The organism is Arcicella aquatica (genome assembly GCF_034928825.1).
Classification (GTDB): domain Bacteria; phylum Bacteroidota; class Bacteroidia; order Cytophagales; family Spirosomataceae; genus Arcicella; species Arcicella aquatica.
Map to the genome: position 1 here is coordinate 1 of NZ_JAYFUL010000004.1, position 57,671 is coordinate 57,671.

The window sequence follows — 57,671 nt, forward strand, 5'->3', positions numbered from 1 at the left end:
ACAACCGCAACGGCGGACCGCTCACAACTCAATAAGGCGAAGGACCAACAGAAGTCCACCCACCATCAACCACTATACTTTGTCCAGTAATTTGTCTGGAAAGGGGAGACACCAAAAAAAGAGCCGCATTAGCAATATCTTGAACAGTAGAAGGTTTACCAGTAGGCGTAATACGTGACCACGTTTCTATATAATTAACATCACTTAATGTTCTTTCAGTTAAAGTAGCGCCAGGTGCAACGGTGTTGATATTGATTTGATACGGGGATAAATCAACGACCAAGTTTTTAGCCAATTGTTCAATACCTGCTTTTGTCATGCCATAAGCTGCTAAATATTTGTGGGCTTGATGACCAGTAACCGAAGATGTTAATAGAATACTTCCTCCATGTCCTTGTTCTACCATTTGTTTAGTGGCAGATTGAGTAAGGAAAAATGTTCCAAAGAGGTTTACTTGAAGAATCTTTTGCATAGATTCAGGCTGATATTCCCAGAAATCACCAAACGTAGTAATACCCGCATTGGCAATAAGAATATCAAGTTTTCCAAAAGTAGCGATAGTAGTTTTTATCAACGCTTGAATCACAGTTAAGTCCGAAACGTCTCCGCTAAAAGCTTCGCAAATACCACCAGTTTCTTGAATGATTGAAGCAGAAGACTCAGCTAAGTCTTTGTCAATATCATTTAAAATTACTTTTGCCCCTTGTTCTGCCAATTGCTTGGCAATTTCAAAGCCAATGCCAATCCCTGCACCCGTTACGATTGCTACTTGGTTTTGGAAACGTTTTTCAAACATGATTTTATGGTTTGTTGCTAGTTGTTACTCTTTTTCGTCAAGCTCATAATCAGAAGGTAAAGCAGTTCCGATACGATAATTACCCATACTTCCCGAAAATCTCAAAGATTGCGGAGGATATAATTCCCCTTGTTTGGATAAATACTTCATCTCCTTATTGGCTGGCTCGATAGAAGTGTATTCATAACGCATATACCTATATCGACGGTTAGGGTTAGGTGTAAAATCGTTTTTACCTTCATAAACAATTTCAATAGGAGAGTTCAGCCTTAAAAAATACTGATGGTTGGCAGAATCTGGTGAAACTATGTTATCTAAATTTAGCTTAAAAGCTTTATTAGAAAGCTTATCATAAAAATCATAAATACGATAATTAATCAGAGTATCCTTGATGACTAAAAACTTGTTAGACTCAAGCTGATGATTAATCATCGATTTAAAAAAATGATTTGGAGAACCAAGATAAGCTTCTCTACGGTTTTTAATCCAAGTATCTTGTTCAGCTTGATTCTCAGCTTTCAAAGGTTCAAAACGAGTAATACTTAAATAGGCTACATCACCATTTGTTTTGTAGCTAAATTCTTTGAGCGAGCTAATTACTGTATATCCTAATTTTCGATTAGTAATTATCAGCGGTTCTTCACATTGGGCAATCAGCGTATTATCTTCCCAGTTTAGTCTTATGCTATTTCGATTCTCTATTTCATAGTTTTTGTCGTTAGCATCTACTCCTAAAAACTCGTGTTTAAAAGTTTTATAGTCTCGCAGCCATTGTCTACTATGTTTCGCTACAATTTTCACTTCTAATAGTTCTTTGCTAATCGCTAATAATTTAAAGGTAAGCATCTTGGCATGCAATTGCTTAGTTTCAAAAATAGAACTAATTGTATTATAGCCAATAAACGATGCTCCGATTTGAATAGTACCATAAGGTACTTTTAAGGTAAATTCTCCTTTTTCATTCGTTGAAGTACCAATAGACGAGCCAACCACAAATACTGCCGCGAAAGGTAAAGCCTCACTGGTTTGCTCGTCAATTACTCTTCCTTTAATTAATTCCTGCCCTAAAAAAGATTGCGAGCTTAGCATTAAAAATAATAATAAGCAGTATCTGTAAAGAGCCTTTTTCATGGAATAATTGCTTGATTTAATGTGTGTGTTAATGGTGAAATAGTTTTTAAGAGCTATCTAATTACTTTTACTTTGTCATAAAAAAAATCTGGGAATGAATGTATAAAATAATACAGACATTCCCAGAGATAAGTATCGATGTTTTTAAGATTTATTTTTTCAAATATTTACCAAACCATTTTAAATAGCGTTCAAAACGATCGATTTGAAAACTTGGGTTCGTAATGCCATGAAATTGACCCGGATAAATAATTAGTTCTGTTGGAATACCTACCGATTTAAAGGCTTGATACATCTGCTCACTACCGATTGCAGGTACATTAAAATCACTTTCACCTACCATAAATTGTGTTGGTGTTTTGATTTTTTCAACTTTCAAGAATGGGTAAGATAACGCAATATATTTATCAAAGTTTTTCCAAGGAGCCCCTAATTCGTGTTCGTATTGTAAAATATATTGGTCTGCGCCATACATGGATGAAATCATTGCTACACCAGCACCACTCGATGCTACTTTAAAACGAGTATCAGTCGCAATGGTATAATCTGTCAGAATTCCGCCGTAGCTCCATCCGCCAATACCTAGTTTTTCTGGGTCTGCTATGCCATTATTTACTACATAATCAGTAGCACCTAAAATATCCAAGACTTCTTTGTTACCCCAGTCGCCTGAAATCACTTTACAATAAGCCAAACCACGACCATTTGAACCACGATAGTTTACAGCCACTACATTGTATCCAGCCGCTGCCAGCATTTGGCGACTTAAATCAAAACTGTATTCATCTTGTGCTACTGGACCGCCATGAATAAAAAATATAGTAGGCAATTTCTCCGTTTTTGAAGCATTAGCAGGACGATACAAAAGATTTGAAACCGCAGTGCCATCTTTACTTTTTGAAGTAAAGCCCTCTACACTTGCCAAAGCCAACGGTGCTAAAAACTCATCGTGATGTTTCGTTAATTTTCTAAGGTTATTATTTTCAAAAATGTATAACTCTGCGGGTGTTTGTGGGTTAGACATACTGGTCAAGAATGAACCAGAAGGGTGTCTTTCTAAAGAACCAAAACTTCTTTCACCATCCAATAGCTTTGTCAATTTACCATCAATAGGGCTGAAGTGTGCTATGTATCTGATTCTATCGTCACTTACTAAGGCAAGAATAGCAGAGCCATCTTTAGACCATTTTGGTGAAGAAACTGGTCTGTCTAAGGATTTACTCAATAGTTTTGGTTCGCCTCCATCTTTTGAAACAGTACATAAGATAGACTGGTCATACATGATATAGTCTTCTGAGGCTGTAGTCCTCATATAAGCAATTTGCTTACCATCAGGGCTCCATACTGGTGAATAGTCTCTACCTGTCCACGTCGTAATTTGTTTTGCCGTCGCATTAGTCTTGGCATCTATCACAAAAATATCAGTGTTAGAGTTTTTGTCAGGGTCGGCAGTGTGATTACTCAAGAAAGCAATCTGTGTTCCATCTGGCGACCAAACTGGTGATGTTTCATCAAAATTACCTTTGGTAAGGGTATCTATTTTCTTCGTAGCGATGTCATATAAATACAAATGGGTCGAACTTTTAGTGATATAACCCTCCACATCTCTTTTGAATTGAAAACGGTCGATGACAATCGGTTTAGGAGATTTTGATTTTGAAGTATCTGCGGAGGTTTTAATCACCAACGCAATTTTTTTACCATCTGGCGACCATGCATAATCATTCAAATCACCTTTTTTTAAATCGGTCAGTTGTTTTCCTTCGCCACCTCTTCTATCCATTAACCAAATTTGGCTACTTGTCAGCCCATTTCTTGACGAAATAAAAGAAAGGTATTTGCCATCGGGACTCCAACGTGCTTGCGATTCACCGTCAGGGCTATTGGTTAATTGAATAGTTTCTTTGCCATCCCACGAAACCATATAAATATCTGCATTGCGTTTATTTTTGGCTGAGTCAATCGCTGAAAGCGTATAACTTACCCAGTTTCCTTCGGGTGAAATCTGCGCATCAGAAACAGTTTTTAAACGATAAACATCGGTAGGTTTGAGGGGGCGTTTTGTGGGTGTTTGTGCTTGTAACCCAAGACTTGTTAATAGAGAAAAGGAGAGTAGTAATAAATGTTTTTTCATGTTGTTGTTGAAGATTAATGAATAAAATCGAAGATAATAAAATTCCCCAATGTTGACGAATACATTGGGGAATTATTGAAGATTGTTATAGATATTCAATCGTTTATAAATATTTTAATGAGAATCTCTGGTAACGGTACTGCCAGATTTCCCTTTTAAGAAATCCATATCAGCACCCAAATGTGCTTGTTCTACGTGATTGATGTATAGGTTTACATACCCACGCGTAATATTCATATCGATTGCTTGCCAGTTTTTGCGTCTTTCTGCTAATTCTTCATCAGATACTTCCAGATTCAACGTTCTGTTCGGTACATCCAAACTGATATAATCACCATTTTGCACTAACGCTAAATTTCCACCAGCCGCTGCTTCGGGCGAAACGTGTAATACTACTGTTCCAAAGCCTGTTCCAGACATTCTACCGTCGGAGATTCTAACTAAATCGTGTACTCCCTTTTCTAATAACTTTTTAGGAATCCCCATGTTGCCTACTTCGGCCATTCCTGGATAACCTTTAGGCCCAACATTTTTCAATACCATGATAGAGTTTTCATCAATGTCTAAATCAGGATGGTCGATTCGCTCATGATAGTCTTCAATGGTTTCAAAAACTACTGCTTTACCACGGTGTACCATCAATGCAGGCGTAGCCGCAGAAGGTTTTAATACTGCTCCATTGGGTGAAAGGTTTCCTTTTACAACTGCAATACCTGAATTAGGCTTAAATGGGTTTTCCATCGTAGCTACAATATTTCTATTATACACCTCCGCATCAGCACAGTTTTCACCCATTGTTTTTCCGTTTACAGTCAGGGCATCATTATGAATGATTCCACTCATTTCTTTGATAACCGCTGGCAGTCCACCAGAATAATACAAATCTTCCATAAAATGCTCGCCTGATGGTTGAAGGTTGGCTAACAAAGGAATATGTTGTGAGAATTTATCAAAATCTTCAATGTTTAAATCCACGCCAATTCTACCAGCAATTGCCAATAAGTGAATAACAAAATTGGTAGAACCTCCTATCGCAGCATTTACCATGATGGCATTCTCGAAAGCTTCACGTGTAAGGATTTTAGAAAGAGTAAGGTTTTCTTTCACCATTTCTACGATACGTCTTCCAGAAAATTGCGAAATCACTTTTCTACGAGCATCAGCTGCAGGAATAGAAGCATTGTTCGGAAGAGATAATCCTAAGGCTTCTACCATGGTAGCCATGGTAGAGGCTGTTCCCATTACGGCACAGTGACCTTGGGTACGAGCCATGCACGCTTCTGCTTCCACAAATTCTGACTGTGAAATTTGCCCTAATTTATACGCTTCGGCAAAACGCCAAACATCCGACGTACCAATATCTTTTCCTTTAAAATGTCCTTTGAGCATTGGCCCGCCTGAAATTACAAGCGTAGGGATGTCCACACTACAGGCACCCATTACTAATGATGGAGTAGTTTTATCACAACCGCACAACAAAACCACTCCATCAATCGGGTTGGCACGAATAGATTCTTCTACATCCATACTTGCCAAGTTTCTATACAACATGGCAGTTGGTTTGATGAGAGTTTCTCCTAATGACATCACTGGAAATTCAACAGGAAAACCACCAGCTTCGTAAACCCCAATTTTTACTGCTTCTGCCAAATCTCTAAAATGAGCATTGCAAGGGGTAAGCTCAGACCAAGTATTACAAATACCAATTACAGGACGACCGTCAAATTCGTCATGCGGAATACCTTGGTTTTTCATCCACGCTCGGTAAATGAATCCATCTTTTCCTGTTTTACCAAACCAATTTTGAGAGCGTAGTGCTTTATTGTCTTCCATATTGCCAAATAATCATAGTTTTATTTACAAAGCGGAAATTATCAAAATTTTACCGATTTTGTATCCTGATTTTTGAAAGGTATTTTACAAATATCCATAAAAAAACCTCCAAGGTATCTTAAAACTTGGAGGTACATCATTTCTTTTAAGCCAAACTCTTTTTAATTCTATCAACAGCTTCGATTAATAGTGCTTTTGGACAAGCAAAATTAAGTCTGAAAAACCCTTCGCCTTTGAATATTTTTCCATCCATAATCCTTACGCCACCTGCTAACAATTTTTCCTGAATATTGTCTATGCCTGTTTCTCGAGCATCAATCCACGCTAAATAAGTTGCTTCGAGCGGTAATAACTTTAATCCTTTGTATCCGTTCAGCGATTGGTATAAATAATCGTGATTGTCTTTGAGGTAGTCAATTAAAGCCAAACGCCAATCTTCACAGTCGCGATAAGCCACAATGGCGGCATCTTGTGAATAACGGGTTAGCGGAGGGAAAAAACCTTGTTTGGCCATCTCAAACTTCTTTCTTAACACAGGATTTGATATGACAGCTACTGAACAGCCCAAACCTGCAATATTAAAAGTTTTGGAAGGAGCCATTAACGTTACCGTTCTATTAGCAGCTTTTTCACTTAAACTGGCTAAGGGTCTATGTTTTTTGGAGGCATCCAAAATCAAATCTGCATGGATTTCATCCGAGCAAATGATAATGTCATGCTTTTCACAAATATCAACGAGTTGTTCTAATTCTTCTTTCGTGAAAACCGTTCCTCCTGGATTATGCGGGTTACATAGCATGAACAATTTGGTCTCCGCAGTAATATTCGCTTCTAACGCTTCAAAATCGAAAGTCCAGCGACCAGCAACTTCTATCATTGGAAATGTTTGAAGTTTTTTACCGACCACAGGAGGAGCTAGATGGAAAGGATGATATACTGGAATAGCGGTCATCACGGCATCATTTATCTCGCCATACGCTTTGCAACTAGCATAAATAGCAGGTACTAGCCCCGGAATCCATACTTGCCATTCTTTTTCTGTTTCCCAGTTATACAGGTTTTTTAGTCGTTCCTCTAGAATGTCTTTTAATCGCTCAGGAACAATGGCATAACCCAAAACGCCATGTTGTGTAATACTATTTAATACATCTAATATAGGTTCAGGACATCTGAAATCCATATCTGCCACGGGCATAGGAATTACGTTTTCAGGGTCGTTGAACATATCCCATTTCTGAGAGTCTGTATTTTTTCTATGGATAATTTCGTCGAAATTATATTTCATTATTCGATAATTGGTTTGCGTAATTTTAGCATAAATGCTTTAAATCTTAAAGAAAGCAATAAGACAATAAACATTAAGCCTGCGTTTATCATAAACGCTAATTGATAAGAATGGTTTAAATTAAAAACAAATCCCGTCATCACTGGTCCAAGTAATGCGCCTCCTCCTTCAAACATGTTAATCGTACCGTTGATTTTCCCAGCGGCTTTTAGCCCGAATGTTTTGATAGCAATAATGTTATATAGTGAATAAATACCGCCCCAACTCACTGCCATCAATGTGATAGAGGGCAATATTAAAGCCGTATCCATCATAGTAAGTCCGAAGAACCCCAGTATCATCATAATACAACAAATTGAAAAAACTAGGTAAGGATTAATATAATCTGAAAAGATAGAGACGAACAATTTAGCGAATAATGCTATAATAAAGTACAAACCTAAATAAAAACTTGTACGTTTTTCAGTAAAGCCTAAACCAACCAAATGTAGAAAAATATTGGCAATTGTTCCTACTAAACAGTAAAAAGTTAAAAATCCACACAGACAAATTAACCAAAACAAATGTGTTCTGGTGGCTTCTGGATAGGTCATTCCTTCTGTCAATAAATTATTAACAGTATTCAGATTTCCTAATGGTTTTATATCAACATCACTCGGCGAGTTTTCAACAAAAAAATAGATATAAATAAAAATTAAAACGGGAAAAATGGACAAAAAGGTAAAGCTTTGTCGCCAGCCATATTCGTGTAGTAGGTAGTGATTAAAAGGAGAAAATATGGCACTGCCCAAACTTGTACCACTCAGAACGATACCTAATGCTAATCCTTTTTTCTCTTGAAACCATGATGAAACCAATATGATACAAGACACCGACCCCGCCGTAATCATGGATACACCCAAAAGAAAATGAATAAAATAGGCTTGATATTTGTTAGTGACAAAGCTATATGAAAACAATGCAATGGCTAATATTAGGCTTCCGAAAAGCATCATTTTTTTTACACGAATTTTATCAATAATAATTCCAGAAACTAAAATAAAAAATAAGGTAACACTATTGGTGATGGATTCGCGAAGCTTTAATTCATCTCGTTTCCAATGGAATTCAGAGATAAAAGCATTATCAAAAACTGAGAGAGAAGTAGTAGTTAATCCATTGATGACAACGAGAATCAATAAACCAGAAAAACAAATAAGCCAAGGATAAAAATTTTTCTTTTCGTAAAGGATTTTGTTCATAATTTCTGAATTTATGGAGATACCCAAATTTAATGTATATACATCATATCATTAAACTATTCAGTTGCGTTACGGGTTCATTTTTCAGTATTAAATGAGGTAAATAAAAAATAAGCTTAAAAAATAAAAAAATATTCTTGGAATATCCATACAATAGTTGTAAATACTTGTGGTATTTTTACTCATTGTTTCATTATATTATACTAACCACTCCGGATTATATTGTAAATCAGCTGATTATACTTAGCTGAAGATTGAAATTATAGAAAAGCTATACCACATATAAAGGTGATTTTATGAATAAAAATGATAAAATATCAAAAAAATGATTAAATTTTGGCTCAAAAAGCAAAACATAGCCAATATTTAGTTTTTTCTTTTAAAACAGTCATTTTTGTCTGAATTTCCTTTTTCATAGCTTTACTATATAATTCACTCAACAAAATGTTATAATCCTTAATGTTTTTTTACCACTATGAATATTATATCAAAACTAAGTCTGATTTGGTTTATCTTTCTCTTCCATGTTGCTAATGCTCAATACCTTGAACCTTCATTAGAACATGCACCGTCAAATTGGTTCAATCTAGATTTCTTGGATGATAAAGTAAGAGGAATAAGTACCGAAAAAGCTTATAAAGATATACTAAGAACCAAAAAATCAAAACCTGTTATTGTTGCTATTATTGATTCTGGAGTAGATATTCTTCATGAAGATTTATGTAATAAAATCTGGGTTAATACTAAAGAGATACCTAACAATGGTATTGATGATGATAACAATGGGTATGTGGATGATATTCATGGATGGGATTTTTTAGGAAATAAAGCAGGTGAAGATATCGCTAAAGAGAGTCTGGAAATTACGCGTGAATTTGCTAGACTTCAAAAGAAGTATCAAGCTAAAGTTGATGTGGAAAAATTGTCAGCCAATGAAAAAGAAGAATATAATTTATACAAGAAATATAAACAGGCGTATGAAAGCAAAGTAAGTGAAGTAAAAGAGCAAGGTACTTTTGTGATTAATCTATACCACAAATTTATTGAAGCTAAGTTCTCATTGTGCAAGCATCTGGGTGTAAAGGATATTACGAAGGAAGAGTTAAGTAAAATAGGGAGTAAAGACACCGAGGAGTTAAAAAAAGCGAAAAGAGTATTTGAACTGATTTTGGATTTAGGACAGGATGAAGCCAAACTTCGAGAGGCTTTTGAATATTATGATACTCAACTAAATTATGGCATCAATTTAACGTATAATCCTAGAGATTTAATTGGTGATGACGTTAATAATATCCATGATAGAAATTATGGCAATAATGAAGTAAAAGGACCAGATGCACACCACGGAACGCACGTAGCAGGAATAGTGGCTGCTAATAGGAATAATGATTTAGGGATTGCAGGTGTAGCCGATAATGTTCAAATTATGGTAGTTAGGGCATTGCCAGATGGTGACGAGCGTGATAAGGATGTAGTGAATGCTATTTTATATGCGGTTGAAAATGGTGCAAAAGTGATTAATATGAGCTTCGGGAAAACAGTTTCTCCGCAAAAAAGTGCAGTTGATGAGGCCGTAAAATTTGCTCAGTCGAAAGGTGTTTTGTTAATTCATGCGGCAGGGAATGAAAATGAAGACATTGATACGAAAGAAAATTATCCAACAAAACGATTTTTGGATGGCAGTGAAGCTGATAACTGGATTGAAGTAGGAGCGACGTCTTGGATGCAATCTCCCAATACAGTGGCTGAGTTTTCAAACTATGGTCAGAAAACGGTTGATGTTTTTGCTCCTGGCGTAGATATTCAATCTACTGTAGTGGGTTCAAAATATGAAGATTTAAGTGGCACAAGTATGGCGGCACCCGTAGTAACTGGCTTAGCAGCATTATTGATTTCGTATTATCCTGAGCTTGATTATAAACAAATAAAGCAAATTATTCTGGAGTCGTCTATCAAACTAACGCAATTAAAAGTTGCTCGTCCGGGTTCGTCTGAATTAATAGAGTTTGGAAAGCTTTCTACCAGCGGAGGAATAGTGAATGCTTACGAAGCTGTAAAGATGGCTGAAAAAATAAAAGAAAATACGACTAAAAATTAGTGCTATTTCGTTGATTTTAATAAATGTCAATTAACATATTGAATTTATCAATTCATTCTGAAGCAATAATTAGTATTTTATTGAAATATTGGTTATTTTTCAAAAACTTTTGTCAGAAAAAAACAAGATGAGTTTTAATAAAATTAGCTTGCTTTATACGTGGCAATAGTAAAATATAATGACATTTTTCATCAATGAATAATTTTTCTTGTAAACGTTAATTAAGACAAGAGCTTCAGATTAACCTTCAAACCATGTCTATCGTTAGCAATAATATAAAGTATCTTCGTCGATTAAATGGACTTACTCAAGAACAATTCTCACGTAGAATTGGTATTAAGCGTTCTCTGCTTGGAGCTTACGAAGAGGCCAGAGCAAACCCAAATTTAGAAAACCTGAAAACCATCGCTCAGGTATTTGGCACATCGGTTGATTCGCTGATAAAGACTGATATTAGAAAAATCAGGGAGACACCGGGTATAAGTTTGGGACAAAGTACTACTGGAATCATGGAACAAGTAAAAGTACCAGTAAATGATACAGTGGGTACTTTTCAGAAAAAAGAAGTTGAAGCACAGCCTATTGCTAAAATTATTGATGAGTATTTTCAAGAAAAGGAAGAAGACAAGCAACCTATACGTACAGAGAAACAATTTGTACCTAATAGGGTAAATTATAATATTTCAGAAAAAACTTTCCAGTCATTTACTGATAATCAGTACACTAACAATAATAAACCGCTTAGCGAAAGTCCACAAAAGAGTTTTGAAATTAGGATTCCTTATGTAAAAAGAAGTCAGATTAAAGATTATTTAGCTAATTATACTAAATCGGAGTATATCAAGACATTAGCTACATTCTCCCTTCCATTTGTGAGCTCTGAAAAAAGCAGGGCTTTTGAAATGGGCAGTGATTTCCCTTTACAAAACTCAGTAGTAATTGGCAATGCCATCGAACACTGGACAAATATTCTGGATGGCAAATTTTATATTTTGATTACGCCACAACAAGGAATTATTTATCGAAGAGTTTATAATCAAATAAAAGTAAAAGGCACTTTGTTACTAAGCTCTGATGATTCCTCAATTCCAAGTTTTGAAATTTCATTGAAATCAATTGCTGAGATTTGGGAAGTATCTGCTTTTATCAGCAAAGAACTTCCAGAACCTAGAATCTCTTTAGAACGAGCAAAATCTTTGATTGAAGAATTAAGTTTAGAACTCAATCAATTGAAATAAAGAAAAATGCCTGCAAAATTAATTTTGCAGGCATTTTTCTTTATTGCTTTGGTCGAAATTCTTTCATAATCTCTTGATTACAAACAAGGTAAGGGCCTTCAAGTAAATCAATACAATAAGGAACGGCAGGAAAAACAGCATCCAAACATTGTCGAATAGCTTTAGGTTTTCCGGGTAAATTGATGATTAATGATTTTCCTCTAATCCCAGCCGTTTGGCGTGACAAAATGGCTGTGGGAACATATTTCAGACTTTCCATCCTCATTAACTCCCCAAACCCAGGCATCATTTTCTCACAAACAGCCTCGGTTGCTTCTGGGGTTACGTCTCTTTTACTTGGTCCAGTTCCTCCAGTTGTTACTATCAAGCAACAATTATGCGTGTCCGCCATTTCGATAAGCGTTTCAGAAATTAAAACCTGCTCATCTGGAATTACTTTGTAAACAGTTTCAAATGTGGAGACTAAATATTCTTTTAATGTTTCAACAACTGCTTTGCCCGGTATGTCCTCATAAATACCAGCACTTGCTCGGTCTGAAATATTAATTACCCCAATTTTAATAAGTTCTTGCATATATTTAAGCGATACTTGGTAAATGTTTTCTTTCAAATTTTTAAATATAACTTAAAATTCTTTGAGGACTAGTATTTGATGAGTTAATTTGTAAGATTCAGCGTTAGTGTTATGTCATTTAAACTTTACTCTTTATTCAAATGCTTTTATTCCAGTCTCAATTATCAAAAGGTACCGAAAACTTATTTTCTTTATTATTCCTTATTTTACTATTAGGGGCATTGTATATTGCCTTCAAGATTTTCAATAAGAATAGATAAAAGAATTATGGCTTTTTTATCCCATCCCAGCAAGTGAAAAATGCCATTTCGAGGTCTGATGAAGTCATTAAAAACTCCCCTGATAAACGAAGTTTAATCAAAGAACTTGCACTTCCAGTAACCATAGCAATGAGTATTTTAGGAGGGATGTCTCTAACCACTTGTGTGAAAACAGCTTTTCTTAAAAAATCATAAATTGGTTGTTCTAATCTAACAATATCCTCTTTTTGGAGCATACTAATGTACGGAGAATTCATAAATTGTTCTAAAAAATAGAACTCTTTAGGATTAGTATAATAGTAATTAATCATTTGCAGATAAAAACTACGGAAGCGATCTTTGAAAGGTTTTGAAGGGTCATCATTTTTAAATATATTCTGAATAGATTTTTCACGTTTATAGACATAGAGTGCGCAAATGAGTTCGTCTTTACTTTTGAAATAATGATAAATTGTTCCTGCAGCTACATTTGCTTTTTTGGCTACTTCAGACATGGGTGAACTATGGAATCCATGTTTTGATATTAATTCGAGGGTTGCTTGAAAAATGGCTTCTTTTTTGTCGAAATCTTTAACAGTATTCATAAAATAGTGGAAGGAAGGTAAAATGGTTTTAGACTCAGTGTGTAAGTGATTAATTGAAATTAGGCTTTAAATATAGATTAAAAATTAGGAATAATTAAGTATTTATATGAATTTCTTAATGATGAATCTATCCTGATTAATTATTTTAGTGTTATCTATATTTTTTTATTTTAATCTATGTGATTAACCTTTTAAAAATATTTAAAAACTAATCAAAAAATGTATATTTGAAAAATGCACTTAACTTTAAGTGATTGCATTAAATTTAAGCCTTTAATTAAATGAAAGTAAGAAATCCAAGAACTGGTTTATATGATTATGAAATATCTCAACTCTCTTTTGAAACACTCAAAATAAAAGCTGATACAATGCGTCATGCCCAAAAAAGCTGGCAGGCTATCGGTATTGAGCAACGAATAAAAACCATACAACGTTGGAAAAAAGTCTTAGAACGACATCTTGAAGAACTTACAGAAGTATTGATAGTAGATACTGGAAGAAAAATAGAAACTGTTTATGAAATTAATCTAGTATTGACTGCTATCGACCAGTTTTGCGATTTAGCACAGGATTATTTTAAAGTAGAAGTCCAAACTATCCTTCATAATAATACTTATCATATCGAAGAATATTCCGACCCCTTCGAGCTAGTCGGCATTATCAGTACTTGGCAATTTCCTTTTCAGAGTGCAATGATGCAGGCTATCCCAGCACTTTTAGCTGGCAATAGTGTATTGGTGAAGCCTTCTGAAAAAACGCCAAGGTTTGTTAGAGTGCTTGAAAAAACGATTAGCCAAATACCGCATTTTAATAATTTATTGCATTTTATTGAAGGTGAAAAAGAAGTAGGAGAAATGCTTTGTAGCATTACCGATTTAATTTGCTTTACGGGGTCAGAAGAGAAAGCTAGAAAAGTATTTGAAACAAGTGCGAAACATTTTGTGCCTGCACAGTTAGCATTTGGAGGAAAAGGAGCTGCTATCGTTACAGAAACCGCAGATATTGAGAGTGCCTCATCTGCTATTTTATGGGGCGGAACTTTTAATGCAGGTCAATCACTAGAGTCTATCGAAAGAGTTTACGTTCATCGCAATATCCATTCACAGTTTTTATCAAGATTAGTTGGTAAAAGCAATTTGTTGACGCTGAACTATCCCAACATTGAGTATGGACAAATAGGTCCTATCATTACAGAAAAACAAGCTACGAATATCAATGAGCAATTAGCTGATGCTGTCAAGAAAGGAGCGGTCATCGTGGCGGGTGCTGAAAAATGTATTGTTCAAAAAGGAAGTATTTATTGTCGTCCTACTATTCTGACGAATGTGAGTCACCACATGAGAATCATGAGAGAAATGACATTTGGTCCCATTTTGCCTGTAAAATCATTCTTGAATGAAACTCAAGCCCTTGATTTCGCCAATGATTCAAACAGTACTTTTAACTGTTCCGTTTTTGCTGGGAAAGACAGTGAGGCTATGAAAATAGCGCGTAGAATAAAAAGTAAATCTATTACCATTAACGACGTTTATATGGGTAATAGATTCTATAGAAATGAAAAAAGCTCCACAAACGCTGCCGAAACTAAGGCAGAGAATATTGGAACTTTTTCGTTTAAGAAATTCTTGAACCATAAAAATTTAATGTTCAAGAAATAACATTGAAAGCTGGCATTATCGTGAGACTATTATTCTAATTTGAATCTAGCCACCATGATGCCAGTCTGATTTTTTTTAGGAGCCATATATTCTGCCAATGGCCTGTCGCTCACCATTACTCTTTTGAACTCCGAAGAAGCATGAAGTAAATACACCCGTTTATCTTGCAATCTGATAGCAAAACCTTCATGGGTAATATCTAATCCATCAATATTGGTAGTAATCCCGATAATATCACCATTCATGATTTTATCTTCGATACTTCTGATTTTAGCTTTGGGGATATAATAGAAATCTTGATTACTGATTTTATTCTCTACCTTCTTTATTTTTTCTTGTAGTGCTACATTGGCTGCGTTAGGATTTTTATCCCAGTGCGAGCTCATGAAATTTATTTCCTTTTTTATGGGCACACCCCCTAACGAACTAGTGATGTCATCTAAAAGCCCGTCTTTGTTGTGGGTATAAATCCAATCAGAAAAATAATGGATTCTTGATTCATATCCCTTTATTTGCCCTTTGTTATAATATCTGAGGCGTTTTAAATAATATTGGAATTTATCAAAGGAAATATCATTTTTACGATACGTCAAACCCATGGCCACACAGCTTTCGACAAAAGTCGAGCAATCAAATTCACGGAGGTCTACTACTAATTTCTCCTCATTAGGATTTTCAAGCGTAGCAGCTTTGTAAGGTCTGTTTAGAAAACTTTTAGCAATGTTTAGCGTATAATCGTGCATATTACTGCCCTGTGCCATTTGGATTTTCCTTTGATAAATTTCTTCATCAGATAGTGGCTGTTGAAAGCTAGCGGCTGTCAATAACAGCGACGAAAATATAAAAACCTTGCAAGGTTTTATCAAGCTTGCAAGGTTTCTGTTAAGCGTACTTAAATTACTTTTTCTCATGTATTATTTAATCGTTATCTTCTACACGTAGTGTGAGTAATCCTCCCAAAATCATGAATACTCCCCCCAAAGTAACGATATGTATTGGTTCTAATTGCATAAAATTCATGAATTTTTGTAAACCCAAGCTGGCAATTACCTGTGGAATCACGATAAAAAAATTGAAAACGCCCATATAATAGCCCATTTTGTTGGCAGGTAAGCTCCCTGATAACATGGCATATGGCATTGCTAAAATACTTGACCATGCTAAACCAATACCAATAAATGAAGGCAATAGTGCCTCTTTTGAAGTGATAAATATAATTGAGATTAATCCTAAGCCTCCTGCTGTCAGACAAAGTAGGTGCGTTAACTTTCTGCCAAATTTCTTCGCCAAAGTTGGTAAAAATAAAGCAAAGACCATTGAAACTCCATTATACACCAAGAAGCAAATACCTACAAAATTTGCCCCATCATTATAAATTTCAGACTTTGTATCTGTTGTGCCAAAAATGTTAGCTGTAACAGCATTCGTCATAAAAATCCACATACAGAATAAGGCAAACCAAGAGAAAAATTGAACGACTGCCAACTGCTTCATTACTTTTGGCATATTGAATAATCCATTGATTGTTTCTTTCATGCCATGCATAAAATTCATTTCGTCTTTTTCTCTTTGAAAAAGCTCCATGTCTTCAGGTGGATATTCTTCCGTCTTTAAGATTGTCCAAAGAATACAAATAAAATAAGCAAACGCACCGATGTAAAATGACCATCTAACAGTATCTGGCACAATTCCTTCTGGAGCAGTATTTTGAACACCAAAATAATCTAAAATAGATGGAAGACCAGAGGCAATCATTGCCCCGACACCGATAAAAAAAGTTTGTACCGAAAAGCCCGTTGTCCTTTGCTCTTTTGGAAGCATATCACCTACAAACGCTCTAAATGGTTCCATTGAAACGTTAATAGAAGCATCCATTATCCAGAGGATAGCGCCAGCCATCCAAAGTACTGATGATTGTGGCATGGCAATCAATGCAATAGTGGCTAAAATAGCTCCTGCAAAAAAGAATGGACGGCGACGCCCCCATTTTGCATGCCAAGTACGGTCACTCATATATCCAATAATAGGCTGAACTAATAAACCAGTAAGCGGAGCTGCTACCCAAAGAATAGGAATCTCGTCAGGATTGGCACCTAACGTTGAAAAAATACGGCTTGTATTTGCATTCTGTAGTGCAAAACCAAATTGAATACCCATAAAGCCTATGCTCATGTTGATTATTTGAGCTAGGCTAAGGCGGGGTTTTTTATCGTTTGTCATAAAATGGTTAATGATGTAATTTAAATACTCAAATTAATAAAATATTTAAGATATATTCTATTTTTTCTGAGAAATTTCATAAATAAGTACTGAATTTGGATTGATTTGAACTGGAATAGATTGACTAGCATTTTGTGTAAATTGTTCTTTTTGATTAAACTTACCTTTGAAAGTAGCGTCTTTGCTCGGCTTTAATCCCATCGCTGTCCAAGCGCCTTCTGGAACTACTAAATCGAACTTCTTTGTTTGAAAATGGTCAAAATTACAAACAATTAAAAGCTTTTGTTTACCAGAATAACGGAGGTAACTATACACTTTTCTACGGTCGTAATTACCATTTTGAATGTATTGTAAATCAAAGAAACTTCCAGTTTGTACAGCATCAGAAGTATTGACAAATTTAATTAAATCGCCATAGAATTTTCTGATATTCTTTTGTTCTTCTGTCAATAGCTTACCATCAAATTTACCATTATTCATCCACGCTTGATGTGATTTTACACCCCAGAAATCAAACATGGTCGTACGGTCTTCGGCCCTATTAAAACCCTCAGGCTCAGAAGCCGATTCTCCTAATTCCTGACCAAAGTAAATCATCACTGGCCCTGTATGCAAAGTAGCAGTGACTACCATCGCAGGAACTGCAGCCATAGGATACCCTTTAGAAAAAGCAGCCGTATTAATTCTCACTTCATCGTGATTTTCTAAAAACCTTAGCATGTGCTCTGAAATGTCGCCAGACTCATGCTGCCAAACATTCGTAATGCTTTCTACACTGGCATCATCTCTGTTTTCTACTAAATGACGAAGGCCATCATACAAACCTACTTTATCGTATAAGTAATCAAAACCTCCTATTTTAATATAATTATGATATTCCTTTGGATTATATATTTCAGCAATGAAAATAATAGCGGGATAACTCTTCTTTACTTCTTTAATGGCATATTTCCAAAACTCATAAGGAACCATCTCTGCCATGTCGCAACGAAAACCATCAGCACCTTTAGAAGCCCAATATTTTAGAATATCCACCATTTTTCGCCAAGTACTCGGAATATCGTCAAAATGAGTTTGTCTGCCATTTTGGATGTCAACACCGTAATTAAGTTTTACCGTCTCGAACCAATCGTCTATACTAGGATGTGGAGAGAAAACATCATTACCCGATACTTTCGCTGGTGTTTCAACATAAGCCCCCTCTACTTCTACAGGAGGATTTACGCCATCAGGAATCTGAAATTGGGTATCGGGTAAATAATAGAAATTATTATGTGGGTCGAATAATTTCGTAGTATCATCTTTTTCACCGAAATCTTCAACGCCTTTTGGTTTCATATCAGAATGATATACCCTTGCTACGTGGTTAGGCACAAAATCCATAATGAGTTTTAAATCATTTTGATGAATCCTATCAACCATACTAGCAAATTCTTCCATTCTTTTTTTAGGCTTATCGGCAAAAAAAGGATTGACATCATAATAATCTTTGATAGCAAAGGGCGAACCAGACCTCCCCTTTACTACATCTGGATGATCTTTAGGAATACCATAAGCTGTCAAATCTTCCATAGTGGCATGCTCGATTAAGCCTGTCATATAAAGATGCGAATAACCATAATCTTTGAGCTTTTTTAGGGCTAAATCATTAATATCAGAAAATTTAGTAACACCATTTTCAGCTGCAGAGCCATTAAATTTATTCGTAGTATTCTTGTTTCCCCAAAGGTGAAACATCATTTGTAAAATTACTAATTTGTCGTTTTTGATCTTTGTCATATTTTTTTGGACTATGATTTTACTTTTTTTAGGGTCTCTATCTTTGAATTTACTATAATTCTTGGTTTTGGCAATAGCATTTTGCTCAGTGGCTGGGAGTGCTTTGATGGTTTGTTGAGCATTTGCCCAAAAAACGACAAAAACTAAGCCTAATAATGTTGTGACTTTGATTGAATTTTGAGACATTTTTAGAATAAAATTTGGGTATTAGGACAGATTAGCACAGATTCGTTTCTTTTAGCTTTCTTTTATCTTTGCATTAAATTGCTCACAATTTAAGATTTTATTATTAGGAAATTCTTGAAATTATTTGAAAAATTGCAGGAATGATACTGAAAAAAGTAGAATCCAACGTTTATAAAATCCTTTTTTACCCGAGTTTGCGCTATTTTACTGTATTTCCATTAACCATCTTAAACAAATGAAAAAAACAATTTTATCTATTCTTTTATGCTTCTTGATGAATGCTTTGCTGGCTCAAACCACAAGTGTTCAACGTATTAACCCGACTAACTGGTGGGTTGGTATGAAAAACCCCAAACTACAACTCTTAGTTTATGGCAAAAACATTGGCGATTGCGATGTGAAAATCAATTATCCGGGAGTTGCTTTGGAAAAAGTAAACAAAGTGGAGAACCCTAATTACCTATTTCTTGATTTAACAATTGCACCAGCCACCCAAGCGGGGCAAATGATGATTGAGCTTTCAAAAAAGGTGAAAGTGCAAAAGGGGAAAAAGCAAGTAGTAGACCAAATCGTAAAAATAACGCAACCTTTTCAGTTAAAAGTACGTGACCAAAAGCCACAGGAAATCAATTCAAAAGATTTTATTTATTTAATCCTTCCTGATCGTTTTTCAAATGGTGACCCGTCTAACGATAAATTTGCCGACATGGCCGACCCAGTTTCCGACCGTACAAATCCATTTTTACGTCATGGAGGAGATTTGCTAGGGGTACAAAATCATTTAGATTATGTAAAAGAATTAGGCGCTACTACTATCTGGCTGAATCCAGTTGTTGAAAACAATCAACCCCAAACCAACGAAGGTGGTGCCATGCGTTCGGCCTATCATGGTTATGGCTTTACAGACCATTATAATGTAGATAAACGCCTTGGCGGTAATGAAGCATATAAAAAATTAATAGAAGCATCACATGCCAAAGGATTAAAAATTATTCAAGATGCTGTGTATAATCACGTAGGAATCAACCACTGGATTTTGAAAGATTTACCGATGAAAAATTGGTTGAATCAATGGGATACTTATACTAATACTTCGTACCGTGATGAACCTGTGGTTGATATTTTGCATGGTTCGGCTGCTGATTTTAAAGTACAACAAAATGGTTGGTTTGTTCCTTTCTTGCCAGACTTAAACCATAAAAATGAATTTGTCGCTAACTTTTTGATTCAACATGCCCTTTGGACGGTTGAAAACTTTGGGATTGATGGCTGGAGAATCGATACCTATCAATATAATGATTTGAATTTTATGAATCGTTGTAATGCTGCCTTGGCAGAAGAATATCCTAAAATGTTTATCACGGGTGAAAACTCTGTACAAAGTGCTTATTCTCAAGCCTATTTTGCGAAAAATAACCTGAATGTACCTTTCAAAAGCTCATTGCCATCTGCTAACGACTTTGTGCTTTTTAATGCCATCAACGATGCATTAAACCAAGGATTCGATTGGGGAAAAGGCTTTAATCGGTTGTATGCTACTTTGGCAATGGATGCCCTCTATGAAGACGCCAACTTGAACATGACTTTCTTGGATAACCATGACATGGATAGATTTTATTCTGTCATTGGCGAAGATTTTAATAAATATAAACTTGGCGTAGGCTTTTTATTAACTACTCGTGGAGTACCACATTTGTATTATGGTACAGAAAACCTGACAAAAAACTTTAAAAATCCATCGGATGCAGAAGTACGCAAGGATTTTGAAGGTGGTTGGGCTGATGATAAAGTAAATAAATTTTTGGCTTCAGGTAGAACAGAGAAAGAGAACGAAGCTTTTGATTTTGTAAAAAAATTGGCCAACTATCGTAAAAATAGCAATGCTATTACTACAGGGAAATTAACACAATTTTTACCACAGGACGGAATTTATGTGTGCTTTAGATATACCGAAAATGAAAGTGTTATGGTAATCATGAGCCAAAATAAAGAAGATAAAAATCTGGATACTCAAAGATTTTCAGAAAGAATGTCGGGGTTCAGTACTGCCAAAAATATTATGACAGATGCATTGGTGGAAGATTTAAAAACGCTAAAAATCCCAGCAATGTCAATCACGATTCTTGAATTAAAAAAATAAACACATAAGTATTGAGTGAGTTAGTGAATTGTGATTGAGTGAATATTTTTTAAATCACTCAATCACCACTCACTCAATCACTAACTAAAAATCACATGACAAAGATTAAAGCTTGCCTATTCGATTTAGATGGCGTAATTGTTGATACAGCAGTATATCATTTTCAAGCTTGGAGACGCCTTGCGAACGAATTAGGCTTTGATTTTACTGAACATCAGAACGAACAATTAAAAGGTATTTCGCGCATGGAATCATTGGAATTGATTCTTAAATGGGGAAATGTTACTTTAACGGAAGCAGAGAAATTAGCATGGGCAACTCGTAAAAATGACTGGTACCTAGATTTAGTAAAACTAATGACCCCCAAGGAAGTACTCCCAGGTGTTGAAAAGTTTCTTACTGACCTTCGTGAAGCGGGTATTAAAATTGCTTTGGGTTCGGCTAGTAAAAATTCTAAATTGATTTTAGAAAGAATCAATATGTTAGATTATTTTGATGCCATTATTGATGGCAATAACATCACGAAAGGCAAGCCAGACCCTCAAGTATTTTTGATGGGAGCGGAGGCAACAGGTTCATTGCCAAGCGAATGCGTAGTATTTGAAGATGCAGTAGCAGGAATACAAGCAGCTAAAGCAGGAGGTATGAAAGCAATCGGAGTAGGTGCTGCTGATATTTTAACAGAAGCAGATTTTGTGATTGCTGGCTTTGAGGAAATGACTTTGGATAAATTGAACTTTTAATATTTATCCAAAATACAGTTTAGCACAGCAAATTGAGTGTTAAAATTCTAGTATAAATTCGCACAGAAATTAAGACTTTTACGGTGTAATGGTATTATTCTGATGTTTTTTCTAAATAATAATGCTGTTTTTATGTAAAAGTCGAGAATTGTTATTTAATTTACTATTAACCATTTTTATAAATACATGATTAAGCTATTGATAATCAGTTGATTTGATTAGTTTTTCGTGGAGAGAAAGATTTTGTCTTTTTCTTAATAAACAAACTAACCGAGTATAACCATATATGAAAGACTATCTTAAACACGATGAATGGTGTATCATCGAAGAGGGATTTAATCGTGAATTCAACGAAATTACGGAATCTGTTTGCTCTTTAGGCAATGGCCGAATGGGACAAAGAGGAAATTTTGAAGAAACCTTCACTGGAAAAACACTCCAAGGAAATTATGTAGCTGGTGTATATTACCCCGACAAAACACGTGTAGGTTGGTGGAAAAACGGCTACCCTGAATATTTCGCAAAGGTGTTGAATGCTGCCAACTGGATTGGGATTAAAGTTGAAATAGAAGATGAAATTCTTGATTTACATACTGCGGAAGTAAATGATTTTAGGCGTGTGTTGAACATGAAAGAAGGTTATTTACAACGTTCTTTTGTGGCTACTTTACCATCGGGCAGACAGGTGAAAGTTAATGCCACACGCTTTAATTCTATTGTTGATGACGAATCAGGTGCAATTTCTTACGCAATTACGCCCCTTAATTTTGACGGAAAGCTTGTACTGACTCCTTTTATAGATGGTGATATTAAAAATAAAGATGCCAACTATGATGAAAAATTCTGGGACGAAGTACATAAAGAAACAGCCTTTGCTGAAGGATATATAGAGATGGTTACTAAGAAAACAGGTTTTCATGTAGTAACTGGTCAGAAATTCCAAATTTTTCAAGAAGGCAAAGCAATTGATTTTAAAAGCTTCCCTCAAAAAGCAGAAAAATATGTAGCCAGTCAAGTTACATTGAACATAAAAGCCAATGAAGAAACTGTTTTAGTAAAATATGCTTGTAACCTTTCTTCTGAAAACCATAAGATAGAAGATTTACTCCCTAAAGCCAAAGCTTATTTAGCCAACATTGAAGCCAAAGGCTTTGATAAAATGCTAGTAGAACAAGCTGAAAAGTGGGCATCAAAATGGGAAACGAATGATATTGTAATTGAAGGTGACGTTGCTGCTCAGCAAGGTATCCGTTTCAATATTTTCCAGATGAACCAAACTTATACGGGCGAAGATGCTCGTTTAAATATTGGACCAAAAGGTTTTACTGGCGAAAAATATGGTGGCTCAACGTATTGGGATACCGAAGCTTATTGTATTCCTTTTTACTTAGCAACTGCCGACCAACAGGTAGCTCGTAACTTATTGGTTTACCGTTGGAAACAGTTAGGTAAAGCCATTGAGAATGCACAGAAACTGGGTTTTAAAGATGGTGCAGCACTGTATCCGATGGTTACGATGAATGGCGAAGAATGCCATAACGAATGGGAAATAACCTTTGAAGAAATTCACCGTAATGGAGCCATTGCTTATGCCATTTATGACTATGTAAACTATACAGGCGACGAAGCTTATCTAGCTGAATATGGTTTTGAAGTCTTACTAGGAATCGCTCGTTTCTGGGCACAACGTGTAAACTGGTCGGAAGCGAAAAAGCAATATGTAATGCTAGGAGTGACGGGACCAAACGAATACGAAAACAACGTAAATAATAACTGGTATACAAGTTATTTCGCTGTTTGGTGTATGAAGTATTTGATGGAGGTCGCTGACAAAATCAAAGCATCAAATCCTGACCGTTATAATGAGCTAGCTAGTTTGACAAACCTTGATGAAACCATTGAGTTTGAAAAATTCAAGAGTATTACTAGTAATATGTACTTAGGCGAAGATAAAGCGTTAGGCATTTTCTTACAACAAGATGGTTTCTTGGATAAAGAATTAATAAAAGTAACAAATCTTCCCGCTCATGACAGACCAATTAATCAAAAATGGTCTTGGGATAGAATATTACGTTCTTGTTTTATCAAACAAGCCGACGTGTTGCAAGGAATATATTTCTTTGAAGATGACTTTGATGCCGAAACAATCAAGCGTAATTATGACTTCTATGAACCAATGACAGTTCATGAGTCATCATTAAGTCCATGTGTGCATTCGATTATTGCAGCTAAGTTAGGAGATAAGGCTCGTTCTTATGAATTCTATCAACGTTCGGCACGTCTGGATTTAGATGATTATAATAATGATACCGAAGACGGTTGCCATATTACTTCGATGGCAGGTACTTGGATGTCAATCGTAAAAGGATTTGGTGGTATGCGTGTTCGCAATGGTCAGGTATATTTAGCACCATTCGTACCAGAAAACTGGAATTCATTCTCGTTTAAAATTCGTTTCAGAGGCAATTTGTTGAATATCAAAACTTATGCTCATGAAGTATTGATTGAAAATTTGGCAGGAGATGATATTACTATTTTTGTTTATAATGAAGCTGTAGTTTTAAAAGCAAATTCGACAGTTAATATTGAACAGAAAAATGTAGAAGCCGTAGCTTAGTCTACTGATATTGTTTTAACAAAAGCCCCTTGAAGGATTTTCTTTTGAGGGGCTTTGTTCGTTTATTGTCTTTCAATAAAAAGTAATAAATGCTTAGAAATTTTTAAGTGTAAAAACATTAACTTGGCACCAACATATAAACAGCAATAAAATGGAAAGCTTAACGGTAAATACCTTTGTCAAAGACATCAATAAATCGATTGAATTTTATAAACAAATTGGTTTTGAAACTATCATGACTGTTCCTGAAGAAGGAGATTTCGTTTGGGTGATGCTCTCAAATGGAGGGGTAACGATAATGTTGCAGACGATGGATAGTTTAGGCGAAGAATTGCCTGATATTGATAGAAACAGATTAGGGGGGAGCTTACTATTTTATATCAAGCTAAAGCAAATCAGGGATTTTTTTGAAAGTATTAAAGACAAAGTAGAAGTAGTAAAAGGGCTAGAAAAGACTTTTTATGGCGCGACAGAATTCACAATTAAAGATATTGATGGGTATTACCTGACTTTTGCGGAGGATGAAGCGTAAACAATAACATATATCACTAAAGTTTGTCTGGAAATATCATTGCTTAAATTTTCATATTTCCCCAACTTTCCTAAAAAATTGAAGGATTTGAACCAGTTAGAAGAAAATTTGATAGCGTATTGAATAAGAATCTGTTATGATTTTGTATGTTTGTTAATACAGAATCCTTCATCATTCAATACTATATCAATATGAGAAAAATTATTTTACTGTTTTTCCTTCCTTTTTCAATTCTTGCACAAAAATTTTCAACTACTGAAATTAGTCGCTTTGAGGCACAGTCGAAGCGAGTAAGTATTATTCGTGACAATTGGGGTATTCCTCATATTTATGGCAAATCGGATGCTGATGCCGTTTTTGGCTTACTTTATGCCCAATGTGAAGATGATTTCAAGCGGGTAGAGATGAATTATATTGAAAAGCTTGGAAGAATTGCAGAACTAAAAGGAGAATCAGAACTCTATAACGATTTACAAATTCGCTTGCTGATTGATACTACCGAAGCCAAAGCAGATTATCAAAAGGCTGCACCTTGGTTGAAGAAATTGTTGAATGCTTATGCCGATGGTATCAACTTTTATTTATACAGACATCCAGCAGTGAAACCTGCTATGTTGACACGCTTTAAACCGTGGTATGCCTTGTTATGGACAGATGGAAGTATTGGCGCAATCAGTACAGCCGATTTAAGCATAGCTGATTTAAAGAACTTTTACTCAGGTAGTTTAGTATCTGCAGTAGCTGTTCCTAAAAATCCTGAGCAACAAACAGGTTCAAATGGGTTTGCATTTTCTCCTAAGATTACGCAATCAGGCAAAGCTATTTTATACATTAATCCACACGTTACTTTTTACTTCCGACCAGAAGTACAAGTGGTTAGTGAAGAAGGACTGAATGCTTATGGAGCCGTTACTTGGGGGCAAATGTTTGTTTATCAGGGATTTAATCAATACTGCGGTTGGATGCACACCTCTAGTAACGTAGATGTTGCCGATATGTATGCGGAAAAGATTAGCAAAAAAGGCGACAAGTATTTTTATGAATATGAAGGCGCTTTGAAGCCTGTAACAGAAAAGAAAATTACGATTAGTTACCTCGCTGACAATGTATTAAAACAGAAAACCTTTAATACATATTTTACACATCACGGACCAATTATGGGTAAAAGAGATGATAAATGGGTGAGCCTAAAATCTTATAACCGTTCTATTGTCAGCATGATTCAGAGTTGGAAAAGAACCAAAGCCAAAGGTTTTGAAGAGTATAAGCAAGTGATGGCTTTAAAGGCAAATACGTCCAACAATACTGTTTTTGCTGATTATAAAGGTAATATCGCTTATTGGCATGGCAACTATATTCCTAAAAGAGATAACCAGTACAATTGGGCTAAACCTGTAGATGGTTCAATAGCAGCTACAGAATGGAAAGGCTTGCATGAGGTAGATGAAACCGTCCATTTGTATAATCCTGTCAACGGGTGGTTGCAAAATTGTAATTCAACACCCTTTTCAGTGGCAGGGGCTAATAGTCCTAAACGAGAAGATTATTCATCCTACATGGCTCCTGACGGTGAAAACTTTAGAGGAGTAAATGCAGTAAGGGTATTAGACCGTGAGAAAAAATATACTATAGACAAAGTAATAGCCGCAGGTTATGATACTTATTTGTCGGCTTTTGAAATATTGATTCCAGCTTTGGTGAAAACATTTGAACGTGACGTAAAGCAAAACGATTCGCTCTATACGCAACTAAAAGCACCGATTGAAGTCTTGAAAGCATGGGATTATCATTCATCAGAAAATTCTGTGGCTACTACTTTAGCAGTAGAATGGGCACAGAAACTGAGTCCAGTGATTCAAAGATTATACATAGACCAAGGCGAAACGGATCAGGTAGAGAATACTAAAAGATTTGCTGCCAATGCTGATATAGCAAAGTTTATGCCTCCGTTGGTGACTGTAATTAACGATTTGAATAAAAAATTTGGTACTTGGCAAATACCTTGGGGCGAACTAAATCGTTTTCAAAGATTGACTGGTGATTTACAAACAAAATATAATGATAATGAGCCAAGTGTACCTGTAGGTTTTGCTTCAGCATTGTGGGGGTCATTGCCATCTTATAATAGTAGGTATTACCAAGGAACCAATAAAAGATATGGCGTGGGGGGTAATAGTTTTATTTGTGCAGTAGAATTTGGTGAAAAAATAAAGGCTAAATCTTTGTTAGCAGGTGGCGAAAGTGGCGATCCAACCTCAAAACATTTTAAAGACCAGTTATTAATGTACACAAAGGGACAGTTTAAGGATGTCTATTTTTATAAGAGTGATGTGATAAAAAATGCAGAAAAGACGTATCATCCAGGCGAATAAGCGTAAATATTGTTAAACAAATTGATAAAACGTTAGGTTAGCAGTATATTTGAAAGATTTTTTCAAATAAGATTCAAACAGTAATTTCAATAACGAATTAAATTAAAATTAAATGGCGTATCAACAAGATTTTACTCATGTGACAGGTTCTGAACCACACCGTTTGCGTACAAGGCAGATTTTGAAGGCTCACCCCGAGGTCAAGAAGTTAATCACTAAAAATCCAATGACAATGGTATGGATTTTGGCTTGCGTGTCAATTCAAATCCTGATGACTTATTTGGTAAAAGACCAAGCGTGGTATATTATTTTAGCGGCTGCTTGGTGCATTGGTGCTTTCCCATCACATACATTATTTATTTGTATCCATGAGGCTTCGCACAACCTTGTTTTCAAAAAACCATCGTGGAATGTTTATGCTGGTATCATTGCTAATTTTCCATCATTAGTACCTACAGCCATTTCATTTAAAAACTATCACTTAAAGCACCACGCTTTTCAAGGAGTACACGAATTAGATGCTGACTTACCAGATAAATGGGAGGCTAAAATGATTAATAATTACTTCTTAGGTAAAACAATATGGTTGTTATTATTCCCAATTTTTCAAGTAATTCGTACACTACGTTGTTTGGAATTAGCCGTAATAGACCGTTGGGTATTGATGAATATTTTCGCTCAAATTGCCTTTGATGTTGTCATTTGGTATTTCTGGGGATGGTCAGCGTTAGGATATATGGGCGCAAGTTTTATGTTCTCGGTAGGTTTACATCCACTGGGTGCAAGATGGATTCAAGAACATTATCTTGTGTTGGATAAAGACCAAGAAACATATAGCTATTATGGTGGGTTGAATTTAATCAACATGAATGTGGGCTACCACAACGAACACCACGATATGCCATCAGTACCTTGGAATAATTTACCAAAATTGAAAGCAACTGCTCCTGAGTTTTATGATGATTTGAAGTACCATACTTCATTTGTGAAATTATTTTTCACCTTTTTATTTAGTCAAGAAGTAGGCTTATATTCAAGAATTGTAAGAAAAGAAAGAGGTCGTGTAGGGTTGGATGATACTTCAATTCCAGATATTCAAATGGCTGAACAAAAATTGTAGTAGTCATCTGCAATTTTTTAATAAGAATTTTCGTTCTAAATAGCTCCATTTTTGGAGCTATTTTTATTTTTAAGAAATTAGTTTTATCCTAAACTGCTTATTTGTTTTTTTAAGAATAATGTACGAAGTTTGTTAAACAGAAACCCTTTGCTAACTATAATATTGAATGTTTTGAGTGTCCTCAATACATTTTTCGCTGTTCCCCATCACGCAAACATTGTTTTGAAATTTAGTAAAAAAAGCAAATGGCAAAGAAAAATAAATTAAGAATCATCAACTACGTCAAGGATGGAGTGGTACTGAGAAGTGAAGTTGCGCCCAAACCTCCAAAAAGAATTACAGCGAAATGGACCCAAGAGGAAATTGATTTCCTCAAAGAAAATTTTCAGAATTTGACATCCAGAGAAATTTCTGATCAACTTGGAAGAAGTTGGGAATCTGTAAGAGGGCAACTTAAAAGATTTAAACTCACAGTAGGAGAAGAGCTTAGGAAAGTACGCCAAGCAAGTAGAAAAGGTGTTCCTTCAGGCAGAGAAGGCGTTACCAAATGGACTGACGAAGCCATTAATTATTTAAAGGAACATCATTACAGTAAACCTCTACCCGAGATTTGTGAACATCTCGGTTTAAGATATGGCGTTGTGTATAAAAAAATGCGCGCGCTTGGTCTGAATGTAAACCCTGAAATAGCTTTAAAGGTAAGGAAAGAGGGTATTGGTCGTATTAATGCCGAAAAGAAAGCTTATTTTGCTTCTGATGATTTCCTTGAGAAACAACGAAATAAGCAATTAAAGAAACGTACGAATTCTATTAAGCAACGTTTAATCAATAGGGAACTGTCGGAAATCCAGAAAATTCAGAATGAGATAAAATCAGCGATGAAAAAGATAGAGAAGAACGATGCTCTTATCAATAAACTTGTCACTGAAAAACAAAATTTAAGAGCAGATGTCAAACGCTCTGAACTTCGTATAAAAGCCATCACAGATAAATTGAATTCTTCGGTTCAGCATTCTGAAATAAGTAATTAAAATACAGGGAAATCAGTGCAGTAAAAAAGGCGTTTTTCATTAACTTTATCACGAACAAAGAATATAAACTCAAAAATGAAAAAACAATTTTTCTCTATTGGCATAATACCTCTACTGGCTGGCTTATTAATATCTGTTGATGCTTCCTGCAATCTAAATCATGCAAATGATAACCCTATTTTAAAAAAATCAGTAGAAGCTGGTACTGAGGGGTTAAAGATTGAAACTTTTGTTACAGGCTTGAATGTGCCTTGGGGAATGGCTTTTTTACCTAACGGTGATATGTTGGTTACTGAAAGGTCTGGGCAACTAAGATTGATTCATGATGGAAAATTAGTAGAAGAGCCTATCAAAGGACTCCCTGCGATTGTTTCTAAAGGACAAGGTGGGCTTCTTGATATAAAATTGCATCCTAATTATGCCAAAAATGGCTGGATTTATTTTAGCTATTCATCGCCATTAGCAGATGGAGAGACTGGAAAAGGTTCTAATACGGCGTTGATGCGTGCTAAATTAGTAGGTAATACCCTGACAGAACAAAAAGTAGTTTTCAAAGCAACACCAAATGTAACTACAACCCATCACTACGGTGGAAGAATTGCTTTTGATAGAGCAGGCTATTTATACTTGACAGTAGGAGAGAGAGGTCAACAAGAAGAGGCTCAGAAACTTACGACTTTCCAAGGAAAAGTAGTTCGTTTAAATGATGATGGTTCTGTGCCTAAAGATAATCCATTTGTTGGGCAAGAGGGAGCTAGACCAGAAATCTATTCTTATGGACATAGAAATCCTCAAGGTTTTGTGATTAACCCAACGACGGGTGATTTGTGGGAACACGAACATGGCCCACAGGGAGGTGATGAAGTGAACATCTTAAAGAAAGGTGCAAACTATGGCTGGCCAGCAATTACCTTCGGTATTGGCTATGATAATTCAATTATCAGTCCAGATACTGCTCGTGCAGGAATGGAACAGCCTATTATTTATTACAGACCATCAATTGCACCTTGCGGAATGACTTTTGTGACAAGCAAGAAATTTCCTGATTGGAAGGGCAATTTACTGATTGGGTCATTAAAATTTAATTATATCAAGCGTTGTGTAATTAAAAATAACAAAGTGGTTAGTCAGGAAACTGTGTTTGAAAATATTGGTAGAGTAAGAGACATCAAAGAAGGTCCAGACGGAAATATTTATGTAGCGATTGAAAGTACGGGTTCAATTGTAAAAATTAGCCCAACTAAATAGTGGCAATCGGTCTTCGGTCATCAGCAATCGGTTTTTATAATTTAAAGCCGATTGCTGTTGGCTATTATTATCAATTCTGATAATCTAAAGCTGAATCTCGATACCTGAAAACCAATTTTTATATTTTGACTGCCGAATTCCGACAACCGACAGCCGAAATCCCCTAAAGAAAAATGAAAATAATTATACTAATTGCTTCAATGTTGTTTCTGTCTCCTTTTTGGCGTCAAGAAGACGAACTAGCTGAAAGTATTGCCCGTGGGAAAGAAGTATATATGAATAACTGCATTGTTTGCCACATGGGCAAAGGAGAAGGCGTTCCTAAGCTTAATCCACCTTTGGCAAATTCTGATTATTTATTGAAAACTCCTGAAAAAGGCATTAGAGCAATAAAATTTGGACTAAAAGACTCTATCCAAGTAAATGGAGTAAAGTATCAAGGCATGATGCCTGAACCCGGATTAGAGAATGAAGAAATTGCCGATGTAATGAATTATATCTTGAATTCTTGGGGTAATAAATCGACAAAAATAATTGATGTGAAAACAGTAGAGGGAATCAAAAAATGATTTCCTTTTGTTTTTAGCTCTTGGTTTAGATTAGACAACTTTTCAAAAGTTGACAAATCTTTAACTGTTTAATCTGTTTACTTCCTCTTAAAATAAGGCCAGCCTTTTTTAAAGCCCATTTCCACAATATTCATCTTCGACTTTCCTTGGTCTTCTGCATCGTAATAATGAATAGAGATAATTTTTTTGCCTTTATCTCTTAATAAACCTACATGGCCAGGCCCTTGGAATTTACCTTCAGTTCGCATAATTACCGTACCTCCACCAGCATTCAAATCTTTACCAGTTTGGTCTAAAAAGGGACCTAAAGGGTTTTTAGAACGCCCACAAACAATATAATATGTACTGTTTAATCCTTTGCAGCATAAACCATTATTAACAAACAGGTAATAATATTCTCCTTCTTGTATCAGACAAGAGGCTTCCCAGTCAGATTCTCTGCCACCAGCCACTTTTTTAATACTTTCTCCAGTTTTGATTTTCCCCGAAATAGAATCTAACTCTACCGCACCAATCCCACCGAAGAATGAACCATAGGTCATCCAAATTTTACCTTGCTTGTCTTTTAAAATACTTGGATCTATGGCATTGAAGTCTTTCCGTTCTTTAGATGCCATAACCATACCTAGGTCTGTCCACTTATATTTTGCAGAAGTTGGGTCAAGGGTTTCATTGGTTGCTACACCAATGACTGACTGAGTAACACCGAAAGATGAACAAGAGTAATACAAGTAGTATTTGCCATTCAGATAAATACAATCTGGAGCCCAAAAATGTCCTTGGAATTTAGGTACATATTCCTTAATCCAAGTGGGGAAAGAATCCTTTTTATACACAGTTTGTGGTGATACTTTCCAATTAACTAAATCGGTTGAATAAGTAGCTTTGATGCCATGTCCAGTAGAGAAAAACCAATAACTATTGCCTTCCTTCAAGATGGTAGAAGGGTCATGAGATTCTATTTCTCCCTGTTGTGCATTAGTCGCTAAGTTTATTAATAGTGTGAATAAAGCTACTAAAAGATACTTAGTATTTTGAATCATAGCAATTGTTAGATTGAGGTTTAACCCGACAAGCTACGGAATAAAATAGCTCGTCGGGTTAGATTAATTGTTATTCAAAAACCCCCACAAAACCTCCGTTAGGTTTTAAAGAGATTTTGTATTGTCCATTTGCAGGAACATCAAATGATGATTCTTTTAACAAAACGGTTTCATCATCAGAGATTAATTGTCCTTTTTTATTTTTTAAGAAAGATAAATCAAGCGTTAATTCTTTGTTGATTCCTTCACCATTAATACCAGCGATGTACCATTTGTTACCTGATTTTCTAGCTATAACAAACAATTTTCCGGGGAATCCGTCGATAAAACGTGTTTCATCCCAAGTACTTGGTAATGTTTGTAAGAATTTTTGAGCAAACTCAGGTACGTGAGCCATTCCTTCTGGTGATTCAGCAAAATGTTGAATACCTGAAATAAACACGACAGACAGGGCTAATTCAAAAGCAGAAGTAGTTCGTCTTTTGATATTAGGCACTTTGTACAAATTCATCGGCGTAAAATCCATTGGGTCAAAAGCATTACGCGTAAAAGGCAAAGTTGTACAATGTGCAGGCTGTTCGTCGGCTGCTGCTTGGTCGAAAGTAACCATTTCAAACCCTTTCACGGCCTCGGCAGTCATTAAATTAGGATAAGTTCTGTGCCAGCCTCTTGGTAAAGTAGCACCATGAAAGTTGACCAGTAATTGCACTTTTGCCGCATCTTCTAAAATATCTAAATAATATTTAATCATAGATTGTCCATCACCACCAAAGAAATCAATTTTTACTCCTGCAATACCCATTTCCTTGATTTTGGTAAATTCTTTCATTCTACCTTCATGTGTCAGCAATAATCCTTTAGGATGATACTTCACTGTGTTCCAATCGCCTGCGGAATTATACCAAAGTAACAGTTTTACATTTTTGGTTTTGGCATAATCAGCTAGCCATTTTGTTTTGTCATAACCAATTCTAGTGTCCCAATCGGCATCTATCAAACAATATTCCCAGTGCATTTTAGCGGCAAAGTCGATGTAATCTTTGGTAGTATCAAAATTGACAGATTCATCTTTCTTGATAATCCAACTCCAAGAAGCTTTGCCTGTCTGGATAAATGAGGTATCAATTTTGATGGCAGGTTTGGCTAAGTCTGTACCCAAGGTTGATTCTGTGATAGTCTTCAATGAACCTAATGCAATGATTCTCCAAGGTGATAACCAAGGTAAAGTAGATTGAGGATTCAACTCTCCCCCTGTAAATACTTCAGGTGCTTGTGGAAACCCTATTTTGTATTCATTATTGGGCGATTCAGCTCTTAGGCGTGTAGCACAATAAGTGCCATCTAAACCAGCTTCGGTTAATAAAACCCAAGTACCATTCGTTTGAAAAAGGGCAGGATAGACCCAACCCGCTTTAATAGGTGAAATAATGCCCGCTAAGATATTTTTTTGATAAAATTCTTCATAAGAAGGATGGCAATGTTCCCAACCCGTTTGGGCGTCACTCATGGGTTGAAGCCAAGCTTTAGTAGCTTCTGGAAAATTAAATGAAGTGATTTCTTCACTGATTTTCTTGATATCACTAGCGTTTTCAGGAAAGAAATACCTAAACGCTACACCATCGTTTGATACCTGAAAAATAATGTCAAGTTTTTTGCCATGTGCATTTTTTAGTTTAAAAACCTGACGGTTAGCTGTATAGGTAATATTGCTCTTTTTAGTAGTAAGGATGGTGTACTTATCTTTTATTAAAACAGACTTTGTAGTCTCTAAAAGTGTAAGCCCTTTAGTGAAATCGCCATCTTCACGGATAAGTCCTAAGCGAGACGATTCTAGTACTTGCTTTCCTTGAAAGCTTACAGAATAGCTTGCTTGTTGATTTTTCAGTGAAAAATCAACGGTAATTTGATGATTCGGACTAAACATTTTCTGTGAAAAAGCACTACTTGCCAATAGTAAAAAAATAATTGTTTGAAATGATTTTAGGTTCATTGTAAGGAAAGATGTTTTATTAGGATAAATAAAATTAAGAAACGGAATTTAAAAAAAATCGTCTTGTCGTATAGAATTAGGTTTGGTAATTCATTAGACAAGACGACCTTAATAAAAAGCAAATATTATAGTAACTTTACTCTTAATACTGTAAATGAATTCGGAGCTAACGTCAAAGAGATTTTCTTCTTTGGATTAAGTGTGATAGTTTCTTCTACGGGACTTACGTTCGTAGCATTTTCAAATGTATTTAAAGCCTCTGGATTATTATTTTTCAATACAATCAATTTAGCTTTTGCATCAAATTTTTTGATACCTTCAAGATTCACTTCACGAATTTGCTCTTTATCTGAGATGTTTGCTACTTTCAAAATCACTTCGTTGGTAGCTTTGTCTAAAATACCAGAAGCATACAAGTCTCCTTGTCCTGTTAGTGGCTTTCCATTTTCAGAAGTATTTAATACGTGTGTACCTTTATTAGTAGAATACAATTTTTGTACATAATAATTTGGTGTACCATAAGAACGAAGATTATCTACCCAAATCATGTCTGGTGTCCATTGCCAGCCCTCAGCATGTGCAAAAAGTGGTGCATAAGATGCCATATTTACTACTTGTGCATTACGTTCTAAGCCTGTCATAAATGCTGCTTCTGATAAAGCACATTTCCAGTTATTTACATTTTTTACACTTACCGTTTTATCACTTTGAGCAGCATATTCACCTGCAAATACTTTTGAACCATTGCGGTCGTAAGAATCATAGCGACCAGCATTTTTCAAAAACCAATCTGGTGTACGATAATAATGCTCGTCGATAATATCAGCATTCATCTCACGTAACTCTTTGTTCAAATAATCAAATCTATCGCCATTAGGGTCAGTTCCAGAACTGTTCACTAATTTAATCTTCGGATATTTTGCTTTGATGGCTTTTGTGAAAACCTTCAAACGTTCTACATATTGTGGACCCCAGTTTTCATTACCAATTCCTAAGAATTTTAAATCAAAAGGTGCTGGATGACCCATGTCTGCACGTACTTTACCCCATTTAGTATTAGGTTCGGCATTGGCAAATTCTATCAAATCTAGGGCATCTTGCACATACGAATCTAGTTCATTTACAGGTACAACTTCAGCGGTATTGAATTGACAGGCCATACCACAGTTCAAGATAGGAAGTGGCTCTGCGCCAATGTCTTCGGCCAATTGGAAATATTCAAAGAAGCCTAAACCAAAAGTTTGGAAATAATCTGGTGCTGGGCGATGTGCAAATTCTAGGTTCCAACGGTTAATAATCAACTGACGTTCTTCAACGGGGCCAAGTGTTTTTTTCCATTGATAACGGTTGGCTAAATCTATCCCTTCTACAATACAACCACCTGGGAAACGAATAAATCCAGGTTTCATATCTGCTAAAAGCTGAATCATATCAGCACGCATTCCGCCTGGTCTTTTCTTCCAAGTATCTTCAGGGAACAGTGAAATCATGTCAAGGTCTATTTCACCATTTCCTTCAAACCAAATTCTGAACTTTCCTTTTGCTTCTGTTTCAGTGGCATTGAAACTGATGGCTTCTTTTTTCCACGAATGTCCGTTTCCAGTAGGATTGAGCGTGGTTTCACCGATAATACTACCTTTTGAATCAATTAACTCTAAGTGTAATTTTACCGATCCTGTTTGATGACGATACAGTACAGAAAAGTCATATCTCAGCCCCTTTTTAATTCCCATTCCTTTGAAGCCCTCGTTAGTAATTCCTAGTTCTCCTTTAGAAATGTTATTGGCTTTTACACTGATATATCTTGGGTTAACGGTATTGCCATGGCGATTTTGAATAATGATATCACCTTCTTCCGCTTTTTTCCGTTCAATTTTCCAACCCATCCAAGGCTTAGCGAATTCAAAAGAACGGTTTTTAACTAATTCAGCATAGATACCACCATCAGCACCCATGTTAATGTCTTCAAAAAATACACCCCACATCGTTGGCTGAATTGGCGCTACAGGTTGTGTGGCTTTAATATTAATAACGGGATTTTGTGCAAAAGACTCTGTCAGTAAAAAAAGACTTACTGCTAAAGAAAGGATTTTTTTCATGGATTTATTCATTATGTTTTTGTTACTAGTTTTGATTTTTCAAAGGTTATCGGTTTTGTTTTATTTCACTACTTCAAAGGTATAAAGGTTTATACTTGCAGGTGCAATTTTTATAAGGTCTTTTTTCTGGATAAAGGCTTTTTTCACAAATACCTCCTGTTTCTTTCCAACTACATTTTTAGCATCTACTGAATTTCCTGTTAATGAATAATGAATGACTTCCATATTCTACCGCTTTATACCAGCAGTATTTATTTCCTTTTTTATTACTTGTGAAGTCGAAGCATCACCTTTTGCTCAAGCGAAACTTTTGGTATTTAATGGACTTTGATACTCTTCCCAATTAACCATATCTGTAGATGATGAGTAACAAAGCCATTCGTGCATTACATAGCGTTGTTCGCGCGTAGGTGCTCGTATACTGTTCCGTTATCAACTAAAGCGGCAGAGTCGGCAGTGAACTTGTCTTTAATAATAGGATTCCCAGAAGTTTTTACTTGTGCGTTTCCTGCAAATGCAAACATTAATTGGCCTGCAAATAATAGTTTTAAAAGGTTTTTACGATTCATGGATTATATTTATTTGTTTACAAAAAACACTATTTTTTCTTACCCCAAACACTGGTTCCTTTGTTATTCAAACCTGTAAAAAGAATAGTTTCTTTTTTGTTTTCCCAGTCGCGACCTCGGTCTACATACACTTGGTCTGTAAAACCATTACTCCACTTTAATTCTAACCACGGAGCCGTATAAGTCCATTTACTAGCAACATCGCTATTGAGAGTACCATTGGCATTTAGTGTTAAAGTGACAGCATATTGAAAGTCGGGTTGGTTTTGTTCTTTATCATATCCCGGTACTATTCTATACCCAAGTACAATCTGTTCCCAATCTCCCACCAAATCATTACTTGTGATAGTCGTTGTAAATTCTCCAGCAAAACGCTCAGGTGATGCTACTGGCCAGCCATCTTTCGTCCAATATAGCTTTCTATTGTGAAGAATCATAAAATTGGAGTCGTTCCCTGGGCGGCCTTGGTGACTAATATAAAACTGGCCATTGTTTTCAAATACAGCACAGTGTGAAACACCTTGCCAACCAGCATGCCCCATAAATTGGTAGGGAGCAATAATCATTGGTCCGTGGTCTTGATTAGTGTTTACATCTTTTCCGTCATAGTCATAGAAAGGGCCTTGTGGAGAATCTGCTTTGGCTACTCTTACATTGTATTTTGTTGCCAGCCAGTCGTAGGCAATGAATAAATAATATTTCTTTTGCTCTTTATTATAAATAATTTCTGGACCTTCAATGTTGCCATTATAAACACCATTGGTAAAACCACGATTGGCAATTCTTTTGCCCTTATCACCTGGACTTAGTGCCAAGCCTGTAGTAGGGTCAAGTTGCAATATATAAATTCCATCCCAAGCAGAACCATAATACATCCAGTGTTTTCCTTGTTGGTCAATCAATACTGTAGGGTCAATAGCATTGGTTTGTATCGTATTATCATCTTTTGAAACTACTGTTAAGCCTTGTTCTTTCCAAGGCCCAGTAGGAGAGGAGGAAGTGGCTAACCCAATGGCACTTAATCGAGGTTTGGCTGATGAAAGCGAGTAATATAGTCGGTATTCGCTACCTACTTTAATTACATACGGAGCCCAAAGTGAATTAAAGGGTGTTCCGCCAGCTTGCTTGATATAGTCTGAACCTTTGGTCGGAAGGGCGTCAAAAACCCATCCGTAAAATTTCCATTCGATTAAATCTTTGGAAGAACGTATTTGAATACCGGGACGAATATCTGTGCCATACGCTACATCTGTATTATAACAGTAATAAGTATCGCCATCTTTGATGATAGAAGGGTCGTGAACATTATAACAGCCCCAGTTTAGATAATTAGATGCAGGAGCAATGTCGGCATAATTATCTTTGATAGAATTGATGTCAAATTTTGTGGTGGGCGTAGTAGGCAATGGTTGAACAACTGTTTCAGCCTTATCACCACCACAAGCTGACAACAATAGCATACTAACACTAAAATATATTGATTTCCTAAAGAGTAACATGTGTGGTATAGGTTGGGTTAATGGAAGTTATTTGAAATAATTCCCGCAAGTTTTTGAATACTTGCGGGAATAAAGAAGATACTAGTAGCTTAAGTTTTGTTTAACACCAGGGTTATTATCAATTTCATTCTGTGGAATTGGGAATACTTCACGACCAGTTTTGAATGTATTGAATTCTGGGTCTCTTGATTTTAACCAAGCTAATTTGGTAGCATCATTTAACCAACCCCAACGACGAATATCATCAAAACGGTGACCTTCTAAACAAAATTCTAATAAACGTTCATGACCAATTTGCTCACGCATTTGTGCTTGCGTCATGTTCGGTTTTACAGTAGCTAAATTTGGTAACCCAACACGACTTCTTACTTTTTGAATCAATGGATAGGCTGCTGCTGTTTGTCCAGTTTCGTTTAAACATTCAGCATACATCATCAATACATCAGCATAACGCATCAATCTTTCGTTAATACCCGAACGCCAGTCAAATTCATCGGCTTTGGTATCATCATTTTCGTATTTACGGCAGTATAGTGAATTTAAAGCACCTGCATTTCCTGCATATCTTACTGCAAACTCAACTCCATAAACCATAAAACCTGGCTTATTGTAAAACATGGTAGCTACTAAACGAGGGTCATCTTTACCATCAGCCGTTTTCTCTTCTAAGAACTCATTAAATACTGAACGAGTAGGTTGCACGTCTGTCCAGCCCAATCCATTCGCGCCGTATGTAATCGCTCTAGCTGATACTCTACCCCATGAAGCAATAGGTTCACCACCCCAGTTAAGGTCTGTACCACCAGCCGTACGTTCAAATTGAACTTCAAAAAGAGATTCTTTATTATTCTCGTTAGCCTCTGTAAAGTTATCGCGATAGTTTGGTACTAAATCATAAATGCCTAAATCAATCACTGCTTTGAATTGAGCCGCAGCTTCAGTGTATTTATGATTTGTCAAATAAGCTTTTCCTAAATAAGCCATAGCCGCTCCCTTAGTCGCACGACCAAGGTCTGTCCCTGCATAGGTATTAGGCAACATATCAGCAGCTTTTTTGAAATCTTCCATTACTTGTGTCCATCCTTCTGCCTCTGTTGATTGTTTTACAAAAAAGTCTTTTGTCGATTGTACAGAATTAGTAGGTAACATTACACTCCCAAACATATTCACTAAATGATAGAAGTATAAGCCACGCAAGAAGTACGCTTCACCCAAGATGCGTTTTTTAAGGTTGGCATCCATTGTAATGCCAGGAACGTAATCTAATACTTGGTTTGCTTTAAAAATACCTTCATAGTATGCACCAAAAGCCCACCCATAAATATCAGAATTGCCAGCATTCAAAGCAAATTTTCCAGAATTATACATTTGGTCCCAAGGACTGTTACTCATTACATCATCACCACGATTATCAAGTAATAATGGTGTCGAGCGCATATAGCTTCCATCAATGGCTAAACTCAGGTATACTGAATTAATACCTTTTAAAGCATCTTCTTGATTATTCCAAAAAGTAGAAGATGTTTGTGCGTTTGGATTAACCTGATTTAATTTATCTTCGCATGAAGTAGCTATCAATAAGGTCGCTGAAAGCGCAATGATAACTTTTTTGTTAAATATTTTCATTGTAATAAATTCGTTTGAGTGAAACTAAAAACCAACTTGTAAACCCAATAAAATAGCTCGTGGGTTAGGGTATGAACCATTGTAATAACCCCTGCTAAATAGGCCATCACTTTCACCCATGAAATCAGGATCAAAACTCTTGAATCCAGAAATTAAGAAAACATTTTGTCCTGAAACATAGAATCTTACTTTGCTTACTTTCAATTTATTTACAATAGATGAAGGCAAAGTATATCCTATCTGAGCGTTCTGTAATCTTACATAAGTACCATTTTCAACGAATCTGTCTGAATCTCTACCATTTGAATTAGGGTCACCAATAATTGGTCTTGGCACATTTGTATTAGTTTTTGTTGGCGTCCAGTAATTTAATGCATCCGTCGAACCATTGCTGTATTGCAAGCCCATCAAATCACGGTACATTCCATTATAAATTTTATTGCCTCCACTTCCTTGGAAGAAGCAAGAAAAGTCAAAGTTTTTATAGGCAGCATTGAAGTTTGCCCCGAAATAGAAAGTCGGAATGGTATTTCCTAAGTAAGTACGGTCGTCTGAAGTAATTACGCCATCACCATTCAAATCTTTGAATTTTATATCACCTGGCGCTGCATTAGTTTGTGCTGCATGGTTTTTTACATCATCAGCATTCTGAAAGATTCCCTCAGAAATATATCCGAAAAGCTGACCAATTGGTTGACCAATTGCAGTTTTACTTGCCGCTCTATAAATTGGATTGTTTATGCCACCTAAAGCGATAACTTTGTTAGTAAGTGTATGGAAATTTGCAGAAATACCATATTTGAAATCTCCTGTTTGTTGACGATAACTAGCTGTGAATTCAATACCAGAGTTTTTTAATGAGGCAGCATTTGTCAAAACCGTTCTATTAGTTGAACCAACAGATAAAGGAATAGGAATATCTGCTAACACATCATTCGACCGATTGTTAAAGTACTCTACCGTTAAAGAAATACGTTCTTTTAACAAACCTAATTCCAATGCTATATTTGAAGTACTTTTACTTTCCCATTTAATTGAAGGGTCAACAACTTGCGTTTGTATTGCTCCTGAGGCTAGTAAACCACCTAAAACATAACCAGTTTGGGTATTAATATAAGTATCAGTTAAATAATCACCAATATTTTGATTTCCTAATGTTCCATAACCTCCTCTTAATTTTAATGTAGAGATTGTTTCAGGTAACTCAATATCATTATGAACATTCCAAGCTACACCTACTGAGGCAAAGTTTCCATAACGGTTTTCAGGTCTGAATTTAGAAGAACCATCACGACGATAATTTACTGTTAATAAGTATTTATCAGCATAATTATAGTTTATTCTCCCTAAAATCGAGCTTAATGACGAATTAGCATCCCATCCTGTTACACTTTTCCCATTTGCGGTATTAACAGCAGTATTCATGTTTAACACATAAGGTTCAGTTAAGCCTTTTGCACTAGCTTCTGTTCTTGAATAAGTACTTTGCTGAAAAGTATAACCTGCTAATGCTTCAATTCTATGCTTGCCAACTTCAACACTATAATTAAGTGTATTTTCAGCTAAAGTTGTAAGGTTACTTTCTCTTTTTTCGTATAAATAAGCATTAGGCGTTAGGTAATAAAAACCTAAGTCATATTTTGGTTCAAAGTATAAATATCTTGTATCAATGCGGTCAACACTTAATTGAAGTTTGTATTTTAAGTTTTTCAACAATTCTAATTCTCCAAAAACAGAACCTAAGAATCTGTTACGCGTATCAGTACCTTTTAGCAAAGAGTTCATTCCGATTACGTTTAGCGTAATGGCTCTTTGTGTGTTTTTATCTGCACCACCGAAACCTCCTAAACGATTTGGGTCGTATACAGACATGGTAGGAATTGCTGTTAATAAACTCGTTACTGCTCCACCAAATACAGCGTGTTCACGGGTATTTTCAGCACCAATCTTTTCTGAATTTGTATAGGCAATTTTAGCACCGAAAGAGAAAATACCTTTTTTGCCAGAAATGTTACCGTTGAAGGTATAACGTTTGTAGTTCTGCGGTCCAGTTACAGTAGAACTATTATTAAAGAAACCTAATGAAGCACTTGCTTTGATGGTTTCAGAACCACCCGACAGGCTTAAATTATGGTCTTGGATATAACCAGTTTTCAAACCTTCTTTTTGCCAGTTTGTATTTACATTGCTGATATAAGCTGGATTAGTAGGGTCGTTTGCAGGAGCAATAGTTAAACCTGCATTTAACTCAGCAGCACTCACAACATTTTGATAACCCACTCTATCCATTACAGAGATGGTTTTAGCAATATTCTGTACGCCAGCATAGGCGTTATAATCTACTCTTAATGGACCTGCTTTTCCTTTCTTGGTCGTAATGATTACCACACCATTCATCCCTCTTGAACCATAGATAGCACCCGCAGAAGCATCTTTCAACACAGAGATTGATTCAATATCATTGGTTGAAAAGTCGAAAGGATTATCCACAAGCACACCATCAATGACAAATAATGGGTTATTATTGGTCAATGAACCAATACCACGAATTTTGATGTTTACAAAACCGCCTGGCTCACCTGAGCTTTGTACTGTTACGCCCGGAACTTGTCCTTGTAAAAGTTTTGCTACATCATAAGAAGCTGTTTTCTTAGCATCTTCAATTTTTACAATCCCTACAGAACCTGTTAAATCTTTTGCTTTCTGAGTACCATAACCCACCACAACAACTTCATCAAGCGCTTTTACGTCAGATGATAAACTGATATTGATTAGTTTACGACCAGCCACTGAAATCTCTTTTGAAACATAACCAATCGAACTAAAAACTAATACAGTAGATTCGTTGTCAACTTCCATTGAAAATTCACCTAAAGCATTTGTTACAGTTCCTTTGTTTGTACCTTTAATTAAAACGCTCGCTCCCGGAATACCTTCTGAATTGTCACTACTAGTTACTTTGCCTTTTACTGGAAAGCCTGCAACCTTAATTGATTGAACGGATTCTCCTCCTAAAAAACTGGTTTTCTTATCGTTAGAAGCAATTACATGTATATGTTTTTTTACTTGTTTAAATTCTAAATTCACTTCTTTTGATAGAAAAGCAAGGATTTCCGTCAACGAACGATTTTCCATACTCATCGTTATGCGCATTTTGTCGTTTAAAAAGGCATCGTTGTACGTAAATTTATAAGCTGTCTTCTTTTCTATCTCTTTAAAAACTTGTAAAATGTTCATTTTATCGACTCTTAGAGTCAATCTGGTTTCATCAAAGCTATTTGCTTGAGCGTGAATAGACCCGATAACGTTCAAAAGCAGCAAAAAAATTGCGACAAAAAGATATTTTGAACGTCGTATACTTGGTAGTAAATGAATTTTCATAAATTTGTTATTGTATTTTAAATACTAAATACTTTTAATCCTTATCCTCCAAACGCCAATTTTTAGGATATTTTTTGAAAGGTTTTTATTTTGTATAGTGGTTGTGGGTCTATTTTTTTGCAGAAAACAGTCTTCACAACCTTATACAATTCAAACCCTTAGCTAGTGTTATCAGAATTTTTTACATTCATCATAATTAGATGGGTTTTGTTTAGTTAATAATTGAATGGTAATATATGATAGCGTGGTTAAGTAATTCAATTGTGAATGAGGATTGTTTTTCCTGCGATTTCATATTTGAAACCCGAAGTGAACGAGATACCCTGCATGACGTTTTCTAAACTTTCTTGTTGAAATTCGCCACTGTAGTGCCCTTTTAGCTCAACATTGGGCAGAACGATAATGTTTACACCATACCATATCTCTAATTTTGCAAATACATCGGTAAAGTTATCCCCGTCAAACATTAACACGCCCTTTTTCCAGCTTGTAGCTTTTTCGAGGTCTACTTTATCTTTGTGTATTACTGAAGAATTATCGAGTGTACCCATTTCATTAGGAGTAAGGTATTGGGCATTGCCAGATAGTTTTTCTTCCATTTTTACCTTTCCCGTCACAACCGCCACTTGTACTATTTTTTCATTAGCGTACGCACGTACGTTGAAAGATGTTCCTAATACTTGGGTTTTAACCTTTCCAGTTTCTACTATAAATGGCTTCTTTTTATTTTTTACCACCTCGAAAAAGCCTTCTCCAACCAATTCAACTATCCTATTGGTCTTGCTAAAAGCTACTGGATAACTGAGGCTACTTCCTGCATTTAAATGAACAATACTGCCATCTGGTAGAATTACTTTAGTCCTTTGTCCTTTATAAGTAGTGGCTACTTCTACGTTATTGCCTGAACGAGTAATCGTGAAAGGAGCGGGCTGGTCGTTGCCTGACCAATAAATACTGCCAACAAAAGCCATAATCACGGAAGCTGCTGCTGAAAAACCAAACAAGATTTTACGGAATTTCACTTTTTCAATAGCCCTTCTTTCTGTTTCTTCTTTTTCCTGTTTGAAGGCCTTGATTCGCTCAAACATTTTATTTTTATCTGCCTCTTCAAGGTGAAACTCATTTTTGTATTGTAAAGAGTTTACAAATTGCTTGGCAAGCAATAAATCACTTTTTCTATCAGGATTTGCTTCAGCCCATTTTAGCCAATGTTCATTAAGTTGGTCATTAGGCTGTCTAACCCAATTCACAAATGCGGGGTCTTGAAGTAAATCTTTTATGCGTTCAGTGTTGGAGTACATATATGTAGGTTTTCAATTAATAAAGACAAATTGTGTAATGATGACCATAGTAAAATCAATAAAAAATAAATTTATAGTGAATAAATTGAATAATTCATTGAAAACTAGGCGGTTAGCTTTGATAATATTTTTAATTATTTGATGATATTCTGTAATTAAAGGCATTTTTACATAGAAAAGTAAAATTTTTTATTTTTTTTATACAATTTGTTGGTTTTCTAAATATTTTATTATCTTTGTGTGCAATTGTGTCATTATGACACAAGATTTTCAAAAGCTCAACGAACATTAATAGATGAAAGAAGTATCTGACAGCCAGCTTTGGAATGAGTTTCTACATGGAAGTGATTCTGCGTTAGAGACAATTTATAGCCAATACGTTAATGTATTGTATAATTATGGTCGTCAGTTTACGAGTGATAGCGATTTGGTCAGAGATGCTGTTCAAGAATTATTTTGTGAATTAATTCAAAGTCGTGAGCGTTTAGGGGACACTACTTCTATTAAATTTTATTTATTGGCAAGTTTACGCAACAAACTAGTACGTAAAGTAAAACATGAAGATAGGTTCTCGAGCTTGAATAATTTTGGAGGAGACTTTCAGATTGATTTTGCCGCTGATTCGGATATTTTAAGAGAACTTTGCCTTGACCAATCGGGGCAACTTTTACAAGAAGCTTTTAATAAATTGCCCGTAAAACAAAGAGAAGCTATTTTGTTGTATTTCTATGAAGATGTGAGTTATGAAGAAATAGCAAAAATCATGGAAATGACCAAAGTGAAATCTGCAAGAGCGTTAATCTATAGAGCTTTGGATTCACTACAAGAGATTTTTAATGTTGGAGAAAAATATTCTTACCCTTGGGAATATCCTTTGGTGGGTTAAGAATATTTTTAAAAATTATATTTTGTTTATATCCAAAAAGCAGTATTTCCTTTCGTAAGACCTTACTTTTCTTGTCTTGACACAAGAAAAGTAACAAAAGAAAGTCAAGAAATTCCAAACTCGCTATCGCTCAAACAGTGGAATTTCACTAAATGCTGACGCCTAGATAGGATAAAACTTTAAGTAATAAATCTTTTCGAAATTTAAACATACTCTAATTATAAAATCATAAAAAAAGCGGACGAAATTAGTTTTTCAACCGCTTTTTTGATTGATGGATACCGAATTCCTACTGTTTGAGCGGAGCGAGTCGGTTCGCCGATGCGATTAGGAATTCTTGATTTTTTTGCGGCCGCCGTTGCGGTTACTTTTTGCATCAAGGCAAAAAGTAAGGACGAGAATAAATTACAAAAACTCAAAAATCATCTAAAACTCACTATTTTTAGAGAAAATTCGGGATGACTCATGTTACTTTCGTCAAACATTAATGTTTGTAATTAACATATCCTAATTGTTCGTCTTCGTCTTCAAATTCTAGCTCAGCATCTTTTTCCCAAATCTCCATTTCGCAAGGCTTGCAATTAAATTTCAATTTGTATTCATTTTCGCCATGTTTTAACGTGAGTGGTTCTACCAATTTTTCGCCCATGGTATCTCTTTGAAATCTGGCACATTTCCCTAACTCGTATTTTACACAATACTTAGTAGTCATTACACGTGCTTTGCCTGGGTCCCATTGCAATTCAAAGGCTTTTTCAATTTCCGTAACACCATGTCTTTTATAAAATGCTCTCGCCAAACGGTTTGAAACATTGTACATAAAGTCAAGCTTCTGAACTGGGTAAGGGTGATCTGTTTTAGTAATCTGAAATTCTTCTCTATGGTATTCCTTTACACGAATATCAACTAATTGTTCTAATACCTCTCTTCTAACTTCATTAACTTTTGAAATCGGTAAAAACCAATTGTTTGAAAACTCAACTTCAATTTCGTCAACGGTAAAAGGCGTATTTCCTGTTTTAGCAAGATTCTTTTTAATATTTGGAATCACCGACTCCTGACTCTTTGCTAATTCTTTGGTAGTGTCTAAGGTTAAATTACACTGGTGACCATCTTCATCAACTGCCAACAATTGGAAGCCATCAGCCGTTTCAGTAAAGCGTAATGAAACACCAATTTTGCGAACAGCACTGTTTTCTTTTTCAACCATTTTGTTAAATTCAGCATCTGAATTTCTATAAATGACTGTTCCTACTGGCAGTGGTTTAAAAGTATTAGGGACTACTACATTTCCAACGATAATATTGATTTGTGCGCCGTCGGCTTCACCTTGTTCGTTGATAAAATACAGTCCATCGCCATTGTTTAGTTTCTCATAATTTTCAATGACATAGCCATTTGCCTTTATTTCAAGCAATTTACCAATCAATTGTCCTTGAGATTTTGGACTTTCCCAGTTACCGATTTTCTCTTTGCGTTTGTTTACAAAATAGTCAGTATAACCTCTGTTAAAACTTCTATCCATTTCTGGTTCGAAATTATAGAATGTTCTACCCGACGAAGCTTTTTGATATTTATCAGTATTTTGTTCTAGAAATGCATCTAATTTCTTGCGTAAAAAAGAGGTATTGTTTTTAACATAAACAATATCTTTCAAACGTCCTTCTATCTTAAATGACGTAACACCTGCGTCAATTAAATTAGGTAATTGGTCGCTAAGGTCTAAATCTTTAATCGATAATAAATGGCTATTGGCAATTAAGGTTTTGCCAGTACCATCAATCAATTGATAAGGAAGACGGCAGTTTTGGGCACACGAACCTCTGTTAGCACTACGTTCCCCACCCGCAATACTCATATAACAATTGCCACTGAATGACACACAAAGGGCACCAGAAACAAAGAATTCCAGTTCAATATCAGTAGCCTCGCTGATTTCACGAACCTGATCTAAATTCAACTCTCTTGCCAACACAGCCCGTTTCATCCCTGCATCTTTCAAGAATTTAACATGTTTGGCATCTCTGTTATTGGCTTGTGTACTCGCATGGATTACGATAGGAGGTAAGTCCATTTCCATAATCGCCATATCCTGCACAATCAGGGCATCGACACCAATATCATATAATTGATAAATTAGCTTTTTGCACAAGTCTAATTCATTATCATATAAAATGGTATTGATAACGACAAACACTTGAGCTTTAAAAAGATGGGCATATTTAACCATCTCGGCGATATCTTCTAACGAATTGGTAGCATTAGTACGAGCCCCAAACTGTGGAGCCCCAATATATACAGCATCTGCACCAGCATTAATAGCGGCCATACCTTGAACCAAATTTTTGGCGGGTGCGAGAATTTCTATTTTCTTTTTCATACGACGATAACGTACAATGATTTAATTTTAATTGCAATAAACCACAAAGTTAAGACATACTTGATAAAAAATAGGCTTATCGTGAATAATTACCTTTTAATTTCAACCAATATCACTTTAGATAAACATCTCCTAAACGTTATTAATTCATGATAGGTAATTTAACCACGCTATTTACTCTAACCTTTTTATTGGTATCATCTGATTCATCCATCATTTCTAAAACACTTCCTTGGTTAGCTAATGCTGGTAACCATGGTGCTCATGCTAGTTTAACAATCCAAATAATTTCGTCTAGTTAATAAAAAACTTAGTAAAAAGCTATCAAATTATTGTGAGAAGGCGATAAATTATAGTTTACGTAAGTTGTTGATATATAGGTGTGTATTTGATTTACTAGTGAAGAGTTTGTTTCTCTGGAATTATAAATATAGTTTTAATTTATATTGTTATAAAAATTATCAATTTGATTTATAAAAATCATTTAACTAATTTTGACATGTAAATATTGAAAAATTAATATATAATCTTTAATATTTTATTTTTAACTTAAAGCTATTAAAGCGAAAAATTACCAACTTTAGTTCAATAAATAAACAATATTATCAAAACGTATAAAAATGGAACAACACTCATCACATCACGCGTCTAACGGAGAAGCTAAATGCCCATTCCATCACGGAGCTACTGCACCAGTTAAACACAGTGCTGGCGGTGGCACCAGAAACCAAGACTGGTGGCCAAATCAGTTAAGATTAAATATCCTGCGTCAACACTCATCACTATCTAATCCGATGGGAAATGATTTCAATTATGCAGAAGAGTTTAAATCGCTCGATTTGAATGTTTTGAAACAAGAAATCTTTGATTTAATGACCACTTCGCAAGATTGGTGGCCAGCAGATTATGGTCATTATGGCCCATTTTTTATTCGTATGGCATGGCATAGTGCGGGTACATATCGTATCGCAGATGGTCGTGGGGGTGCTGGTTCGGGAAGTCAACGCTTTGCACCACTTAACAGTTGGCCAGACAATGGTAACTTAGATAAGGCGCGCTTATTACTTTGGCCAATCAAACAAAAGTATGGTAGAAAAATATCATGGGCTGATTTAATGATACTTACAGGTAACTGTGCTTTGGAATCGATGGGTTTAAAAACCTTTGGATTCGGAGGTGGCCGTGAGGATATTTGGGAACCAGAAGAAGATATATATTGGGGCACAGAAGGCAAATGGCTGGACGACAAACGTTATTCGGGCGACCGTGAACTAGAGAACCCATTAGCGGCTGTTCAGATGGGGCTTATTTATGTAAACCCAGAAGGTCCTAACGGAAATCCAGACCCATTAGCGGCAGCTCGTGATATTCGTGATACATTTGGTAGAATGGCGATGAACGATGAAGAAACCGTGGCATTAATAGCTGGTGGACATACCTTTGGTAAAGCACATGGGGCAGCCGACCCAAGTATATATGTTGGTCCAGAACCGGCTGCGGCAGGCATAGAGGAACAAGGACTTGGCTGGAAAAATACCTACGGCACTGGTAACGCTGGTGCTACCATTACAAGTGGATTGGAAGGTGCTTGGAGCCAAACCCCAACACAATGGAGCAATAATTATTTTGATAATCTATTTGGTTTTGAATGGGAACTTACCAAAAGTCCTGCGGGGGCACATCAATGGAAGCCGAAGGATAATGGTGGTTTAGGTTCGGTACCAGATGCACATGACCCAAATACACGTCATGTCCCAATAATGTTTACGACAGATATTTCCTTGAGAGTCGATCCTATCTATGAACCCATTTCAAGACGATTCCATGAAAACCCAGAAGCTTTTGCAGATGCCTTTGCACGTGCTTGGTTTAAACTAACGCACCGTGATATGGGACCAAGAGTGCTTTATCTTGGTTCAGAAGTACCTAATGAAGAACTTATCTGGCAAGATCCAGTGCCAGCGGTAACATACAAACTAATAGAAGAACAAGATGTTGTGGCGCTGAAAGGTAAAATATTAGCATCGGGACTATCTGTTTCTGAATTAGTTTCTACTGCTTGGGCATCAGCATCTACCTTCCGTGGTTCTGATAAACGTGGTGGTGCCAATGGTGCAAGGGTTCGTTTAGCGCCACAAAAAGATTGGGCTGTTAATAATCCTGCTCAGTTGCAAAAAGTGCTAACAACTCTTGAAAGTATTCAAGTTGAGTTCAATAATACTGCATCAGACGGTAAGAAGGTTTCTATAGCCGACCTAATTGTGTTGGGTGGAGCTGCTGGGGTTGAACAGGCTGCCAAAAATGCTGGTTACGACATCACAGTTCCTTTCAAAGCTGGACGTACAGATGCTTCGCAAGAACAAACAGACGTAGAATCATTTGCTGTTCTTGAGCCAATTGCGGACGGTTTCCGTAATTATAAAAAAGGACACTATACTACTTCGTCAGAAGAAATGTTGATAGATAAAGCGCAGTTGATGACGCTAACTATCCCTGAAATGACGGTGCTGGTGGGTGGTTTACGAGTGCTAAATGCTAATTTTGATGGTTCTCATTACGGAGTATTTACAAAACGTAAGGAAACGCTTACTAACGACTATTTCGTTAATTTACTAGATTTAGGCACTACTTGGAAAGCTACTTCAGAATATCAAGATGTGTTTGAAGGACGTAATCGTTTTACAGGCGAACTTAGATGGTCGGGTACTCGTGTTGACCTTATCTTTGGCTCAAACTCAGAATTGAGAGCTATTGCAGAGGTGTACGGATTTGCAGACTCTCAAGAAAAATTTGTTCATGATTTTGTAACTGCATGGAACAAAGTAATGAATCTTGACCGTTTTGATTTGGTTTAAGGTTAATGAATAAAGAATCCGTTCATTTAGGTATTGTTAAAATATCTAAGTGAACGGATTTTTGTTTTATCTTGGTCTGTATCAGTTATAAACTGGAATGATTTTTACTACAAATGGATTTTTGCTAATGCTTGTATAAGATAGAAAAATCTATTATTTAGATTATTAAGTGATTACATATATTGCTTTTTGCCATTTTAAATATCGAAGCTGTTTAAACTTTCCATTTCTGAGGTAAAAGTATTGTATTTTTGAATTGATTTTTCCAAAATTTGCGAAGCATAGCATCGCTACGTTGAGTAAATTTTGGAACAAGCTATTCTAAAAGACTTAGTTTAACCCAAAAGGAAAAGTTTAAACAGCTTCATCGATTATTGTGGGTGCATTTAATCTCTCTTCTGATATTTTTTTTATTAATTCAGATGTAATTAAGGATGCTTGATTATCTATGTTATCACTTGTATCATAACTTAATCCTCCATACTTTAATGATTCATCGAACATTCCAACGGGACAGTCTGAAAACCAAATTGGTATTATAGAATTGTCACTAAATCGTTGTTTGAAATTGTTAGATTCGAATTTAGTCCATATTTTCCTTGGAAAATGTGTACTTAACAAGGGAATTATAAATCTAGCTTCTGTTGAATAAATTGGAGCTAAATAATCCTCTACATTTTCTGCAAGTATTCTACTTTGCTCATTTTTGTCATAGAAAACGGAAATATGATTTTCCAAAAGTATATTATTTATTTTCTCAGCTAGATTTCTATTTTCACCTGCGAATGATAGTGCAAAGTCATATTTACTATTAAATGAAAGTCCTACATAACCTATTTGCTTCGCAAATTTACTCCATAATAAGTTTCTTATATAAAACATAAATTTGGGATCTTCAATTGTCAATATTCTTGAATTAGCATCATAGTGAATTACGTCTTGAATAGTTTGGTCATCATTAATTAAAGCTTCCAAATGCCCTTTATCTGCAATTTGAGTAATACTGATTTTATGTTCAGGATAAACTCGCATAATATCATCTAACTGAATTGTCCAATCTACCGATTTTGACAGCCAAAATAATAAATGTAAATAGGGTGCTCTACCCTCGCGTCTTAATCTTGTTCCAGTAGAAAATGATTTTGCCTTATTGTAAAATGTTCTTGAAAATTCATCTAATACTTTTTGTTTTATGACTTCTAAACTTATTTCAATACTTTTTTTAACTGTTGAATTTTCAAGCTGTCCCGAAAAAGTACATATTTCACTGCATAAATATTGAGCTATATGGAAACTACCTTTCGATAATTCAACAATTTCGTTTTTATTATTAAATTCAATATTTAATGCACTTTCTCCCTTAATTATCAAATTCTCAATCTTTTCATCTGGGTTTTGTTCAAATCTAATTGTATCAATTCTATTATTTAAGTCAGACGCTAATCTAATCAATGAATCTCCAGCTTTATTTATTCCAATTAATATTATTTTATCATTTTCTCGTTCTTCGTCTGCTAATACTTTCATATAATCTGCAATAGAAGATTTCAAATTGTCTGGAAGAATATGAAAATCATCAACTACAACAATGCCAATATTTTTCATTTCTGGAAGAATTTGTATAAATTCTCTATCCTCACTTTTTCGTGCAGATAATTTACAGACTGTATTATTAAGATAAAGTTCTTCGATAGCTTTTTGTATACAAGTAGTTTTTCCAATTCCTGAAGGGCCTTCGACTACAATACATCTACCTTTCGTTCTTAGTGCAACAATTATGTTATTATATTCTAACGGTTTAACAAAAGTGTAAGTTGGTATTCCTGATTTCTTAAAAACGTCTTCTAAGTTTATTTTGTTCATATTATTTTATTTTTGTGGTCGAAGTTTGAATTGAAAAACATCTAATTAAACACATTATGAAATCAATTATTAGTGAGCTAATTATGAAAAATAATGTTATAATTACCTTGGCTCTACTTTCTGTAAAGATTAACAATTCTTATCATAAATCAAATTTTCAATTCTAAATAACACTTCTTACTTTGTAGTGTTTTAGTAAAAGACAATATGTTTTCTAGTATCTGATTCTTTACTTCACTCTTTCAGTTGAAGATATAGGAGTATAATCTTTTACAATTATACCTGATAAATTTTTGGCACTTACTTGATTGTTCTAATCCTCCCAAAAACCAAAATCCCCAAAGCCAAAATTAAACATCAGCTTTGGAGATTTATATTATGGTAAAATGATAGCGATTAACCGTTACCTATTTCACCGAAAACTTATAAACTGTTGTAGTTTGGTACGTTTCGTTTGGTTTTAATACTGTGCTTGGGAAAGCAGCTTGGTTTGGCGAATCTGGATAATGCTGTGTTTCAAGACACAATCCTGAACGGTGCTTATAAATAATACCGTTTTTCCCTTTGATAGTTCCGTCCAAGAAATTACCTGTATAGAATTGAATCGCAGGTTCAGTCGTCAATACCTCTAATACTCTACCACTAGTTGGTTCATAAACTGTTGCCGCAGATTTCAACGTTTTAGTAGAATCTGTCAACACCCAGCAATGGTCATAACCACCACCAAATTTAATTTGAGTATCTGTCGTATCGTTGATACCTGCACTGATTTTCTTAGATTTCAAAAAATCGAATACATTACCTGCTACTGGTTTTAATTCACCAGTAGGAATCAACGTCTTATCTACTGGAAGGAATTTGTCTGCATTCAATGTTACTTCATGACTTAAAATATCGCTATCTAAATTACCATTCAAGTTAAAATAAGTATGGTTTGTTAGGTTAATAACGGTTGTTTTATCAGTAGTTGCCTTATAATCAATCTTTAAAGAATTATCTTTTTGTAACGTATATACTACTTCTACTGATAAATTGCCCGGATATCCTTCTTCGCCATCTTTGGCAGTATAAGTCAATTTTAAGCTTGGTTCTTCACCTTCAATTGGTGTCGCTGTCCAAAGTACTTTATCAAAACCTTTCAATCCACCATGTAAAGCATTTACGCCATTATTTTGAGCTAAAGAATAAGCTTTGCCTTCGAGAGTGAATTTACCATTCGCAATTCTGTTGCCATATCTCCCGATTAAAGCCCCGAAATATGGAACACCTTTTACATAGCCAGCAACTGAATCACAGCCAAGAATCACATCTTCAAATTCACCTTTTTTGTTAGGGGCTGTCCATGAAACAACTGTTCCTCCAAAATTTGAAATTTTCACTTCCATACCAGCAGCATTTTTCAAGGTATAAAGTTCTGTTTCTTGTCCGTCTGGGAGTTTCCCAAAGCTTACTTTTTCAATCATATTATTGTTGTTTTCTTTTTTTGAGGTATCGCAAGATGTCATACTAACACAAGCTAATAAGAACAAAACAGCAGCTGTTTTTACTTGTTTTTTCATTGTTAAATATTGTTTTTGAGTTTATTTGTTTAAATTCTTAATAAATGAGGCTATTTAAACTTTTATTTTTCGGAATCCAGTAATGAATTTATACTGTTTGAGCGAAGCGAGTTTATAAATTCTTGATTTTTTTGTTACTTTTTGTATCAAGACAAAAAGTAAAGCAGAGAACAATCATAAAACTTATGTTTTTTAAAGTTTAAATATATAATAATGACATATTCACAGCAAACCTATTAAGTATGCTAAATAAATGAAATGCTATATGTATCATTCTATATTCAAAATCGGTCATCAACAGTTTGATAAGTCGAACTGCTAATGACCGAAATCAATAGGAACAATATTATAAATCAGCAGATTTCTTATGGTCTGCTAAGAATTTAGCCAAACCGCTATCTGTTAATGGGTGATTTAATAAGGCAAGAATAGCACTTAACGGACAAGTAACTACATCTGAACCCAATTCGGCACATTTCAAAATATGGATTGGATTGCGAACAGATGCCGCTAAGATTTCAGTTTCAAAACCATAGTTATCAAAAATCAATCTGATTTGCTCGATTAATTTGATACCGTCCATTGAAATATCATCTAAACGACCTACAAACGGAGAAACATAAGTAGCACCAGCTTTGGCTGCTAATAATGCTTGTCCAGCCGAGAAGATTAATGTACAGTTGGTTTTGATACCGATGCTTGAAAAATATTTGATAGCTTTGATACCATCTTTAATCATCGGAATTTTTACCACAATATTTGGGTGAAGAGCTGCCAAGGCAAGACCTTCAGCAATCATTCCATCATAATCAGTAGCGATAACCTCCGCAGAAATATCTCCATCAACAATATCACAAATTGCTTTGTAATGATTGATTACGTTTTCATGTCCGCTGATATTTTCTTTAGCCATTAAAGATGGATTTGTAGTTACGCCATCTAAAATACCTAAATCGTATGCTTCTTGAATTTCAGCAAGGTTTGCTGTATCGATAAAAAATTTCATTTGCTTGTGTTTTAGTGCTTTCGCAAGATTATCAATTGATTATTGAAATTACTAGTAAATAAATGGTTTTTGTGTCAGACGCTTCATTAAGTTTTTATTAACTCAAGAAGATTGGTACCTCTCAGACGAGAGGTACCAATACAAAAACCCAATTTTATTTATCTTCTATAAAACATTGAATTCCAACGCAATTCATTTTTGAATTGGTACAAATCTGTTTTATCATTAATCAATACGTATTCTATGCCTGCGATTTCAGCGAAATCTGCATAGAATTCTTGTGTAAGTGCCTGTGAATAAACAGTATGGTGTGCTCCACCTGCCAAAATCCACATTTGTGCTGCGGTTTTCAAATCAGGTTTAGTTTTCCATAATACACGCGCTACTGGCAATTTTGGTAATGCTGCGGCTGGCTCAATAGCCTCTACTTCGTTAACAATTAAACGGAAACGTCCGCCCATATCCACCATTGAGGCATTTAACGCAGGACCAGCAGGAGAGTTGAACACTAAACGAACTGGGTCTGCTTTACCACCAATCCCTAATGGGTGGATTTCGCAAGTTGGTTTGCCTGAAGCAATAGTAGGACAGATTTCCAACATGTGTGAACCCAACACTTGGTTGTTGTTTGGCGAGAAGTGGTAGGTATAGTCTTCCATAAACGAAGTACCACCTACTAAACCTGCTGCCATTACTTTAGAAGTACGTACCAATACAGACGTTTTCCAGTCGCCTTCGCCACCGTAACCGTATCCATCGGCCATCAAACGTTGAGAAGCAATACCCGGTAATTGAACCATTCCGTGCAAATCTTCAAAAGTATTAGTATAACCTTTGAAGTTTCCTTGTGTAAGGAATGAACGTAAACCAGCTTCAATTCTAGCAATTTCAACTAAACTGCTTCTTTGTCCACCGTTTACTTTCAATGAATCCATCAAAGTATATTGTGCTTCATATTCTTCAATCAGGGCATTAATAGCAGCGTCGCTCACTGAATTGATGATACCTACTAAATCACCTACAGGGTGTGTATTGACAGAGTATCCAAATTTGATTTCAGCTTCTACTTTATCGCCTTCTGTTACGGCTACAAAACGCATATTGTCGCCAAAACGAGCGAATTTAGCACCTTGTAAATCGTTCCAACCAGAGGCTACTCTACTCCAAACGTTGATTCTTTCATGAACCTCTTCGTCTTGCCAGTGACCTACCACTACTTTACGAGCGATACCCATTCTAGCTCCGATGAAACCGAATTCACGGTCGCCATGTGCAGATTGGTTCAAGTTCATAAAGTCCATATCGATATCTGCATACGGAATTTCAGCATTGAACTGAGTATGTAAATGACAAAGTGGTTTACGTAAAATTTTCAAGCCATTAATCCACATTTTTGATGGCGAGAAAGTGTGCATCCAGCAAATCAAACCGATACATTTTGCATCAGAGTTTGCTTGAATTGCCATATTGTATATTTCCTCTGGCGTTTTTAAAACAGGCTTAAATACAACAGTTACTGGAATTTTTGAAGACTTGTTGAGCGCTTCAGCAATAATTTTAGAGTGGTCATCCACTTGCTTAAGTGTTTCTTCACCGTAAAGATGTTGGCTACCTGTAATGAACCAAACTTCGTTTTGTTTTAAGTCAATCATTTTAATAAATATAATTTGGTAAGCACCAGAATGTTATGTGTGATATAATTATTTTAATTCCAATACAGCTACTGAAAACGCTGGTAATTTTACTTTTAATTGATTCCCCGAAATCGTTGCTCCTGAAAATGCCTTTGGTTGAATTTTATTAGGATTTTCAAATGAATTGAAGTCTCTTAATTTTTCAGCAGCTAAAATTCTTCCTGAAACAGAAACGTATTTTGCACCTTTTAAATCAATCGTGATTTCTTGAGGATTTTTAGGATCAACATTTGTTAAAGAGATGTGTGTTAAACCTTTAGCATCTTTTGAAGCTGAAACGGAAACCGCTGGTAATTTTTCTCCTTCAAATACAAAGTCGTTAGTTTTTACTTTGATTGGAAGCAAAGTAGCATCTTGGTGAACATTGTACATTTCCATTACATGGTAAGTAGGAGTGAGGATCATTTTCTCCTCTTTGGTAAGGATAACTGCCTGCAAAACATTTACTACCTGTGCTAAATTCGCCATTCTGATACGGTCAGCATGGTTATTGAAAATATTCAACGTAGCTCCCGCAATCATGGCATCTCT

At 35.5% G+C, this 57,671-nt stretch carries 40 protein-coding genes (1 of these 40 running past the window's edge); 14 read left to right on the top strand and 26 right to left on the bottom strand.

Going from position 1 to position 57,671, the window contains the following annotated elements; all coding sequences use genetic code 11:
- Nucleotides 1-28 precede the first annotated feature (28 nt).
- From VB264_RS03890 to VB264_RS03915, 6 genes are all read right to left on the bottom strand, one after another.
- A complete protein-coding gene (locus tag VB264_RS03890; RefSeq protein WP_323246937.1) occupies nt 29-796 on the bottom strand; it encodes an SDR family NAD(P)-dependent oxidoreductase in 768 nt (255 codons plus the stop codon).
- A gap of 24 nt (nt 797-820) precedes the next feature.
- Nucleotides 821-1,927: a carboxypeptidase-like regulatory domain-containing protein gene (locus tag VB264_RS03895; protein WP_323246939.1), complete on the bottom strand. Its 1,107-nt coding sequence runs from the start codon at nt 1,925-1,927 to the stop codon at nt 821-823.
- Between the two features lie 151 nt (nt 1,928-2,078).
- Complete coding sequence (locus VB264_RS03900) at nt 2,079-4,061, bottom strand: S9 family peptidase (RefSeq protein WP_323246941.1); 1,983 nt, start codon at nt 4,059-4,061, stop codon at nt 2,079-2,081.
- Nucleotides 4,062-4,175: 114 nt separating this feature from the next.
- Nucleotides 4,176-5,894: an IlvD/Edd family dehydratase gene (locus VB264_RS03905; RefSeq protein WP_323246943.1), complete on the bottom strand. Its 1,719-nt coding sequence runs from the start codon at nt 5,892-5,894 to the stop codon at nt 4,176-4,178.
- 145 nt (nt 5,895-6,039) lie between these two features.
- A complete protein-coding gene (locus tag VB264_RS03910; protein WP_323246945.1) occupies nt 6,040-7,179 on the bottom strand; it encodes a MalY/PatB family protein in 1,140 nt (379 codons plus the stop codon).
- Nucleotides 7,179-8,420 carry an MFS transporter gene (locus tag VB264_RS03915; RefSeq protein ID WP_323246947.1) on the bottom strand — a complete coding sequence of 414 codons (1,242 nt, stop codon included), beginning with the start codon at nt 8,418-8,420 and terminating at the stop codon, nt 7,179-7,181. Before VB264_RS03915 ends, VB264_RS03910 begins: the two co-directional genes overlap by 1 nt.
- Before the next feature lie 475 nt (nt 8,421-8,895).
- Between VB264_RS03915 and VB264_RS03920 the strand changes: the two genes are divergently transcribed.
- Nucleotides 8,896-10,518, top strand: a complete 1,623-nt coding sequence (locus VB264_RS03920; protein ID WP_323246949.1) for a S8 family peptidase — start codon at nt 8,896-8,898, stop codon at nt 10,516-10,518.
- Between the two features lie 254 nt (nt 10,519-10,772).
- Nucleotides 10,773-11,756, top strand: coding sequence for a helix-turn-helix domain-containing protein (locus tag VB264_RS03925; RefSeq protein WP_323246950.1), 984 nt, complete (start codon nt 10,773-10,775; stop codon nt 11,754-11,756).
- A 40-nt stretch (nt 11,757-11,796) separates the two neighbouring features.
- On the opposite strand, the gene mog is transcribed toward VB264_RS03925, so the two are convergent.
- Both mog and VB264_RS03935 read right to left on the bottom strand, forming a co-directional pair.
- Nucleotides 11,797-12,330 carry a molybdopterin adenylyltransferase gene (gene mog / locus VB264_RS03930; RefSeq protein WP_323247008.1) on the bottom strand — a complete coding sequence of 178 codons (534 nt, stop codon included), beginning with the start codon at nt 12,328-12,330 and terminating at the stop codon, nt 11,797-11,799.
- A 265-nt stretch (nt 12,331-12,595) separates the two neighbouring features.
- The gene (locus VB264_RS03935) at nt 12,596-13,174 is read right to left on the bottom strand and encodes a TetR/AcrR family transcriptional regulator (RefSeq protein WP_309916156.1); all 579 of its coding nucleotides are present in this window, start codon (nt 13,172-13,174) and stop codon (nt 12,596-12,598) included.
- A 281-nt stretch (nt 13,175-13,455) separates the two neighbouring features.
- Between VB264_RS03935 and VB264_RS03940 the strand changes: the two genes are divergently transcribed.
- Nucleotides 13,456-14,832: an aldehyde dehydrogenase family protein gene (locus VB264_RS03940; RefSeq protein ID WP_323246952.1), complete on the top strand. Its 1,377-nt coding sequence runs from the start codon at nt 13,456-13,458 to the stop codon at nt 14,830-14,832.
- Between the two features lie 29 nt (nt 14,833-14,861).
- On the opposite strand, the gene VB264_RS03945 is transcribed toward VB264_RS03940, so the two are convergent.
- The 3 genes from VB264_RS03945 to VB264_RS03955 all read right to left on the bottom strand — a co-directional run bounded on the left by VB264_RS03945 (nt 14,862) and on the right by VB264_RS03955 (nt 19,017).
- Nucleotides 14,862-15,743 carry an N-acetylmuramoyl-L-alanine amidase-like domain-containing protein gene (locus VB264_RS03945; protein ID WP_323246954.1) on the bottom strand — a complete coding sequence of 294 codons (882 nt, stop codon included), beginning with the start codon at nt 15,741-15,743 and terminating at the stop codon, nt 14,862-14,864.
- Nucleotides 15,744-15,750: 7 nt separating this feature from the next.
- Nucleotides 15,751-17,004, bottom strand: coding sequence for an MFS transporter (locus VB264_RS03950; protein WP_323246956.1), 1,254 nt, complete (start codon nt 17,002-17,004; stop codon nt 15,751-15,753).
- 105 nt (nt 17,005-17,109) lie between these two features.
- On the bottom strand, nt 17,110-19,017 hold the full coding sequence (locus tag VB264_RS03955; RefSeq protein WP_323246958.1) for an alpha-amylase family glycosyl hydrolase: 1,908 nt from the start codon (nt 19,015-19,017) through the stop codon (nt 17,110-17,112).
- 235 nt (nt 19,018-19,252) lie between these two features.
- Between VB264_RS03955 and VB264_RS03960 the strand changes: the two genes are divergently transcribed.
- The 9 genes from VB264_RS03960 (at nt 19,253) to VB264_RS04000 (ending at nt 31,389) form a co-directional block, all read left to right on the top strand.
- Nucleotides 19,253-21,157 (top strand): alpha-amylase family glycosyl hydrolase, encoded by a 1,905-nt coding sequence (locus VB264_RS03960; RefSeq protein WP_323246960.1) that lies wholly within the window; start codon nt 19,253-19,255, stop codon nt 21,155-21,157.
- Nucleotides 21,158-21,252: 95 nt separating this feature from the next.
- The gene (pgmB, locus tag VB264_RS03965) at nt 21,253-21,900 is read left to right on the top strand and encodes a beta-phosphoglucomutase (protein ID WP_323246962.1); all 648 of its coding nucleotides are present in this window, start codon (nt 21,253-21,255) and stop codon (nt 21,898-21,900) included.
- Between the two features lie 286 nt (nt 21,901-22,186).
- Nucleotides 22,187-24,517 (top strand): glycoside hydrolase family 65 protein, encoded by a 2,331-nt coding sequence (locus VB264_RS03970; protein WP_323246964.1) that lies wholly within the window; start codon nt 22,187-22,189, stop codon nt 24,515-24,517.
- 151 nt (nt 24,518-24,668) lie between these two features.
- Nucleotides 24,669-25,049: a VOC family protein gene (locus tag VB264_RS03975; protein WP_323246966.1), complete on the top strand. Its 381-nt coding sequence runs from the start codon at nt 24,669-24,671 to the stop codon at nt 25,047-25,049.
- Nucleotides 25,050-25,240: 191 nt separating this feature from the next.
- The gene (locus VB264_RS03980; protein WP_323246968.1) at nt 25,241-27,421 is read left to right on the top strand and encodes a penicillin acylase family protein; all 2,181 of its coding nucleotides are present in this window, start codon (nt 25,241-25,243) and stop codon (nt 27,419-27,421) included.
- Between the two features lie 112 nt (nt 27,422-27,533).
- Entirely contained in the window at nt 27,534-28,541 is a 1,008-nt protein-coding gene (locus VB264_RS03985; RefSeq protein ID WP_323246970.1) for a fatty acid desaturase, read from the top strand.
- A 245-nt stretch (nt 28,542-28,786) separates the two neighbouring features.
- Nucleotides 28,787-29,572: a restriction endonuclease subunit S domain-containing protein gene (locus tag VB264_RS03990; protein ID WP_323246972.1), complete on the top strand. Its 786-nt coding sequence runs from the start codon at nt 28,787-28,789 to the stop codon at nt 29,570-29,572.
- A gap of 75 nt (nt 29,573-29,647) precedes the next feature.
- Nucleotides 29,648-30,820, top strand: a complete 1,173-nt coding sequence (locus tag VB264_RS03995) for a PQQ-dependent sugar dehydrogenase (RefSeq protein WP_323246974.1) — start codon at nt 29,648-29,650, stop codon at nt 30,818-30,820.
- 173 nt (nt 30,821-30,993) lie between these two features.
- Nucleotides 30,994-31,389: a c-type cytochrome gene (locus VB264_RS04000; RefSeq protein ID WP_323246976.1), complete on the top strand. Its 396-nt coding sequence runs from the start codon at nt 30,994-30,996 to the stop codon at nt 31,387-31,389.
- A gap of 77 nt (nt 31,390-31,466) precedes the next feature.
- Here the strand turns inward: VB264_RS04000 and VB264_RS04005 are convergent, their stop codons facing one another.
- The 9 genes from VB264_RS04005 to VB264_RS04045 form a co-directional block, all read right to left on the bottom strand.
- Complete coding sequence (locus VB264_RS04005; RefSeq protein WP_323246978.1) at nt 31,467-32,432, bottom strand: arabinan endo-1,5-alpha-L-arabinosidase; 966 nt, start codon at nt 32,430-32,432, stop codon at nt 31,467-31,469.
- 70 nt (nt 32,433-32,502) lie between these two features.
- Nucleotides 32,503-34,422 (bottom strand): glycoside hydrolase family 97 protein, encoded by a 1,920-nt coding sequence (locus VB264_RS04010; RefSeq protein ID WP_323246980.1) that lies wholly within the window; start codon nt 34,420-34,422, stop codon nt 32,503-32,505.
- Nucleotides 34,423-34,547: 125 nt separating this feature from the next.
- A complete protein-coding gene (locus VB264_RS04015; protein ID WP_323246982.1) occupies nt 34,548-36,521 on the bottom strand; it encodes an alpha-L-arabinofuranosidase C-terminal domain-containing protein in 1,974 nt (657 codons plus the stop codon).
- A gap of 60 nt (nt 36,522-36,581) precedes the next feature.
- A complete protein-coding gene (locus tag VB264_RS04020) occupies nt 36,582-36,746 on the bottom strand; it encodes a hypothetical protein (protein WP_323246984.1) in 165 nt (54 codons plus the stop codon).
- Nucleotides 36,747-36,907: 161 nt separating this feature from the next.
- On the bottom strand, nt 36,908-37,090 hold the full coding sequence (locus VB264_RS04025; RefSeq protein WP_323246986.1) for a hypothetical protein: 183 nt from the start codon (nt 37,088-37,090) through the stop codon (nt 36,908-36,910).
- Between the two features lie 29 nt (nt 37,091-37,119).
- Nucleotides 37,120-38,589, bottom strand: coding sequence for an arabinan endo-1,5-alpha-L-arabinosidase (locus tag VB264_RS04030; RefSeq protein ID WP_323246988.1), 1,470 nt, complete (start codon nt 38,587-38,589; stop codon nt 37,120-37,122).
- A gap of 81 nt (nt 38,590-38,670) precedes the next feature.
- On the bottom strand, nt 38,671-40,215 hold the full coding sequence (locus VB264_RS04035) for a RagB/SusD family nutrient uptake outer membrane protein (protein WP_323246990.1): 1,545 nt from the start codon (nt 40,213-40,215) through the stop codon (nt 38,671-38,673).
- 24 nt (nt 40,216-40,239) lie between these two features.
- A complete protein-coding gene (locus VB264_RS04040) occupies nt 40,240-43,452 on the bottom strand; it encodes a SusC/RagA family TonB-linked outer membrane protein (protein ID WP_323246992.1) in 3,213 nt (1,070 codons plus the stop codon).
- A 401-nt stretch (nt 43,453-43,853) separates the two neighbouring features.
- Nucleotides 43,854-44,897: a FecR family protein gene (locus VB264_RS04045; RefSeq protein ID WP_323246994.1), complete on the bottom strand. Its 1,044-nt coding sequence runs from the start codon at nt 44,895-44,897 to the stop codon at nt 43,854-43,856.
- Nucleotides 44,898-45,192: 295 nt separating this feature from the next.
- On the opposite strand from VB264_RS04045, the gene VB264_RS04050 reads away from it, so the two are divergent.
- On the top strand, nt 45,193-45,783 hold the full coding sequence (locus VB264_RS04050) for an RNA polymerase sigma factor (protein WP_323246996.1): 591 nt from the start codon (nt 45,193-45,195) through the stop codon (nt 45,781-45,783).
- Nucleotides 45,784-46,267: 484 nt separating this feature from the next.
- On the opposite strand, the gene VB264_RS04055 is transcribed toward VB264_RS04050, so the two are convergent.
- Nucleotides 46,268-48,163, bottom strand: coding sequence for a peptidase U32 family protein (locus VB264_RS04055; protein WP_323246998.1), 1,896 nt, complete (start codon nt 48,161-48,163; stop codon nt 46,268-46,270).
- Nucleotides 48,164-48,783: 620 nt separating this feature from the next.
- Between VB264_RS04055 and katG the strand changes: the two genes are divergently transcribed.
- The gene (katG, locus tag VB264_RS04060) at nt 48,784-51,018 is read left to right on the top strand and encodes a catalase/peroxidase HPI (protein WP_323247000.1); all 2,235 of its coding nucleotides are present in this window, start codon (nt 48,784-48,786) and stop codon (nt 51,016-51,018) included.
- A gap of 354 nt (nt 51,019-51,372) precedes the next feature.
- Here the strand turns inward: katG and VB264_RS04065 are convergent, their stop codons facing one another.
- The 5 genes from VB264_RS04065 to VB264_RS04085 form a co-directional block, all read right to left on the bottom strand.
- Nucleotides 51,373-52,881, bottom strand: coding sequence for a TIR domain-containing protein (locus VB264_RS04065; RefSeq protein ID WP_323247001.1), 1,509 nt, complete (start codon nt 52,879-52,881; stop codon nt 51,373-51,375).
- Between the two features lie 407 nt (nt 52,882-53,288).
- A complete protein-coding gene (locus VB264_RS04070) occupies nt 53,289-54,440 on the bottom strand; it encodes an aldose epimerase family protein (RefSeq protein WP_309916230.1) in 1,152 nt (383 codons plus the stop codon).
- Between the two features lie 346 nt (nt 54,441-54,786).
- Nucleotides 54,787-55,446 carry a fructose-6-phosphate aldolase gene (gene fsa / locus VB264_RS04075; RefSeq protein ID WP_323247002.1) on the bottom strand — a complete coding sequence of 220 codons (660 nt, stop codon included), beginning with the start codon at nt 55,444-55,446 and terminating at the stop codon, nt 54,787-54,789.
- Nucleotides 55,447-55,604: 158 nt separating this feature from the next.
- Nucleotides 55,605-57,098 (bottom strand): L-arabinose isomerase, encoded by a 1,494-nt coding sequence (gene araA, locus VB264_RS04080; protein ID WP_323247004.1) that lies wholly within the window; start codon nt 57,096-57,098, stop codon nt 55,605-55,607.
- A 48-nt stretch (nt 57,099-57,146) separates the two neighbouring features.
- Nucleotides 57,147-57,671, bottom strand: partial view of an alpha-N-arabinofuranosidase gene (locus tag VB264_RS04085; protein WP_323247006.1) — the end only. It continues 1,020 nt past the right edge of the window; only the last 525 of its 1,545 coding nucleotides appear in the window; its start codon lies off the right edge, out of view; it ends in the stop codon at nt 57,147-57,149.

Bases quoted from the DNA above. Each gene is read 5' to 3' on its own strand.
- VB264_RS03890 (WP_323246937.1), bottom strand. From the start codon at position 796: ATGTTTGAAAAACGTTTCCAAAACCAAGTAGCAATCGTAACGGGTGCA.
- VB264_RS03895 (WP_323246939.1), bottom strand. From the start codon at position 1,927: ATGAAAAAGGCTCTTTACAGATACTGCTTATTATTATTTTTAATGCTA.
- VB264_RS03900 (WP_323246941.1), bottom strand. From the start codon at position 4,061: ATGAAAAAACATTTATTACTACTCTCCTTTTCTCTATTAACAAGTCTT.
- VB264_RS03905 (WP_323246943.1), bottom strand. From the start codon at position 5,894: ATGGAAGACAATAAAGCACTACGCTCTCAAAATTGGTTTGGTAAAACA.
- VB264_RS03910 (WP_323246945.1), bottom strand. From the start codon at position 7,179: ATGAAATATAATTTCGACGAAATTATCCATAGAAAAAATACAGACTCT.
- VB264_RS03915 (WP_323246947.1), bottom strand. From the start codon at position 8,420: ATGAACAAAATCCTTTACGAAAAGAAAAATTTTTATCCTTGGCTTATT.
- VB264_RS03920 (WP_323246949.1), top strand. From the start codon at position 8,896: ATGAATATTATATCAAAACTAAGTCTGATTTGGTTTATCTTTCTCTTC.
- VB264_RS03925 (WP_323246950.1), top strand. From the start codon at position 10,773: ATGTCTATCGTTAGCAATAATATAAAGTATCTTCGTCGATTAAATGGA.
- mog (WP_323247008.1), bottom strand. From the start codon at position 12,330: ATGCAAGAACTTATTAAAATTGGGGTAATTAATATTTCAGACCGAGCA.
- VB264_RS03935 (WP_309916156.1), bottom strand. From the start codon at position 13,174: ATGAATACTGTTAAAGATTTCGACAAAAAAGAAGCCATTTTTCAAGCA.
- VB264_RS03940 (WP_323246952.1), top strand. From the start codon at position 13,456: ATGAAAGTAAGAAATCCAAGAACTGGTTTATATGATTATGAAATATCT.
- VB264_RS03945 (WP_323246954.1), bottom strand. From the start codon at position 15,743: ATGAGAAAAAGTAATTTAAGTACGCTTAACAGAAACCTTGCAAGCTTG.
- VB264_RS03950 (WP_323246956.1), bottom strand. From the start codon at position 17,004: ATGAGCATAGGCTTTATGGGTATTCAATTTGGTTTTGCACTACAGAAT.
- VB264_RS03955 (WP_323246958.1), bottom strand. From the start codon at position 19,017: ATGTCTCAAAATTCAATCAAAGTCACAACATTATTAGGCTTAGTTTTT.
- VB264_RS03960 (WP_323246960.1), top strand. From the start codon at position 19,253: ATGAAAAAAACAATTTTATCTATTCTTTTATGCTTCTTGATGAATGCT.
- pgmB (WP_323246962.1), top strand. From the start codon at position 21,253: ATGACAAAGATTAAAGCTTGCCTATTCGATTTAGATGGCGTAATTGTT.
- VB264_RS03970 (WP_323246964.1), top strand. From the start codon at position 22,187: ATGAAAGACTATCTTAAACACGATGAATGGTGTATCATCGAAGAGGGA.
- VB264_RS03975 (WP_323246966.1), top strand. From the start codon at position 24,669: ATGGAAAGCTTAACGGTAAATACCTTTGTCAAAGACATCAATAAATCG.
- VB264_RS03980 (WP_323246968.1), top strand. From the start codon at position 25,241: ATGAGAAAAATTATTTTACTGTTTTTCCTTCCTTTTTCAATTCTTGCA.
- VB264_RS03985 (WP_323246970.1), top strand. From the start codon at position 27,534: ATGGCGTATCAACAAGATTTTACTCATGTGACAGGTTCTGAACCACAC.
- VB264_RS03990 (WP_323246972.1), top strand. From the start codon at position 28,787: ATGGCAAAGAAAAATAAATTAAGAATCATCAACTACGTCAAGGATGGA.
- VB264_RS03995 (WP_323246974.1), top strand. From the start codon at position 29,648: ATGAAAAAACAATTTTTCTCTATTGGCATAATACCTCTACTGGCTGGC.
- VB264_RS04000 (WP_323246976.1), top strand. From the start codon at position 30,994: ATGAAAATAATTATACTAATTGCTTCAATGTTGTTTCTGTCTCCTTTT.
- VB264_RS04005 (WP_323246978.1), bottom strand. From the start codon at position 32,432: ATGATTCAAAATACTAAGTATCTTTTAGTAGCTTTATTCACACTATTA.
- VB264_RS04010 (WP_323246980.1), bottom strand. From the start codon at position 34,422: ATGAACCTAAAATCATTTCAAACAATTATTTTTTTACTATTGGCAAGT.
- VB264_RS04015 (WP_323246982.1), bottom strand. From the start codon at position 36,521: ATGAAAAAAATCCTTTCTTTAGCAGTAAGTCTTTTTTTACTGACAGAG.
- VB264_RS04020 (WP_323246984.1), bottom strand. From the start codon at position 36,746: ATGGAAGTCATTCATTATTCATTAACAGGAAATTCAGTAGATGCTAAA.
- VB264_RS04025 (WP_323246986.1), bottom strand. From the start codon at position 37,090: ATGAATCGTAAAAACCTTTTAAAACTATTATTTGCAGGCCAATTAATG.
- VB264_RS04030 (WP_323246988.1), bottom strand. From the start codon at position 38,589: ATGTTACTCTTTAGGAAATCAATATATTTTAGTGTTAGTATGCTATTG.
- VB264_RS04035 (WP_323246990.1), bottom strand. From the start codon at position 40,215: ATGAAAATATTTAACAAAAAAGTTATCATTGCGCTTTCAGCGACCTTA.
- VB264_RS04040 (WP_323246992.1), bottom strand. From the start codon at position 43,452: ATGAACATTTTACAAGTTTTTAAAGAGATAGAAAAGAAGACAGCTTAT.
- VB264_RS04045 (WP_323246994.1), bottom strand. From the start codon at position 44,897: ATGTACTCCAACACTGAACGCATAAAAGATTTACTTCAAGACCCCGCA.
- VB264_RS04050 (WP_323246996.1), top strand. From the start codon at position 45,193: ATGAAAGAAGTATCTGACAGCCAGCTTTGGAATGAGTTTCTACATGGA.
- VB264_RS04055 (WP_323246998.1), bottom strand. From the start codon at position 48,163: ATGAAAAAGAAAATAGAAATTCTCGCACCCGCCAAAAATTTGGTTCAA.
- katG (WP_323247000.1), top strand. From the start codon at position 48,784: ATGGAACAACACTCATCACATCACGCGTCTAACGGAGAAGCTAAATGC.
- VB264_RS04065 (WP_323247001.1), bottom strand. From the start codon at position 52,881: ATGAACAAAATAAACTTAGAAGACGTTTTTAAGAAATCAGGAATACCA.
- VB264_RS04070 (WP_309916230.1), bottom strand. From the start codon at position 54,440: ATGAAAAAACAAGTAAAAACAGCTGCTGTTTTGTTCTTATTAGCTTGT.
- fsa (WP_323247002.1), bottom strand. From the start codon at position 55,446: ATGAAATTTTTTATCGATACAGCAAACCTTGCTGAAATTCAAGAAGCA.
- araA (WP_323247004.1), bottom strand. From the start codon at position 57,098: ATGATTGACTTAAAACAAAACGAAGTTTGGTTCATTACAGGTAGCCAA.